A 45586-nucleotide genomic window follows, 5' to 3' on the forward strand; every position below is an offset into this window, starting at 1 on the left:
GCCTTTGGTCAAGTATAAAAACCCCATTGACAGCATACATGAAAATCTTTTGTTTACGAAAGACGGTGAGTGCTGGGCGTATTATAGCTTTTCTCCGAAAAACATTCATGCAGGTAACGAAGATAAACTTAATCAGTATAAACGCAGTTTTGAAATGTTACTGGTGCGATTGGCAAAATATAAAGATTTACATTTATCTATGTTGCCGGTGGAAATGAACTTACAAGAACGCTTTGACGTTTTAGAACAGGACTATGATCCTGATATGCTAGATGTGGGACATTATTATAATCAACGAGCAATAACGGTTTTACGTGATGAGTTAGGAACAATCACGCAAAGCCGTTTTTATTTAGGGGTAAAAATCAAAAATCCTATTTTTCACACGAAGGATAGCGGATTAAAAGGAATCACAACGATTATACGTCAGATTAATAGGCGGGTCATGAAGGCACTAGGAATCGGCATGATGACCAGTGAAGAAAAAGACGCCTTCGAGGAAAAGGAAAGTGACGTAAGAGACTTATTTTATGGTATAGCCATTAATCCCTTAGAAGAAAAAGAGCTACGGTATATTTGCCGGTATAACTTCATTAGAGGGCTTCCCCATGACTACCTAACAGAAAGTAATAAGACGAAAGAAAACATTTCAGACACCTTATTAGACACTGCTAGACAACCTAGATATATCCGTATTGAGGGGGAATATGGGGAAAGTTATTGTTCCTTTATTCCCATTGAAAAAACGAAAAAAGATATTGCCAACATGGATATTTTTAGAACGGCACAGGATTTCCCTTTTCCAGTAGAAGTCCAAATGAAACTAAAAGTCTATCGTAAAAGTGACGTACAGCGAAAAGTTTCCATGACAGGAAAGCGGTTCTCAGAAACAGACGGAGAGCTTTCTGAACGTGACGAACAAGACGAAGAACTAATCACAGGGAAAAGCGATTTGAACCAGCTGAGAAATGAACTAAGCAACAAAAACACGCCATTTTTCAACTGGGTAGCTTGTTATGTGGTGACAGGTGATACAAAAGACATTTGCGCTGAACGTGCCAAAGAAGTGAAACTCAGTTTAGAACAGGAGTACCACATTGTTGGCACGCAACCAATTGCCGATCAATTGGATTTGTTTTACTTGTATTTACAAGGGGCAGATTTTAATACCATGACGGAAAATTGGATACAAAGCACGTTACCAGTAGCCATCGCCGAGTTACAATTCGGTATTTCTCAGAGATTAGGAACGTCGATTGGTCAGTATATTGGACGGATTACCAATGGTATTTATCCTGATTTAATGAGTGCCATTCAAGGGAGCCGTTTTATTGTATTAAATCACGTCTTTTTAGCGAATGAAGGGATTGCAGGTGCGGTGACTGACAGTCCCCACACTTTGATTTCAGGGCAAACAGGGAAAGGAAAGTCTTTCCTAATGAAGATAATTTTTAACTATTTATCTTTTCTTAAAGGGAAAGTTTTAATGATTGATCCAAAAAGTGAGGTTAAGAAATGGTATCAAGAAGTTTTAAAGGATGAGGAAATACGGAAGAATTATCCAATGTTTGTCAAGCTGATGGAGAGGATTCATTATGTGACGTTAGACGCTGACAAACCGGAAAATCAAGGGGTCTTAGACCCTTTGACTTTCCTAGAAGGGACAAAGGCTAAGGATACCATTTTATCTATGTTAAAACAGGTTTTCATTATTCCAGAAATACGAATTGAAAATGAAATCATGCGAATCATAGATGAACTCATGCTAGAACGCTCAGATGGTAAAAAAGTTGGTTTATATATGCTATTGAAACGCTTAGAAAATTCCGATGATGAAGATTTCTCTAGTTTTGGCGAATTTATGCGTCGCAGAGTAGAGGGTTCTATTTTAGAATTGGCTTTTTCCAATGGGAAAACAAAGGGACTAGATATGTCTAATAAGATCACCGTGCTACAAATTGAAGGATTACAGCTACCTGACCAAGAGCTAGCAAGAGAAGATATGACGGATCAAGACAAAATGAGTCTAAGCTTAATGATTCCGTTAGCGAAGTTTTGTCAAACCTTTGGTATGGCAGATAAAAACGAAAAGACCACGATTTTCTTTGATGAAGCATGGACAATCACCAAATCTCATGGAGGGAATCGACTTGTCAATGAGTTATTGAATGTAGGACGTTCTTACAACAATCAATTATATCTAGTCACCCCTAGTATAGGAGACGTCAATCAAGCTATTAGTAACTTTGGTATGATGTATTGTTTTGACGAACCACAGGAACGAGAGAGAGTCCTTGAATTTGTGGGTCTAGAAGATACGGAATACAACCGAGAATTAATGGCAGCTATGCAAAAAGGACAATGTTTCTACAAAGATATATACGGCTCAGTAGGTCAATTAAGTATCGACTGTCCTTTTGATGAATGGACGAAAGCCTTTAAAACCGTTGAAAAGAGTCACTCGGCAGAAATGGAAAGAAGCTTTGCGTCTTAACTAGAAAGGAGAGGGCGAGTATCCAGAAAAAAATTGAATTTAAACGAACCTTTCTTGTGATTTTTCTTTCCGTCTTGTTTGCCACACTCTTAAATTTTGGAACAAGTAACATCACCCTTGCAGAAAAAGATCAAATTGGTTTTGAAGTAGGGAAAACGTGGGGACAGAATCAAATAGAACTAGAAAAAAGTTATAAGAAAGCTGAATCCACTAAGAAAAAATCAGTGAGTAAGGGAGGCGTGGAATTAAAAATCAAGCAATTTCCCATGTCTCATTTTGAAGCTGTCGCCAACACTGGTAGTATCGCTCCTTATAACGGTAGTTTGTTGGCAGGGGCTAACGGTATTTTTTCTTTGAATAAATTTATCGTCAATGGCTTTGATACAGGTATTGAAATATTACAGGGGACGGACTTTTTAAGTAGTCAAATTAACACAGTAGGCAGATACACCAAGCAAATATGGAAGGCATTAGTAGATAATTTACTGGCTACAGTCTTTTCAATCTTTGTATTATTTTTCATAGTGACTGTATTTTTCAAGTTAGATGTGATCGGTGGGATTAAAATGTTGTCTACCTTTGTGGCAATCTTTGTCATTGGTAGTTTGCTTTTAAATTTCAGTGTACCGATTTTCTCAATGGTAAATGATACCAGCGTTGCTTTTGAACAAACGATATTATCCGCTGGCACGTCTCTTGTGGGACAAGTTGAATTGGGAAAAGGAGAATCCACCAAAGATACCACTGCTAGTATTATGCGGAACACTATTTTTGATGTAGGGGTCTATCGCCCTTATTTGTTAATGAACTATGGGACGACAAACATAAATGAAATTGAAGATGGCGAGAAAAAAGTAGATGAATTACTCAGTTACAATCAGACTGCAAAAGGAATCGGAAAGAAGAAAAAAGCCGTCATAGAAGAAGCAAAGGAAAATGCTTTTATGGATAAAGACGGTATCGGGATTTACCCAAAAATTGGATATGCCATATTTGCCTTGGTTTGTACGTTAGGGGTAGGGATTCCGCTACTGGCAATATCTTCTATAAGCTTATTGTCTCAGTTAATGGTGGTGATCCTATTCTTCATACTGGTGGTGAGTTTCTTTGTCAGTCTCATACCGAAGTTCCAGGACAGTTGGTTTAAACCATTAACAGGACTCATAGGTGCCATTTTTGCAAAAGGCTTAGCAGCCTTTTTTATTATGCTTGTTTATGTGGTGATTACCACTATTAATAATGCCATACCGCCAACTAGTGTTGGTAAGTATGCCAGTAATGTGGTGTTACAAATTCTTGTCTTAAATTGGCTCATGAAAAACCGTGGCATGGTGATTTCTATGTTGGTGAATCGTCAGCCAATGGGTATGGCGAACGTCATTACAGGTCAAAATGTGCAACAAAAGGCCCAACGAGCAGGTAGAGGCATTGTGCGAGATACCTTAATGATGAAACGGCTGTTAGTTGGGAATAAAAACCCTTATCCAGTAGGCGTACCTACTGGTAAGAAAAAGCCAAATGGCACAAATGAAAAAATTCCTACTAACAAGAAACCTTCAGGAAACCGAAACCCTAGCGTGGTGGTTCCAACAGGCAACCAAGCACCAAATAGTCAACAAAGACCACCATTGGAAACCAGTTATGAAACGCCTAAACAATTAGAAGCCACCAAGAAGACGCCAAATCAGACAACTTATCCGCAAACTTTGGTGATGCCTTCCAATGCGAGAGGTGGCGGAGACGAACAAACACCCGAGGCTAACAAAGCCAATCCGCCACGAGTGGTTTATGTCCCACCTTCACCAGCTAGAGGAGGAATCGACAGTGGAGAGGGTCAAGAAGAGCAACAAAATCACCCAGTCACTAAAAATAGACCAGCAAGTAATCGTGTGACTTCTAGTGCTAGGAAATAGCGAGGTGTTGCCATGAATAAAAAAGCAGGTTCTTTAAAGTGGATAGTGGGCTTATTGACTGTTATTGGTTTGATGTTTTCGCTAATCCTTGGTGGTGGTTCAGCTACAAACCAATGTGATAGTGAAAACAGTCAAAATGCCGATACTAGTATTCAAGTAGATAGTAAAAGCAAAGAAGAAAACGCCAAAGTCATTTATGACTATGTAGGGTCTCATATTGAAGGGGCGACACCGCAGGGACTAGTAGGAATGATTGCTAATTTCGAGCAGGAATCTCAATTAAATCCAGCTGCAATAGAACGTCCCAATGATCCCCTTAGTGGTCATGGCTTGGCCCAATGGACGGCAGGGCGAACAACGAATCTTAAAAACTTTGCCAGTGAAAAAGGCAAAGAGTGGTCAGACCTGGGATTACAGTTAGAATTTCTTCTTCATGAATTAAACGGCTCTGAAAAGGGCGCTGTTAGTGCCTTAAAAGTGGATAGTGTAGAAGAAGCCACAGAACAATGGCAAATAAAGTTTGAACGAGCAGGAATCCCCGCCATGGGGAATCGTTTAACATATGCCAATAAATGGTATGCCAAATTAGGTAGTAGCGATCCCGCTGCTGGCAATGCTTTATCAGTTGCCAGTGACGGCGAAGCCATTTCAAGCACTTTAGAATGTGGTTCAAGTGTAGGTGGCGCAGACGGCGATATTGTGGCAAGCGCCAGAAAATATATTGGTTGGTTCCATTATCCGAATCCCATCGCTCATAATTTAGCCATGATTGGTGGCGATCCACGAAATCCCGATAAAGAAGGGCGTACCGATTGTTCAGGCTTTGTGTGGCTGGCTTTAGAAAATGCCGACTACAAAGTGCCACCAAATATGGGGTGGTTTACTGGTTCAATGACAGCAGACGCCAGAGGAAGTCACCAGTGGTTAAATGAAGTATCTGAAGGTGAAGCCGACGCAGGGGACATAGTGATTGTGAACCAAGGAGGCGGTGCAGGTGCCAATGGCCATACAGCCGTTCTTGCCGAAAAATGGCGAGGAAAAGACACCAAAATTATTCAAATGGGAGGCAACGGCAACATTACCAATGAGGACACCTTCAATAATTCATTTTTAAGTTTATTGAATGGTGGAGATATTTGTTTTGCCAGACCAATTAAAAAGTAGACCCATCAGAAGGGAGTCATTATGGCAGTTGTAAAAAAAATATTGGTGGTGATACTGATTGGACTTTTAGGTGGGTCTGTTTATTTTAATATTCAAGCCCACCAGGAAATACAATCAAAGGAAACCACCATTTTAAAACAGAAAAAAGCCACAAAAAAAAATCTTCAATCATTGGCGACAGTGAAGGAAGAACTCATTCAAACACAATCAAAGGTTGAAGAAAAAGAGGTGGCGATCAATAATGGCGATCCCTATGCAGAAGTGAATAAAAGCTATCAAGATGTGACAAAAAATGTCTTTGATATCTTGTATAACTTTACACCAGAGAACTTCAAAGATCGTCAGGCAGAAGCGAAGAAGTATTTATCTAGTGACGTGTACGACAGTTTCTTTAATACCAATAGCCAATACGGCGATTCAAATACTGTCACGTCAGAGTTGTTAGATTTAACTATTTACAATCAATCAGTACAGGGAACCACTTTAAATGGCTTAGTGGTCCTAGTCTTTCAAAGTAATGTCGAAGGGGCAGAACCAATCAAAAATAGAGCCATTTATCAAGTTTCTTATGATACAAACGAAAATGTGTTGACCGCTATGAATATGGTAACGACAGGTTTGTCTGGTGATTTGCTTGAATAAGAGAAGAAGAGCTGCCGTTGTATGGTGTAGTCTGTTTTTGGTTTTCGTGTCTATGGTGTGTCTCGCCATGAATGGCGAACGTATCTCAAACCAGATGGAGACACAGCAAGCTATTTCGCCGAAAGTAGCCGAAAAGCAGATTCTATTTTTCTATCGACCAGATTGTGGCGATTGCCAAAAGATATTACCAATGATCACACGTCATAGCTTATTTAATCGGAATGTGACGTATATCAATATGAATATCAAGCAGAATAGAAAGTATATTCAGACTTATCATTTAACACAGGTACCAACTTTCATTAATGGAGATAACCGTTATGAAGGAATTAATAAAGACCAAATAAAAAATATATTATCGGAGGAATCACCATGAAAAAAATTATCTTAGGTACATTGTTTTCAGCAACCCTTTTAGTTGGCGGAAGCCAAAGCGTCGTTTTTGCCGAAGAAGTAACGGCAGTACCAAGAGGAGAAGTGCCAGCAGTGACACAGCCAGTGGCAGTAGCCGAAACACCAGTCCAAGCCTACACTCTACCAATCCAACCAGTAATTGCTTACACGGCAATCACGACTTATGACGATGTGGTAGACCCAACGACGCCGCCAGAAACTGGCGGAGGCGAAACACCAACAGATCCAACCACGCCACCAGAAGGCGGTGGAGAAACCGGTGGAGGCGAAACGCCAACTGATCCAACCAAGCCACCTGAAGGGGGCGGAGAAACTGGTGGAGGCGAAACGCCAACTGATCCAACCAAGCCACCTGAATTGGGCGGAGAAACTGGTGGAGGCGAAACGCCAACTAATCCAACCACGCCGCCAGAAGGAGGCGGAGAAACTGGTGGAGGCGAAACGCCAACTAATCCAACCACGCCACCAACAGAGGGAGATGGCGAAACTGGCAATAAACCAGAAAAACCAAGCAAGCCGACAGATAATGGAAATGGTGGAAATGGCGGAACCACTACGCCAACAGACGATGGCAATAATAAGCCAGTTACTACCAATCCAACGCCAACAGCACCAGTGGTAACAGAAGGCGGACAAACCATTGTTTCTACTGATAACGGCAGTCCAGTTGTACAAAATTCAGATGGCACAACAAAAACAGTGACACCTGAATCTGTCGGAGCAACCAAACAAGCCGATGGTTCATTGGTAGTAAAAGATAGCAATGGCGAGGAAAAAGTTTTGCCGAAAACAGGTAGTGCCAGCAACCAATGGACGGCAATTATGGGTAGTGCCTTCATGACATTATCTGTCATTGGCGTATTTCTAAAAAGAAAATTCAGCCTTTAATTTTGCATAAGTAACGGAATAAAAATGTCACTGGTGAAGTTTACTGGTGGCATTTTTATATTGAAAAAAGCCAATAAAGAACATGGCGAAACCGAAAAAAACCATGGTTTTTTCGGCAAACGCCATGGCGTAAGTGCAATAAAGCTGAATTAACAGCAATAAACACAAGCCATTACGCTAAAAAAGCCAATGGCTTTTTATGGCTTTAAGCCATAAAAAAACAGATGAATAAAGAAGGTGAAATATTGGCTGATGTAAGACTTTCCGATTTTGCCAAAAAAATGGACATGACTTCGCCTGAATTAAGAGAACTTTTAACAGAAGAAGAAAGCCCAATGGCAATTGTAAAAAAGAAAAATAGGCTCTTTCTTACTGATGAAGGACAAAATTTAATTATGGAACGAGCAGGAAAGGAAATTGTCCCAGTAGAAAAGGAAGCCAACACGTCAGGAAAAGAAGATGATCTAATAAAAACGATTCAAGAAACGCTCAAAGAAAAGGACAATCAGATTGACAGGCTACAAACCTTATTAAATCAACAACAACAGCTTAACGCCAAAGACAAGGAATTGTTCGCAGAGCTGAGGCAACAACCCTTAATTGAAGATTCTAGTAGTCAAGATGAAATTGATTCTTTAGAAAAAAAGGTTCAGGAGCAACAACTTTACATTGAAAAACTGGAAAAGGAAAACCAAGCACTAGAAGAAATGAACCAAGAATGGTCAGATCAGTACGACAAACTAGAATATACCTATCTATTGAGTCAAGAGCAAAAGAAGAATCGCTTTGGCAAAAAGAACAAAAATTAAATAGCCTTCGGCGTTGCCGAAAGGCGAAAATGGTTCTTTTTTTTCTCTTTTTTTAGGGGGGGAGACTGAGGGGGAGACAGGGGGGGAGCGCTCCCCCCCAGCCACTGCCAAGAAACGGCAGTCTTACAACATTTTCTAATATCCTCCGACCGAGACCCCAATCAAACAACGTAAACTTATTTTTAATTGGGGTCTCGGTCGGAGGATAAAGAAAAAGTAAGTAAGTAGAGTAAGTAATAAATAACATAATAATAGAGGGAGGAGGAGAGAGAGAAGAAGAAAAGAGAAAAGAGAAAAGAGCAACAACTACCCCTTGCGATGGACGCCCCTTCACCAAATCTTGAAGGGGCTATCGCAACAACCTCCTGAATCCCCCACCAAACCTTGGGGGACTGAAGGTCAAGAGCAAAGTCAAAACCGCCCCCTTTAAAAAGCGGGCACGTAAATTCTAGTAGTAACTAGCATAAACCGCTAGTTACGGTGACAGCTGTAAACAATCATTTAATTCATGGTAGGTTGATGATCTTAATTTGTGTAAAAAAACAACAACCCCCTGAATCCCCCACCAAACCTTGGGGGACTGAAGGTCAAGAGCAAAGTCAAAACCGCCCCCTTTAAAAAGCGGGCACGTAAATTCTAGTAGTAACTAGCATAAACCGCTAGTTACGGTGACAGCTGTAAACAATCATTTAATTCATGGTAGGTTGATGATCTTAATTTGTGTAAAAAAACAACAACCCCCTGAATCCCCCACCAAACCTTGGGGGACTGAAAGTCAAAAGCAAAGTCAAAACCGTCCCCTTTAAAAAGCGGACACGTAAATTTTCAAATAGGAGAAGGTGATTAATATTGCAACACAAGCATTGAGTACTAAACGATTTGAATTGTTGCGATTAATTGACCGATTCGGTGTAATGACAAGAAAACATGCCACTCATTTTATGACATACAGTAAAAATAATTTAGATGCAGCATTATATGAATTGGTTGAATTGAATTTGATTCATTCTTATCAATTTAAGAATGCCAATGTTTACTATATCACCAAAAATGGTAGTCGTTTGGTTGGTTTAATCAATTTCGGCTATGTGAAATCTGAAAGTAAGACGCCTTACCTTCCAACATTGGAACATGATTTATTAGTGGTTGATTGTGTGATTCAAGAATTGTTTGATATTCGCCAGTCATTAGGTGAGGCAGTGCCATTGAAAATAATCACAGAAAGAGAATTGTTGGCAAATAAATTCTTGTCTATTGATTTTTCACAACAAACGAAAAAACAAATTCGACGTATCAAAATGAACGAAACAAGAAGGATTCCAGATTTTCTTATTGAATTTCCCTTGGAGGGGGAAATTCTTACCAATGCTTACGAGGTGGAATTAACTAGAAAATCAAAACAGGCTTTAATGGCTAAGCTTAATTGGTTGCGACAAATGCAGGTACAAGGAAACTACAATCAAGTCGTTTACTTTTTCAAAGATTATTCCGTAGAAAGTTTTGTGACAACCAGTAGCCATCAATTAAATATGACAATCATATGTAAAACAATTCAATAGGAGGGAAAACATGTCATTCAGTGATGAAATCGATCAGATATTTTTTAATTTAGGTAATTCAGTAGACGAACGTTTCAAGGGAAACCGACAAAATGACCCTAAAGGTAAAGACCCTTATTTTGTCATTAAGTTATTCTTATTGATCATGTTTTTAACAGCATTAATCAATATTCCAGTGTTCATTATTAGTGGGGTCTTTTTTGGTGTTTTTTTCTTTTTAAAGAAAAAAACACTTCCTTACACGCTGTCTTTTATCAGTTTTATAGGCTTTGTCGCAACAATTGTTACATGGGGTTATCGAGACTTTCTCCAATTTTTCGCTATTTGGCGAAAAATGTTGCCAAAAGTAGTAGGATTTGCGGAAGCTCACCTTCAAAAGGGGATTCCTTTTGAAGTCAATCGCCATACAATTGTTATGACGATTTTACTAGCGATTACCTACGCAGGGATTAGCTACTATATGTTTAATCGACTGAAAGTGAATTGGTTTACCTATGAAAAAGAGGAAAAAGAACAACAATATTTAGACAGCGATAAATATAAAAGAATTGAAAAAAATATGGGAAAAATTCTACAAAAAACGCAACAGGAATATCGCAAAAACAATATTCATTCCAACCTTTATCAGAACGTGCTATTAGGGAATGATATTCATGCAAAACCAGTCCTATTTCCCATCGCTAATTTTTTCACTCATACGCTTGTTCAAGGGACAACAGGAACAGGGAAAACCTACATGCTTTACAATCTGATGGAAGCAGGTTTAAAAGAAGGTCTAGGGGCTTTATTTGTAGATGGGAAAGGCGATCCAAAAACTGTCAGAGAAATTAAGAAGCTGACAGAGAAATACGGAAAAAAACTGTATGTTTTTTCTGACAAAGCCAGTGATTCTCCTGACGGTCATTTATGGAATTATAATCCAGTCATGTATGGGAAACCCACTGCTATTACAGATAGGTTAATGGCTGTAATGGATTGGAGCGAGTCATTCTATGAAAATGAAAGTAAAAATATGTTGCAACAGATTATCCTGTTTTTACAAGAATACATTGAAATAGAAAAGACCCATGAACATAGACCAGTTCAAGGGGAACCCTTAGCAATGAATTTAGAAACCATTCACCGATTTTTAGATTTACCTGAGTTAGCCAATTATCTTTTTAATGAACAATCAGAAGATATTATTGTTCGTAATTATGTTGTACCTGAAACAACGGAAGGCGAAAGCACCACAACGAAAGCAACCATTGTGAATCCCACAGAGAAAAAAAATACAGTTTATCAAAAATATATTCGCATGTTTTTCTATCGTGATGATTTAGACCCAGAATTTATTGAAACACTGAAAGAAGAACGTTCAAATCAATCTAAATTAATTCAAGGATTGCGGACACAGTTAGAACAGCTTATTTACTCTGACTTTGGACAACGTTTTACCTATAAAGAAAATCATACGTTAGATATTGAAAAAATTATCAAAGATGGTGACGTAGTTGTGTTTTCCCTTGATAGCAATAACTACAATAGTTTTATTCCAGTTATAGGACGATTTATTATTGCAGATAGCGCCTATGTCACAACAACTCTTTATGGAAATACAGAAAATTTCAAAGGGGTCTTAGGCATATTTGATGAGTTCGGCGCTTATGGAACAGACAACATTTTAGATATTTTATCACGAGCTAGAAGTGCGTTATTTGGTGCTATATTAGGCATTCAATCTATTAGTGATCTAGCCAATAAACGAAGGAACATTGATATTAAAGAACAGACCATTGATAACTGTAATCTCTTTATCTTAGGCAGAACAAACAGCGATGAAAATGCAGAAAAAATCGTTAATATTATTGGTACCCATAAGGATATTGACCGAACTGTCATGACGGAAAATCAACTAGGTAGTTTGACACGTTTTGAAACCAAAGGGGAACGTGGGACAGTGAGAAAGGTCAATAAATTCAATTTTAGTCCTGATGAAATAAAAGAGTTACCAAATTATCAATTTTATTATCTTAACAAAAATCTGAAAGAAAATAATAGGGGGAAAGTCTTCTCTAGGAATGTCTTTGAAGGGTTATAAATCAAGCGTCAGACACAAAGAAGGACACAATACACATGGAAGAAGAAATAGCAGAACTAGAAGCAAAATTGGAAAGCCGACAACTTGATCATTTTTACGCAGATAGTTGGGAGCAGGCAGTACAAATTTCTGAAGACATTGAAAAGATACAAGCTGAATTGAAGGCGGTGAAGGAGCTTCATAACAAATAATTGTTAGAAACTCTTTTTTGTCACCACCACACGCCGACCGCCTCCACTGTTTAGGTGGTGACAAAAAAGCTGGCAAAGCCAGTAGTAGAAACATTTTAACTTGATTTTCTTAAATAAAATTGGAGGAAAAACAAATGCTAAAACAAAAGGAAATAACGATTCCCGATTTTGAAGAGGTGACACAAGTTTCACTTCGGGAAGTCACAGAAATTTTTGAGATTGAAGACCATAATTTGATAGAACTCTATTCTACAGAAATTCAGTACATGGAACAGTACCTTCGAGCTATTTTTTACTACCCTGATTCATGGGAAAAAGAAATCATGGAAATTGGCTCATTACAATTGTTCAAAGATAGTGACTTCATAGATATATCAGAATTTCTTTCAGAAAAAGATAAACCGTATAGTCTGTTGTCAAAAGTCCGTGAATCTACCCCACAAATCCTTATAGTTAATTCTGAAAAACTATTAGAAAAAAATAACCTTGAATTATTGTCAGATATTGCATGTAGTGCAACTGAGTCAAGGATAATAATATTTATGACTATTGGGACAAAAGCAGAAATTTTACCTTTTGTGAACTTCGCACAAGTGAGAAGTCAATCTCTATCAGACATTGTTCATTATAGGAACATTCACGATTGTGACGTTTCGTTAATAGAACAATTTTGTCGGCGTTTTCATTATAATTTCATGATATAATTATGGAAAACAGATTAGCCGGTGAATTCATGGTAGAAAAATTTTACGCATATTATAAAGGAACCAGAATAGATGCATATGAAGGAAGACGCAAGAAATTAAGGCGAGAAATTACAACAAAACCAGTTAGTAAAGCAGAACTATTCGATTCCCTTATCGAAAACGATAGGTACCCAGTCATGCCTGTAAAAGGTAGGGGAGTTGATGGCTTACCCTATTTTTCTTATTATCGAGATCAAGGACCACGTGGTGAACGATTAGACGGCAAAGGTGGCAAAGAAACTCTAGCGCATTCATTATTTCAAGATGTATTTTTACTTCTACCAAAGTTTAAATTAAAAGATAATTTAGATGAAGTAATAATTACTATAGACACAGTTACTGTTGATCTAAGAAAATGGATAGACGAGAAACATTATTATGTTATTGAAGTCATGTATCGACTAGAGGAAACAAAACCTTATAGTTATTACTATAAGTGGAATGGCAGCTTAGCTTTTGAAATATCAGTTACTACCGAACTTTCGAAAGAAAAAATAGAATATTTGTCAAATTTAGGAATACAAATTTGCGAGTTTACTGTCTCAGATAAAGTTGTATCTAAACTAAGAGTTGTAGAAAATGAGATAAGTGCTAAATCAAAGCAGGCTTTTAATCGTGCTATCGAAGAAAATAAAAAAATGGAAGAAGCAGAGCTTTTGGCTTTGAACGTGGAACAGTCCATTTATTCAAAATATGTCCGAGAGTATTACGAGAATTACCGCTACAATAATACTGAAATAGAGGCTATTATTTTAGGTAATGTCAATACAAAGGAAGAATGGAAGGACAAATACGCTATCATGAAAAATTTCGAACAACAGGAAAATGAAATGAAGAGAAGGATAGAACAAGCTCGTAAAGAATTAGGAACTTTAACTAGTTTAAAAAAAAGCCATATTAATGATATAAAAAAGTTGGAACAAGATAAAAATGAAATTTCCGTTGAAATTAATGAAATGGAAAATAAGGTAGCAAGTTATAAAGAATTAAATAAAGTAAATACAGCGTTGAAATCGACTTTGAAACAATTAGAGGAAGACAAAGATGATTTAACTACTCAAAATGAAAAACTTACCAATGATTTAAAAAATGAAAAACAAAAGACAATATGGGAAAAGGTTTTTAAAAAAAATAAATAAACTAATTTTACTTTTAATTGGAATCTTTTTTTCTATTATAAACCTACTATTCTTGTTACTTATGTGAACAGGCAAAGCCAGTGGTGGAAACATTTTAACTCGATTTTTTTATCAAATATGGTATAATGAAATAGAAAAGAGACGTTGCGATAACAACGTCCCTTTAGACAGCACCGTTAAAGACGGTAGTAGGTTAATAACTAAAAAGTAGTCGTCCCTCGCTAAAGTTGACGGCTATTTTTTGTCTTTATCGTTGGTAATTGCTAGAATGCCAAAGATGATAGTTGCGATTAAAGAACCGAAACTAAGCATTAGCCCTAGCGCTGACTCAACAGGCAAAAGGTTTCTCCTTTCTTTAGATTTAGTGGTTACATTCATATGCACCACCTCACTTTCGATTGGATAAACCACCGTCATTAAACTTTACTGTCATAAATATTATACCATATAAAACCAGTTAGAACCTTATTGAATAAGGATTTTAACTGGTTTTTTCTATGCAAAATAGACGAGTTTCTTCCTTCGCTCCAACCGCCACCGCCGCTACGTCAGAAACATTTTAGGTGGAAAGGAACATTATATGAATCATTATTATTTAGACAATCTCAATAAAGAAACATTCAAAATTGGAGAGAAATCGGTAACTATCGAAAATCCAAATGTTTATTTTCCAGAGTTAAACACAGAAGATAAAACAGAAGAATTGGAATTTTTTCTAATAAGCAATTTGAAAAATTACAGACAAGCCTTTATTGAATTGGCAGAAGCTTCAAATCACGTAGAAGATCGCATAAAAAATCTGCAAGATTTATCGGAACAAAAAGAGATCATTCAACTATATCTTGTTAGGAATAAAGCAACAGTCATAGCTGAACAAACAGGTATTAGCTACCAAACCATTCGTAAACTTCAAAATAATTCGAGATTCATTACACGTATAACTTTTAAGCACTTTAAAGCTTTACTAGAGTTTGCCTACAAATCAGTAACAAAACCTTAGTTCAAAAGATAAAGTCAAAAGCCAGTTCAAGGTCAAGACCCAAATTTCAACCCGATTTTCTTTCACTTTTGATCTGAAATTGTATAGATCATTTCGTAAAAAACGCTTATCACCCACGGCGAAGCCAACTTCTACACGAAAATAACCTGAAAGAAAAGGGGCGTAAATAAATTGAAACCCACAATTTTTTTACTACAGCACTCCCTTTTATTTAAGAACATTTTAGTGTTTAACGAAGTCACGCCGAGGATGACAAGCAATACGAAATGACCTATACAAATAAAATTCAGATGCACAAATTTTAAGTTCAGAAAAATTGAAATTTAAAATCAAAACCTTCCGCCTCCGGAATCGTGCAAACGAAATGGGTTTCAAAAAAAATCAGAGTGAAAGAAGGAATTGACATGGCTACTTATATCAAAGATGTTGAAACGTTGGAAGAATTGAAACAAGTTTATAAAAAGTTAGCTTTGAAGCACCATCCCGATTGTGGCGGAGATGAAGAAGTGATGAAAATTATCAATAATGAATACGATTCACTTTTTGAAAAACTGAAACATATTCATAAAAATAAAGACAATGTATTTTATGAAAAAGAAACCACAGAAACCCCCGAAGAATGGCGAGAAATCATTTCGCAATTGTTAAATCTGAAAATGCAAAATGTCCTTATCGAAGTGATTGGCTCTTTCTTATGGGTCACAGGTGAAACCAAACCTTATAAAGAAGAATTAAAAGCGTTAGGTCTCAAATGGGGCAACAAAAAGAAAGCTTGGTATTTGTCCCCTAAAGGTTATAAGCGACATGGTAAAAAAGATTATGACATGAATAAAATACGCAATATGTACGGCAGCCAAACAGTTAAAAACTATTCGCAAAAACAACTAAAAGAAGCATAGGGGGACAAAATTTATGAGTAGACCATTGACAGTAATTATCAAGCAACAAGCAGAAGTTGAACACCAAAAAATTAGTAGCGCAATCATTCAAAATGATTGCGACTACTTAAAAAATAAATATGGTTCAAAAGAAAAAGCAGAAAGTCGACTACAAAAATTAGAGGAGTTCTTAAATTATGGGAAATGAGGTGCTTAGTATGAGTGAGACAGTACAAGAAATGACCGTCTATCAGTTGCAATCAGTATTTGAATATAAAGGCGTAGCTTTTCCTGATATTAAAGAGGTCGTTACTTTAGACCTACTAGAAGAAGAAAACGCCTTAGAGATTTTAGTGAATTATGAAGGGAGTGACACTCGCTTAATTATCGCAAAAGAGAGCTTAGAAAAAATGATTGACCTTGCAACTGGTAAAGAACATTTCGGACATTGTGAAAATTGTCAAAAAATTCTCTATGAAATGCCCGAACAGTACGGCGTAGGTTACTTATGCCACAGTTGTGCCTATCAAGAAATAAACTATAAATAATGGAATCAATAGCAACACCCACAAAAAAATTAGAAAAAGAAAGTAGGAAATAAACATGATTAAAGTTACAGGAGTAGGACGTTTGACGAAAGACGCAGATTTAAGATACACAACAAAAGGGACACCAGTAGCAAGCTTTACAGTAGCTTGCGACCGTTCTTATATTGGTAAAGATGGGAAAAAAGAAACCACCTTTGTCCGTTGTATTTTATGGGGCAAAATTGCGGTATCTTTTTCAGAATATGCAAAAAAAGGCACATTGATTAGTTTCGACGGTGAATTAAGCACTCGTCAATATGAAGACCAACAAAAGACAACTAAATATGTAACAGAGGTGATTGTTGCTAGCTTCCAATATTTAGAAACTAAAGCAGCTGCCGAAAGCAGAAAAAATAATCAGTCTCAGCAACAAACACAAGGTAGTAACGATCCATATAATGACGGTGCAATTGACATTTCAGATGATGATATTCCATTTTAAAAACGATTTAAAAGGGGGAATTCCCCCCTTTTTATTTTTTAACTTTCAAGTAAAGGAGAACAACAATGATTTACTCAATAATATTTTTAGTCATAGTATTTATTTGGTTCATTCTTAATTTTACAAAGTGGAGTAGAGAAAATATGAGTGCCTCCGCTAGAATAATTGTATCCGTTCTATTTTGTATATTAGCCGCAGCAAATCTATTCTTAAAATAATCGGGGAGAAAAAACATGAGAAAAAGAAAAGGTTTGTTAGGTGGTGCGATCCCCATTATTATTGCTCTGATTGCATGGGGTAGTCACTACTCAGACACAGAACAGACACCTGAAAATCAGACAAACACAATTAGCACTACTGAGATTAGCAATTCAACAATGAATCAAGACGCCGTTAATTTAGACTATGACGGTACGAACAAAGTTGTCACTATAAATAATAATCAACCGAGTTTCAATCAAGATGATTTATCTTTAACAAATGGATCGTGGCAAACATTCACAGACCTAGACAACTTAAATCGTGTTGGTGTTGCAAATGCGTTGTTAAGTCAGGATTTAATGCCGACAGAAGAAAGAGGCGATATCTCGTCAGTCTATCCGACAGGTTGGAAGCAAAAAAAGCTATCTAATGGGAAATGGTTATATAATCGGTCACATTTAGTTGGCTATCAGCTCACAGGAGAAAATGACAACTGGAAGAACCTTTTTACTGGGACAGAACAAATGAACCAAGAAACCATGGTACAATATGAGAATCAAGTAGCAGAGTATCTAAGACAGACGAAAAATCATGTACGGTATCGTGTGACGCCTTATTTCAAAGACAATGAGTTACTTTGTCGTGGGGTGCAAATGGAAGCGCAAAGCGTGGAAGATAGCACGATCAGTTACAATGTATTTATCTATAATGTGGAAGATGGTTATACGTTGGACTATGTTACTGGAAATATTGGGCGAGGGAGTCACATATATGAATAATAGTTTCCTTTTAAAAAGTCATATCGAAAATAGGACAGGAGTTAAGCAAAGTGGATATTTTTCTTTTCAATTTGATCTCCCTTTTCAATTACCGCTATTTGATAAAGTACAACTTGGTACTATCAGTGAAAGAAAAATACTAATGAGTAGAAATAATCATGTTGAAACAAATAAAGGGAAAAGATATTTTTCTACTATTGAAGTCGTTACTATGTTGATATCACCTAACAAAATTAGTATATCAAACGAATATTTAAAAGAAAATTTTTCAAAATCTATAGAATATTTGAATTATTGTATTACTTGTTTTATAAGAGTACTTGGTCCAGAATATTCTGAATTGAGAGAAATTACTAAACAAGATATACCAAAAAAAATCCAATATTTCTATATAAATTCCCGTTCAATAAGAGAAGATAGAATAGTTACAGATTGGTTTAATTTTAAGTACAGAGACTCAGGGGAAGTCAATGAAAAACCTCTTATCGGTGCGCAAGTTAGAGAAGTGGCTAATTATGTTGAAAATGCACATGAAGATCCTTTTTTTAACATTTTAAAATATCTTGATAGGGCAAATTATGCTCAAAGAAATGGTTATTATCAGGAAGCAATTATTCATTTGGGGACATTTATGGAAATGTTTCTTTACAAAATTACACAAATGCTTATGACTAACAAAAAGAAACCAAATGCAAAGATCAGTAATATAATGAATAGCTCTAATTTTGGAAATATACTGGACACTCAATTTTCAAGTATATTTAATGAATACGGAGTTGTATATGACAGACGTAAAGCAGGTAACAATCTTTATGAATATTGGGATATTGTATATCAATTACGTTGTGCTGTCGTTCATGAAGGAAAACACGTAAATCAAGAAGATACCTTAAAAGCATTTAGAATTTCTTTGCGCTTCGTAGTTGATATTGTCAGAAATCTTCAAGAAAATTATTTTGACAAAAAAATTTATGATTTTTCTAAATTTATAAAGTATTCACCTAAATCTATTTTGGATTATGAACTATAAATATAACATGACTCTAGAAGTGTTACTTATGGGTATACCCACAGGTATCACTCTTGTTTTTTGAAAATACTATCATATCAAACTATTTTAATATCAAGTAGTGTTACTTTTAAATGGTAATTAAATGAACTCTAGTTATGATTAGACATAAAACGTATTTGAGCCTATTATTAAAGTAAATAAAATGAATAGAGTTAAATGTCTCTTTTAAAGAAGGATTGAGGACTATGAAAACAAGTACTAAAATCGGACTTGGTGTGCTAACTATTGCTGGTACGTATGCCACAATTAATTGTTCAGAAAAAATATTAGGCAAATTTGAACGTGAAGTGACTCGCTACAAGACAAAAAAAGTTGTCAAAGAAAAATTTAATGGGAATGAAAAACTATTAAATATTGTTGATGATTTATCTGATAATGAATTAAACTCACTTAATCAAATCGTTAAAAACATTAAAATTAGCCGAGAAAAAATTAATGATATGGGAAAGAAAATAAAAGATAGTGCGGGAATTAGACTGTAACCGAAAATTGTTAATTTCTTTGGATTAGATTAATCTACTCCATTTTTTTATTTTATTTGTTGTTAATCGCTTGCCAAGTATTTGGCTTTTTTTGCAAGTTCTTAAAATAAAAGATAAATATCACGATTCAGTTAAAAAACATCCAAATAATTAATTTGAAAAGCTATACTTTCAATTTGTCAATTCGTTTAAGAAACATTAAGAGTTTATTGTATAACTTAATTTTTTTCATATCATATTGTTCTCATTCTACGACTTACCTTGTAATTTCTCTCAATAGATGATATGTTTAGATATGTAGTAAGGTTTCATTGTGAACATTGTTTAACATTAATAAATCAATTTTAATGCTTCTACTTATCACTTTAAGATTCTATTGCAAATAAACACTTAAATGTGTAAATGGAGGTATTTTTTATGAATACAGGTACTGTAAAATGGTTTAATGCGGACAAAGGCTTTGGTTTTATTACTTCAAGTGATGGGTCAGATTTGTTTGCTCATTTTTCTTCTATTGAAGGTGATGGTTTTAAAACATTAGATGAAGGTCAATCAGTAACTTTCGATATTGAAGAAGGTCAAAGAGGCCCACAAGCCACTAACATTATTAAAGATTAATATTTAAAGAAGATCATTGTTTGATCTTCTTTTTTTTTATTATTAATAAGGAGGAATGTACTATGGCAAAAGGATGGGGAACATTTTATACAGCTGTACCATCTGATATTGGGCAACAATTTTCAACCGGTGAAGAAGTGTGGATTACTTATAATAAGAATTCTGAAAAAGTAACTATTGTGCGTATGTTAGTTAATTCCGCAATAGTACATTTTGACAATACCAGTGAAATTAACTACGATCATATAAACAACAGAACCGTCATTAGTTATTCTAAACTTCATAAAGTATAAAAACAGAAAATACAACATGTCCATTATAAGTATACTTATAATGGACTTTTTTCTTTGTTGATATTACAATATGTCACTTTTAAAATTATATTGCAATTTTTTCAACTACTAAATTGCACAAATGCAAAAAAATTTCCTTTGTCATAATATTATCTTCTTTCGTAAATCCTATTATTATCTATTTAGGGCTTACTTATAATGGATTTTTAAAATCACAGACTACACTCAATTTTTATTGTCTATTTTAGATATCTATTAATTATATCTTCATGTACCTCAAATCCATTACTATGCAATTACTTCGAATAGATATACAATGACTTTAACTATTGGAAGGATGTGTTAGTATGATTCAACGAAAAGATATTTCAAACTATGTAGAATTAAAATATAAAACTATTCCGGAAAATACTTTTAGTAAATTTCCAGAATATTGTGTTTTAAGACATAAAAATAATGAGAAATGGTATGGCTTAATCATGAATATATCTAAAAACAAGTTAGGAATAGATAGTGAAGGAGAAACAGATATTATTGATCTTAAAGTCGGTTCTGGACTAGTGGGGTCACTGATCTCTAAAGATGGATATTACCCAGCTTATCATATGAATAAGGAGCATTGGATATCTGTTGATCTAAACTCTAAAATTACTTCTAATGAAATTGAGAAACTCATTGACATTAGCTATAATTTGACAAACTAAAAAAGTGGAGGAAATAATGAGAGAAATTAAGATGATACTAGATACTTTATTAAGAGCACAAGAAAGATTTGAGGACACGCTAAAACAAATGAATTTAAACGAGGCTAATTCAATGCCTAATCCCTTAATTAAATCTGTTAGCTGGTTGATGTGGCACACTTCAAGAGAATTAGATTATCAATTCTCTGAATTAAATAAAAGCGAGCCATTATGGATAAGTGATGGTTGGACTCATAAATTTAACTTAGATCTACCTGATGATACACAAGATTATAGTCATACCCCAGAACAAGCACGAAAAGTAGTTGTTTCTGATAAAAAATTATTAAGTGAATATCTAAATACCAGCATACAGTTTGTAGAAAGTTACTTTGAAACTCTTGATGAAACAAGTCTTACAGATATTATTGATAAAAATTGGACTCCCCCAGTTACTAAAGAAGTACGTATAGTTTCCGCTATTGACGATGCAGTGATGCATTCTGGACAAGCTGTTTATACAAGACGTCTAGTGATCAATAAATAAGAATTAATATTAGAATATGAATAATTCAAATAAAAAAATTATTATGCTGTTTTATAAAGGGGCTTATTTCAAATGGAAAACCAAATGATCATTACACCAAAAATATTTCTGAATAAAGTTTTAGCAGGGACTGCAACTGGTGTTATTGTTGGTCTTATTCCTAACGCTGTACTTGGAGCTGTCTTAAAATATTTTAGCCAGTATGATTTAGCTGATACGATTTCGCAAACTGCTATCATTTTTCAGATTGCTACACCTCTAATTATCGGTGGGTTGATTGCTCTACAATTTGGATTTAATCCTATGAATATGATGGTTGTGGCTGGTGCAGCCTTTGTGGGATCAGGAGTCGTTAAATTTATACCTAGATTAGCTGAAACTGGTCTATATGTAGGTGCAGGGACAGGTGATATCATAAATACAATGATTACCGCCTCTATTGCTGTTTTACTAATTCAGCTAATAGGTGACCGGTTCGGTTCTGTAGCTATTGTTTTAACACCTATTGTTGTTGGTGTCGGTGCTGGTACAATTGGGTTTTATTTGTACCCTTTTGTCACATCAATTACTTCAGCTATCGGAATTTTGATTAATAACTTTACTACTTTACAGCCACTATTAATGGCGATATTAATTAGTTGTTCATTTGCTTTCTTGATTATTTCACCAATCTCTACTGTAGCTATTGGAATAGCAATTCAACTTAATGGTATATCTGCTGGTGCGGCTGCTATGGGTGTGGCAGCTACGACTATTGTTTTAGTTGTAAATTCATGGAAAATTAATAAATCGGGGGTCACAATAGCAATTGCTTTAGGAGCTATGAAAATGATGATGCCTAATTTGTTTAGAAAACCTATTATTTTAGCTCCATGTTTGGTTACTGCAATAATTAGTTCGATACCTGTTGCTGTCTTTTCTATATCAGGAAATCCAGCATCCGCTGGATTTGGGTTAGTTGGCTTAGTCGGGCCACTCGCATCATTAGATGCGGGATTAAATATTGGATTAGTTCTTTTGTGCTGGTTAGTTATTCCAATTATTGCAGCCTTGTTCACACAATTTATTTTTGAGAAAATTTTGAAATTATATAATCGTGAAGATGTTTTTAAATTCTTAGGATAATTTATTTAAAAAATAATGTTTCAAGAAGGGGTCAGAAACTTAAAAGTTTTTGACCCTTTAATTTTTTCTTGATATACTTGAGTTTGATTAGTGTCAAAAACTTATGTTCAGAAAGAAAGTGGAAATTTTGTCGATTTATGGATATTCTAGAGTAAGTACTAGTAACCAAGACTATAAAACACAGATTGCAAAACTAGAAAAATCTGGAGCAACTGAAATTTTCAGTGAAAAATATACTGGAACGAAAAAAGAAGGTAGAAAAGAGCTAGAAGAGTTAATTTCTGTTGTGAAAAATGGCGACCAAGTATTAGTCACTAAGATAGATCGTCTTGCAAGAAGTATTGTTGATTTGAATGAAATAATTTCTTCTTTCAATCAATCTGGTGTCACCGTCATATTCTTAGAAAATTCATTGATATTTGAACCCAATAAAAATGATTCCATGCAAACATTGATGATGAATATGCTTGGCAGCTTTGCACAATTTGAAAGAGACTTAATTGTTACACGTACACAGGAAGGGAAACAGTGGCAACGTGCAAACAACAAACATTACAAAGAAGGACGACCTAAAAGAGTTATAACAGAACGATATAGGCATGCACTAGAATTGATGGAGACAAATAGTATGAGAGAGGTTGAGAAAAAAACAAATATTTCATTGTCTACGCTAAAAAGGATTAAAAAGCAGGCAAAAGCTGAATCTCTTAAAAAGAATTTGTTGTAAAAAAAAAGATTTCAATATATAATTCGAAAAAAACTTATGTAGAGGTGAATTATATGAATATAGAAGTCGGTGAACATTATGTAGGAAAGGATTGTCATGGTGATTTGATTGCTGGAACAATTACTAAGATTTTAGAGAAGACCTTTATTGTCAGTTCTGGAACAGAAACTTTTCTTATTAAAAAAGAAGAAAGTGATAAATTAAACAACTTAAAAAAATCAGACTGAAAATTTAAGGTTTAAAACAGACTATTCTTTCCTATGCTTATCATATAAATCGTTACTTTGCTATTGCATTTCCGTGAATGAATCAATAAAATAAGGGAAACATACGTATTTTGTAAAAGAGAAGTAAAATGATGAATAAAGACAAATTAGCTTCAAATGTAGCCGATAAAACGGGATTAACTAAAAAAGACTCACTGGCTGCTGTAAATGAATTATTAACAGCTATTGAAGAATCACTAGCACAAAAGGAAAAGGTTCAAATCATTGGTTTTGGTAATTTTGAAGTAAGAACTCGTGCAGAACGTAAAGGACGAAATCCGCAAACAGGAGACGAAATTACAATTCCTGAAAGTAAAGTACCAGCATTTAAAGCAGGAGTACAACTAAAAGATGCTGTAAATTAAAGTTACTTGTAGACTCTCGTTTTTAGACGAGAGTTTTTTTATTGCATGAAAAAAAGGTTATTTTTTCACTGAATATTTCCAGCATACCCACAGGTAACACTTTTTATTTTTTTAAAAATCCTATTTTATCGCCTTTTCTTTTGGGTCAGAAAGTGTTACTTTTGGGTGTGTATTAAATGGTTTTTCAAATTTAGACTTTTGGGAGTGATTTTTTATGTTTGTTGCTTACTTGAGAGTATCAAGTGCCGATCAAAATTTAGAGAGACAAAAACAACTCATTTCTGATTGGAAACTAGAAAAAGAAATTAATAGTCAGGATTTAATCTTTTTTGAGGAAAAAGTATCAGGAAAAAATGTACAAGAAAGATCACAGCTTTTGAAAGCTTTAGATTATTTGAGAGAACGTGATACTTTAGTTGTTACTAGTCTTGATCGTCTAGGACGAAATAGCAACGATATTAAAGATTTGTTGCAACAAGTTAGAAGTAAAGGCGCTAATGTTGAAATTTTAGACCTCCCCTCCTTCTCTGGTGTAACTGACGATAGCTTGCGAAACCTATTGTCTAATCTCGTAATAGAAGTATTTAGTTATATTGCTGAAAGTGAGCGAGTAAAGATTTTAGAACGACAGGAGCAAGGGATTGCAATTGCCAAAGAAAAAGGTATTTATAAAGGACGTCCCTTAAAATATCATGCAGGAGCTACAGGACAAAATAAACTTGTCTACGATAAAGTGACGGAAATGTTAAGTCGTGGTTTTCCAATACTCACTATCGCAAGAGAATTAAATTTACCAAGAAAGACCATTTACGCAATTAAAGAAAGAAGCTACTAATTATTAGGTGATATTTATGAATAAATTACTTAAAAAGAAACAGCGAATGAGATTACTTACTGTTATAAACAGTAATCCCGATTGGTCGAATAATGAAGAGGCATTGCAAAAAGTACAAAATCTAGCTGAACCTCTATTCGTCAATCGCCCTCCCTTTCCAGAAACAAAATTAGATTGGCAAAATTTCAAAAGAAGTGACTTTTTGTTTTTGTTGTCTTTAGGTTACGGAACCAAAGATTTAGAAAAAATATATAAAGTAAGTCAACTAGTTATTTCCAAATGGCGGGAAGATCAGGGATTTAGTGAACAAACAAAAGAAGAAATTATATACAGGTATTCAAACGAAGTTGTCAAAGCTAGAAAAAATAAAAGACTTTCCGATTATGGTATACAACCTTAAAATGTTTGGTGGTGAGAATATGCAAGCAAGAGAAAAAAAAGCAATACGCAAAAAAATGTTAATACTAATGAATCAAGATGATAATTGGATTGAAAATGAAGCACTGGCAGAAGAAATACAAGCATTAGCCCAGCAATTGACTGTACCTCCCCCATCATTGCCACCTCTTCCTAAAAATCAAAGAGAACGGGGCACCCTGGAGAAGGAAGATTTTCTATTTTTAATTTCTTGTGGTTATAATTCAAACGATATTGCCTTGTATTTCAGTACACCAACAACGGTAATGTCAAAATGGCGAAGTGATCAAGGCTTTTATGGACTATCAAGAGAAGATATCATGAAAAATTTTTCAGAAGAAATAAAGCACGTCAAAAAGAAGAAACAATTGTTAGACTACGTACTCGAATAAATATTGGACACTATAAGGAGGAATACCAATGAATCCCTCTGCTTATAAACAAGCTAGAGCATTGCATGAGCAGTATTCAGAGGAAATAAATAAATTAATCCAAATCCATAAAAATGATCCCGACCTTTTTCACCCTTTGGGAAAAGACAAGAATTGTGCCTACTGTGACCGTTACAAGAAAATTCTTAGTAAGCAGAAAGAAAACTTATTGTTTTTAGAAACGTACGAAAAAACATATATAGTAGATAATCCGCTAATTCAACAAGTAAAAAAAGTAGAAGAAAAGAAATCACCACCTCGTAAATATGCTATCTATAGTCTTACTTTCAAAGATGGTTCAGAATTTATTGTTCATGCTTGTTCTCAACAAGCAGCCTGTAACGCTACAAAAAGATCAGAAGAAAGTCTATCTAAAGCAATAATCATAAAAAAAGACTACTACAACAGTATTTATTTAGAGAAGTCAAATGGTGCTGTTACTTCATTAACCTCTTCACTATCAAGTCGTAGCAAAAATAAAAATTATGTACTAGCAGAAATGCAGCAAACTAAACTTAAATTTTCAGGGGTTTGTTTCAATGAAACTCCAATTGAATTTTTTAAGTATTCGCCAGAAAGAGTATCAGAATTAATTGCTTTTGTCGGAAATATTCCTCTTACAAAAACGAAAAAATTTAATTTGACAGGAAAAGTAGCACTCCAAACCAAGCATGGTGGAATGAGCTTAGAACCCGGACACGTTTTATTGAAAATAGGAAGAGATATTTTTATTACCATGAGTGCAGAGGAATTTATCAATAACTTTGTAGAAGACGAAGCATTGGTATGGATTGAAAAGAATTGAATTTTCAATATAGTATTCTGAGTACTGATATTTAAAATAAGAACAAAATATAAACAGCAATCATTTTTCAGCTCATTTGGGTAGATAAATGGTTACAGTAACGCAATAACTTATTCTGATATACAGAATGTAGATTCTAATAAGAATAGAAATATTGAAATCATAGCATTCAAGAAATGAAGCAATATTTTCTAAGGTCAAAACTTGTATTATTTCTAGTCCAGTTAATAGCAAAAAACCACTCTACCGAGTGGTTTTTTATGTTTTAGATTACTTCTAATTAATTACTAATAATTAATTAGAAGTTACAAATTATTAATTACTAGTAATTAGTTATGATTAGAAAAATATTCATTAAAGATATCTTCGACTATATCTACTAGTTTCTTATTTTCTTTAAAAGCTTTTTCTCTTAGTTTTTCGTACTGATACTCTCTAACTTGAACTGGTCTGCTTTTTTTTCTTTTATTAGAAAATGGGCTTTTCTCGTTATTAATTTCTTTCGTATCAATTTTATCTAGTAAACTCTTCTTTTCCATAATTTCGCTCCTAATTAATTTCTTTTATTCTATTTTCAATTTCTTGTAGTAATTCTGAATACATGAATAAAACTCTTTCGTCGTGTGTATCATTGTCTGTAATTCCATTCTTCCCGAAGCGTTTTATTCTTTCTCTTTGATATATTTTATTATCTAAAACTGCTTCACCAAAGAGCTCGTCAGAAGCTTTTATTATCTCACTATCTACTTTTCCGTCTTTCTTTATTAAATATTGTATTATTCCAAGTAACTCAAAATCTGTATGATAATCAGATCTTAATTCCTTCAAATAATTAATGAATTTAACACTAGACGAAAAAGCTTGCTGTTGTGTTTGTAAGACCATTAAAACATAATCACTAGCTATGACAGCATTATTAGTAAATCCACTTAAAGTTGGTGGAACATCAATTAAGATATAGTCATAATTATCCTTTATTGGCTTAATTAATTCCTTTAACAAATAATATCTTTCTTGTTTCTTATATTCTTCAAGTAAATCTGGTAACTTACTTAGATTCCAGTCAGCGGGTATCAAGTCTAGGTTATCAGAAATTCTAAGAATTGAAGGTTGGATATTTAATCTTTCCAATGACTCAAAAAAAGTAAACTCGGGTTCTCCATTAACTTTGTAAGTTTCTTTAATAATCTCGGTAGAATTACTTTGGGGGTCAAAATCTATTAATAATGTTTTTTTACCTTCTCTATTTAATAGATAAGAAAATAAAACACAAGCGGTCGTCTTACCAACACCACCTTTAAAATTGCCTATGGTAATAACATTAGACATATCATCTCTCCTTGTAATTAATTATTTGTAATTAGTAATTTATTTTATATAATTAATTATACAGGCAGGTGCCTTTCATGTCAACAAGTAATTTGTAATTAATTACAAATTATAAATTATCTTGTCTGAGTTACAAAAAAATATTGTTAGTAATATGCGGATATGCTATCATAATCATACAACGAAATGAGGAGTTTAATATGTTCGACTACATCAATATCAAATCTATTTACGGAGAATTATATTTCAAATTTCCTAAAGCACTTATTTATAGTGATACCTATAAATCTCTAACCAGTGACGCAAAGTTAGCCTATATGTTACTACGGGATCGCCTAGAATATTCTGTAAAAAACAACTGGTATGATACTAATGGAAATATCTATTTTATTTTTACCAACGACGAATTAATGACTATTTTAAATTGTTCTAAACCAAAAGTCATCAAAATTAAAAAAGAACTGCAAGCAATTCAACTACTTCACCAAGTACAACAAGGACTGAATAAACCAAACAGATTGTACTTAGCAAATCTTAAAGTTAATGCTGATGATGTATATATAAAAAACAATCTAACCTTTGATAGCAAAGGAAGTAAAAATTCTTTACTTCCAGAAAATCACACTGAAACCCTTGATACCAAAGGAAGTAAAAATTCTTTACTTCCAGAAAATCACACTGAAACCCTTGATACCAAAGGAAGTAAAAATTCTTTACCCAATCAATATATAACTAAAGACCTAGACACTAATAGACACTTAATAGACACTGACAAAGACGAATTACAAAATCAAATTTTGCTAGATAACTTTGTGGAATCTTGCCATAATTCCCAAGTACCGACGTTTATTCCTGATAGGGTGTTACAGTTGATTGCTACCTTTTCGCCTAACTACGAGTGTGCCAGACAGACAGTGAAGACGATTCATAATGCCAAGTACAAAGCCCAAGAACAAACTGGAATCACGATTGTTTTTGAAGAATTAGAACAACAAGGAATCCCTGCGGAAGCTGAATTGTATCAAACGTTGTTGAAGGCTTATCAGAAAAATAAAACAGAGAAAGTAAAGGATATTCAAAGCCTTATTTTTGTCTATGTTCGCAACTGGTTTGTTGAAAAACCAATTGCGCTTATTCAACAAGCTCAAAGTGGCGAAACCTTGCCAGAGGTGACAATGGATTCTTGGCTATAGGTTAAAAAATAATTAAAATTATCGGTTAAAATAACTAATGATTAATCATAAAAATTCGTAATAAACCTTTGATAAAGCTGTTCAATTATGATAAAATAATGATAGAAAGTTACATCGAGTCTATTTAACATAACAGCTGTTTCTGATATTCTTCTTTTTGCAAACAAAAAACCGAAGAAAAAGACTGATGTTATCGCTTTTTCTTCGGAATTATGAATTTTCTAAAAATTTAACTTTGCAAATTTAGAATTTCTATGCTACTGTTTAGTCATTAAATGACTAACGATAGACTTTCGTAGTTTTAGAGCAAATAGAATCGCTTATTGTGAGGGGCAACCTTCACTTTAAGCATGAGCCCGCGCCGTTTCTACCAAACAAGGTTTAGGACCCTTGAGAGGATCATAGAAACAGCAGCGGATCAATAATGTAGCTTATTGATACTAGCTCTTGCTTCGTTACAAACGATTGTCTGCAACAGTCTAAATAATATCATATTTTGTGTATTTTGGAAAACTACCCCTTTTTCCTGTGTATTTGTGATTTTCACAGGTTTTTGTAAGTATCCAAAAATGACAGTGTGTGATTTTTTAGATGAGCAGATAATCCGTAATGAAGTTAGGCTGATACCAATAAGGTGTCAGCCTTTTTTGTTGTTCAGAGGAAAGGGTAGCACTCAGAATAAGCGATTCTATTTGTACAAGCTAGAAGGCGAATCAATCAATATACCTCATAAACTCGCAAATAATGAGGCGCCTTCTTGTTTGATAGTAAAAAAAATAATTGACATACGAACACGTGTTCGTTATAGTGTGAATTAAGCTTGATATGAAAGCAATCATACTGTTCGGTTTTACAATATTGTGGATACGAGGTGAAGATAGTGAGGAAGAATCAAGCTGGTATTGAATTTATTTGTCAGTTCGCCCATAGATTGACGGTGACTAAACAAAATGATTTGGGTCAATCAAAATTGGTACATTATTTTGTGAAAGGGTACGTCGTTCAAGAAGTTGTCTATTATCACGTGGGTAAAACACGAAAGGAAATGATTGTTGATGAATGTCAATTATCAGAAATTTATCGACTGATAAAAAATGTATATGACAAAGAAGGTGTATTACTTGCTAGAAGGGATAGCTTAAAAGCACCTTTGAGAATGACAAGTAAAGGATTTGTAAAGCAAAAAACTGGTTAAAAAAATTATTTCTCTTTTTTCGTTTGCTTGAAAATATTGTGGAGAAATCACGGCACTTGAGGAGTAAAAAAATAAATAGAAGTAGGCTTAGATAATGTAACGCAATAAGTAATCTGGATTGATTAATAAAACGAGTAATCGTTGTTAATGAATTTTAGTGGCAGTAATTATCTTTAGAAAGGGGTCTCGGTTCCTTTAGCAAACGCAACTATTTAGTTTTTACGGTAATGAACACTTGCAATAAAAGTAAGTGGTAAATATCAAGGAAAAGGATTTTCAAAGCAATCCATAGCGTCTAGGTTGATTAGAGCAGCTACTTAGAGACCTAGGCTTTGACGCACATTCGGTGAAATAAACGAACTGGCTTCTCGTAATGGGGGAGCGCTCAAAAATGGGTCATTTAATTTTTGGGTCGTAGGCTGCAATACATGAAAACACTTGCCAAGACATTGCAAAAGCAATCGAGCATTTACCGTTGTTTTCTAGGGTTTCGAGTTACGGACGCCATAAACTCGTCGACATATTTTATTTGTATTTTAAATTTTCAGCAAACGAAAAAAGAGAAAACACGTTTTATTTAGCAACAAAAGATTTCTTGTAAAGGGGTGAAATAGCCAATGAGGGATTGGGTAGTACAAGTTTTAGGAGTTGATGGTGGCGTTCGTTTTGAATCATTGACTCATGGAACAGAGAGACAAGCAAAGCTGTTACTAGCAACTTTTGAACATAAAGCAGGGTATTCATTTAATCATTAGGAGGAACAGGAATGAGAAAAAAATTTAGTTTAGGTGAAGTAAAAAAACGATACAAGTTGTATAAATCAGGGAAGCGTTGGCTTGTAGCAGCAACCGTATTTATCGGATTATTGGGTCTAGGAAGTGTCTCACAGGCAGACGAAATAAGTACCACGCAAACACAGGAGTCAGCAATAACCGCTGTTGAAGGCACTTTTGACAGTGAGTCTGATTCTGATGTGTCTGACGTACCAATCACAGAAGGTGAAAATCCACAGCCTAGTGAAGATGAAATCGCCAATGCAAACGGTGGTAACATTATACAACCTAGCGAACAGTTTCAACAAGAACAAGAAGCGAGGGCTTACCAATCAAGAGCGGTAGATCAATTACCAATTTATCAGGCATACAATCCGAATAGTGGAGAACATTTCTTTACCCAAAGTAAAGCTGAAAAAGACGGATTGGTTAAAGCAGGTTGGAAAGATGAAGGAGTGACCATGTATGGTTCCTCCTCTGGAAATGCCGTTTATCGTGTATATAATCCCAATACTGGCGAACACCACTACACCACTTCAAGCTCAGAAAAAAATGGTTTAGTAAAAGCAGGTTGGAGAGATGAGGGTACTTCATGGTATGCGCCTTATGATGGGGCTGCTGTTTATCGTTTACTTAATCCAAATGCGAAAGGTATTGGCTCACATTACTACACGACGAACACGTCAGAGCGAAAATGGCTGATGGATTCAGGTTGGAAAAGTGAAAGTATTGCATGGTTTAGTGTTGGTTCAAGAAGTAAAGTAGATAAATTAGTGGATTGGTTTTATGTTCGCCAAGATATTGGTATTACTTACAGCATGTTGATTCCTCAAAGAAATGGTCCAAAGCAATATGATTGTTCAAGTGCCGTGTATTCAGCATTAATTGAAGCAGGCTATTTACCACCAGGGACAACACTAGGGAATACTAGTACATTATCATGGTTAAATGGTAGCGTCCTTACTGAAATTTCAAGAAGTGAAGTTCGTAAGGGAGACATTTTTATTTCAGGTGATCAAGGCAATTCAAACGGTGCAGCAGGTCATACAGGCGTTGCTTCCAGTAACACTACAATTGTTCATTGTAATGGAGCTGATAATGGCATAAGTGAAACACAGATTGAAGGGCGGACAGGCCCTACACCGACAAAGTGGTATCGCTTGAAATAATTTCATTTTAAAATGAAATTTTATTATAATATAAGCTAAAAAGCGCTTAAATCATAAATGGTGCGAAACTTCTAAAAAAAGTATTAACATTGTATATACAAACGATTTTATTTGTAGTACAATGTTATTACGCTAATAGAAGGGAGGCAGCAAAATGTCACAAACAACAGTTACGTTTAGAATTCCCGGAGATGAAAAAGAGCTCGTAAGCGAATATGCTAAAGCACATAATTCTTCTATCTCTGAACTTTACAGGAATGCGGTACTTGAAAAAATTGAGAACGAAATTGATTTGAAGACCTTAAAAGCTGAAATGAAGTTGAGTAAGGAAAACAAAGAAGTTGGTATTTCTCAAAGTGAGATGGAGCAACTATTAAGTGAAGTATAATGTTGTATATATGCCTCAGGCACAAAAACAGTTAAAAAAAATGGACAGGTATCAGGCTAGGATCATTGTTGCTTGGATTAGGAAAAATTTAGAAGGAACAACTGATCCCAGACAACATGGAAAAGGTTTGGTAGGTAACAGAAGTGGAGAATGGCGGTATCGTATAGGAAATTATAGAATTTTGGCTAACATAGATGATACTAATATTTTGATACAAGTGTTTGCTATAGGGCACAGAAGTACTGCATATAAGAAATAAAGTTCAGCAAATCTTCCAACAATTAAGCAAAAATTGGGGATTCAGCTAGAAGGAGAAAAAAATGAAAGCAAGAACAGTATTAGGAAACGTTGTTTTAGGTATAGGAGCGGTATTGGCAGTGGGAGTATTTGCCAGTACCAATCCACAAGAAACAGAGGCAACAACATTGTACCGTGCATACAACCCGACGTCAGGGGAACATCTATTTACGACTAATACGATTGAAATTCCGTATATTTCGCAATTTGGTTGGAGAGACGAAGGGACAGCATGGGCGGTACCAAGTTCTGGTGAACCAGTTTATCGTATGTTAAATCCCAACACAGCAGATCACCACTACACATTAAGTGCTAGTGAACGAGACAACTTGAAAATCAAAGGTTGGCGCTATGAAGGGGTAGCATGGTATTCAGGAGGAAAAACAGAAGTATTCCGTATGTACAATCCTTATGCAAGAACAGGGACACACCATTTTACAACAAATGGGCAAGAATGTGACTACTTAGTTCGTAAAGGTTGGAAGTATGAAGGTGTTGCTTTTTATAGTGGGAGTGATGAAAAACCAGTAGAACCAGAAAAGCCAGTAACACCGACACCAGTTGACCCAATCGGCAATAGCGGCATTTTAGAAAAAGATCAATGGGACGCAGGGGATAAAGCAGATATCATGTGGAACGACCCTAATAGCCAATATTACTACGCATGGTTTGTAATACATGAAGACCCACAATCAACAAAAGGATGGGCATATATTGTAGAACCAGTAAAAATGAGTAATGGTGAATATTGGTATACTGTTAATTTTTACGAACATGACACGACTACAGATCAATAAATAATAATTAGATATTCTAAAGCACTTGGAGTAGAAACTCTAGGTGCTTTTTTATATATAAAAATAATGGAAATGGAGGAAACACAATGAAGAAAGGTAGAATTTTAAGAGCCAAACTAGCGACTATTGCAATGTTATTGTCAGTTGGGTCGAGTACCTTTGTAGCACCAGCTGCTTCTTTGGCAGAAGTAACGACTCAATCAACGACTGAGACTGTAAAGGATTCAAGCGTTGAAAGTTCTTCAAAAGAGGAGAACAAAAATAAAAAAGAAACGGAGGAATCTAAATCTCAAACTAACACTAGTGTTGGGAAGGACGTAGCTACAGAAGAAACGACCGTAGAAGTTCAGCCAGTAGAACGTATTGGCAATCAAAGCCTTACGTCAGACCAAATTCAACAATTGGCAGAACGTGAAGGAGCAGCTAAATACAATACTGCTGGTTTAAGTAATGAAGAAATTGAACAATTAGGATTGGCTATTTTTGGTGAGTATCAGCCAGCTGGTGCTTCTGTCACTATGAAAAATGATAATGGTGAAGAAGTAAATATTCCGTTCAAAATGAAAGCAATGACTCGTGACATTGCTAGTTCAAATTCATTTAATATGAGTTATGTGTTGACTGGTCATGGGACAACTTCACGCTACCCAATTATGAATCACCATTATGTTGGCTCGCGCTATGCCTACTGCATCGATCCGAATGTCTTGTTTGGTAACGGTTCGGATTACACATCTAAGCCGATGGATATCTCTAATCAAACCTATAAAAACATTAATGATGTTATGCTGTTTGGAGCACAAGACGCTTCCGATGATGTCGCTTCTGGATATACTCAACTGTTAGTATGGTCTCGCTTAGGTTGGGACGTGACGGAAGTTGCTGGAATCGGCAATTTAGAAGGATTCAAGGCTTACCAAGCAGAAGTTGAAGCTAAAATGCAACAATGGTATAAACCAGCCTCATTTAATGGGCAAACCGTTAATCTACGTTCTGGCGAGTCAGTGACATTGACAGACTCTAACAATAGTTTAGCTCAAATGGATATTTTGGCGAATACAACAGGAACAACCGTATCGAAAAATTCAAATCAACTTACTATCACAGCTACTAAAGATATTAAAGACGGAGGTACTATAAATTTAGGAAAACCAAACATTAGAACAGAAAGTGCTCTAATATGGTCTGCACCTAATGCACAAACTGTTGCAACACCGGGTAAAGCTGACCCTTCACCAACGTTTTCTAATATTAAAGTGAATAAAATCAAGGAAGGAAAACTTACCTTAAAGAAAACTGATGAAGACGGCAAAGCGATTGCTGGCGCAAAATTCAACATTACTGTAGATGGTAAAACAAAAGTTTACACTACTGACGTAAACGGTAATTTTGAAACACCTGTTTATCCAGAAGGCACAAAAATTGATTACGAAGAAATCGCAACAATCGCAGGACATTACATTGACCCTGCTACTTCTAAAGGAACAATTGTAATTAAAGATGGCGGAAATGAGCTTGTGGTGAAAAACCCAACAGTTAAAGTTGCTTTAGACTCACAAGCAAGTAACGTTGACGGTGCGCAATTTGTTAATCCTTTAAAAGATCAAAAATTACGTGATGAAGTCATGATTGACGGTCAACAGTTGCCTGAAAATGCTAAATTACGTTTAACAACTGATTATGTTGAGTTTGGCACTGGTAAACAGTTAGGCGAAGAATCGTTGAAGAAGACAGAAGAATTTACTGCTAAACAAGCAAAATTTGTTCATAATGTTTACTACGATTTCAATGCAGAAGGTATGAATGGTAAAAAAGGCGTATTCACTAACGAATTAGAATACTATAACCCATCAATTAAAGAATGGGAAAAAGTTGCTTCTCATAGCGATTTAGACAATGAAGCAGAATCTATTCAATTTGTAGAGCCTAAAATCCATACTGAATTTTTCGCTTTTGACAACAATAATAATGCTGTTAAAAATCCAGATCCATTGGCTAATACAAAAGGATATGACCGTGTGTATTATGAAAACTTAATTTCTGGTCAGCCTTATACATTTGATTTATCTATCATGGATAAAGAAACTGAAAAACCATTTACTGACCCAATGGGTAAAGAAGTAACTGGAACACTAGATATTGTAGCTGGTAAAGATGGAGAAGTCACTTCTAAAATTCTTGCAAAAGATTACTATACAGCTGCTAAAGAAACTAACGACAAGGCAGACACTGAAAAAGACACAGGTAAAGCAGACAAAGAGACTGCTAATTCTGGTTCAAAAGTTGAAGCTAAAGCAACTGATACAACTGACAAAGACGCAACCGAAACCGACGATACAGCCGCTAAAGAAGAAAATGACACTGCTACTGAATTTTCTAAATTGGAAGAAGTAACTTTATTAGAGGGTTACGTTGACGTACCATTCGAAATTGACTTGTCACAAGCAGCAGGTAAAGTAATCGTTGCTTTTGAAGGACTGTCTTCTAAAGGTACAGACCTAACAAGCGAAAAGAACATTGACGAAGTGAAACAACAATTAACTGTCAATGTCCCTGAAACGCCTGTTAAACCAACAACACCAACTAAATCTATCCCTCAAACATGGGGATCATTAAGCGATATGCAAAAAGTTTTAGCTGCTGTCGTAATGCTTGCAATTGTTGGAGCAATTGCAACTGTATTATATCTTAACCGCAAAAAAGAAGTAAAAGAATAAGCGGGAAGGCTATAAACAAAGAACCAAACTTTCTCTCTAGGTGCCTGTAAAGGCGCCTAGTGTCTATCATGTGTCTTTTTTCTTGTGTCTCATTCTAGTTTTCAATTGGGAGGAATACGTGAAAAAATTTCTAAGAATATTACCTATTTTGTGGTTTATTGTGGGTCTAGCTTTTGCGGGTCTTTGTTTTTACGGTTACTCTTTGTTGAAAACAACGGATAACGACATAAGTATGACGCACCAAATACAACCTAAAGAAGAAACAAAAGAAGCAACTGAAAAATTAAATGATCAAGCCAATTTTGATCCCGATTCAATTAAACCAGTCTCACCTAGCGAGTATGCTAAAGCACAACTAAATTATGAAAAGATTGTCAATCAGTGGGGAATTGGTGCCATATACATTCCTAGTGCCAATATTAGAACCAAGGTACTAGCAGGAATGAGTAATCAAAATTTAATGGTAGGAGTTGGGACTTATTATACCGACCAAACTTTAGGAAAAGGCAACTACGTTTTGTTGGCTCATAACTTAGTAGAAGGCGGGGGCGCATTAGGAGGGATTTCTAACACACAATTATCAAGTGTCATTTATGCCACTGATTTTACGAATGTTTATGAATACTTCACAACGAAAAACGAAGTCGTAAACCAAGCCAATGGTGAAGTTTTAGACCTACCAAAAGAAGAAGAAAAAGCAAAGATTACTTTTATACGTTGTGAAGGTGGAATGAATACACCTAATCGTGCAGTGGTGCAGGGTGAATACGGCAAGTCGTATCCAGCCGAAGAAGCTACGCCCGAAGTAAAAGAAGCGTTAGGCTTGTACAAAAGAATTGATACAGGCTCAAATGCCACAACTGAAACCACTGATAAGCAACAAGCAAACAGCAATTTAAAAAACAGTAATAATAAAAAGAATCAGTTCAAAGAGGGCAAAGAACCACGATACAATGGATTTCAGCGCTTTTGTATTGTGTGCTTTCAACTGATGAATGATTACTTTATTCAACTAATGGTGGGCTATGCAGTGATATTTATTATCCTTATACTTCTTAGTCTAGTAATACTGAAACATACGAGCATTTAGTTATTGAAGTATTGATCAAAAATACCATGTTCATTTTAAGTACATGGATTCTGAAAAAAGTGGTACAATGAAAAAAAGCTTTTAGAAGTAGAATTTTTTTGATATTGCACCAAATAAAAATTTTCTTTTTTTCAGATTTCTATAAAAGGAAACGAGCGTTAATTGTGTGGGATAAAATAGAATATTATTTAGAGGCTAGAGAAATGACTCAATATGAGTTGTCGAAGCTTGTAGGCGTACGTACGGGAATTATTACAGATTTAAAAAAAGGTAGGTCAAAAAATCCTAGTTTTGAGTTAGTTTGTAGAATTGCGGACGCACTTAGGGTAAAAGTCGAAGACTTAAGACCAATAAAACAGTAGTTATTCGTATGAATAGGTACTATTCGTTGTGTAAAAAAAGCTAAATTATGATGTTTCAAAAAACAAACAAAAACCCCGCTGAAATCGGAGTTTTTGTTGGTGTGGTTACCAATTTTGCGAAATAAAATAAACTACAACGCAAATGATAATCACAAAAAGAATAGAACTTAAGTAAGTCATTGTAAACCATATACCAGTAATAGTCATGATTAAGCCAGCGACAAACCCACTAATTTCGAGTGCATTGGAGTAGCCATTAAAAATAGGCAAACCAATATATTTAATAATCGTAAGTCCTAAAATTATTAAAAGTCCCGCAATGAGTAAAGCACAAAAACCTACTTCGATTTTTTCAGTAAATTCTAAACTTTTAAAAGCAGACGGAGATACCAGATGGAGATTAAACATTAAATCACCTCCTTCCGTTTTTAAATGAGAGCAGTAGCTTGGCAGAGCTGTTGCTCTTTTTTGTTAAATAAAAGTGGTTATTATTTAACATTATAATTTTAGCACGATTATTAGAAATTGCCAAAATTATCATGTGAACAATTGTGATAATTCAAGAAAAATTCAAATTTAAATTCATAAAATTTTTTAGAAGGTATTGAAAGTAATGTGGGAAAGAATAGAAGATTTGTTAAAAAAAAGGAATATCTCTCAAAAAGAATTAGCAAATAAAATGAAGGTTAGTCCTTCAACCATTTCAGAAATAAAATCGGGAGTCATAAAAAGACCAAGCTTTAAACTGGTTTGTAAAATTGCTGACGCACTAGATGTGACAGTAGATGATTTACGAACAGACAGAAAGGAAGATAAATCATTTGAAAAAATTTAGCAAGATTTTATCAGCGCTTTTGATTTCAGCACAGACATTCATGTCAGTACCATTGAATGTATTTGCAGAAGAAAATAAGCCGAAAGATTCAACGGAACAGGTAGAAAAAGACACGTCCACAACTGAAAGTAGTTCTGAAACCACTACGAGTAGTGAAAGCTCTACTAGTTCCTCTAGCACCACAGAAAGCAGTACACCGCCAAGTAGTAGTGAAAGCTCAACGGTACCAAGTACCAAGCCTTCAGACGATACCACTACTTCTAGCAGTCAAACAACACCTAGCAGTGAGGAGCCAAAACAGGAAACTCCTAACACTGCACCAGAAGCACCACAACAACCGCAAGAAACACCAACACCGGAAACTACGATTAATCAACCAGCTACTAACGATCTAACGCAATATGTACCGTCTGCAACTGTCACAAATGACGGGGCGATACACTTTGAGAAGGACGAGTCAGTAGACAGTTTTATTCGTAAAATTGGCGAGTCCGCAAGAAAAATCGGGCAAGAAAAAGATTTGTATGCCTCAGTCATGATCTCTCAAGCAATCTTAGAATCAGCGTCAGGTCAAAGCACATTAGCTCAAGCGCCAAACTATAATTTGTTCGGTATCAAAGGAACACACAATGGTAAAAGCGTTTCTATGGCTACCCAAGAAGATTTTGGGAATGGTAATCTTTACAGTACACAAGCAGGCTTTAGAGTCTATGAAGACTATGAAGATAGCTTCAATGACTATGCCACCTTGTTAAAAGAAGGCATTTCAGGCAATAGCGAGTTTTATTCAGGCGTTTGGAAAAGTAATGCGCCAACCTATCAAGACGCAACGGCATTTTTAACAGGAAAATATGCCACAGATACGCAATATAACCAAAAACTAAACGGTTTAATTGAGACTTACGATTTAACAGAGTATGACAAAGAAGTACAAGGGGCACCAGTAAGCGCTACTGGCTACGCAGTACCAGTCAATAACTATACGATTTCTAGTCCTTTTGGCAATCGTGGTGGTGAGTTCCACCGAGGTTTAGATATGGCTGCTAGTCAAGGTGAGCCAATCCATGCCAGTAAAGCAGGGACAGTGATTAAAGCTGAGTATCATTACTCATGGGGTAACTATGTAGTGATTCAACATGACGACGGTATGACCACTTTATACGCTCATCAACAACAATATGCAGTCAAAGCAGGGGATCACGTAGAACAAGGTCAAATCATTGGCTATGTTGGTTCAACAGGAAACAGCACAGGAGCCCATTTACATTTAGAAATTTGTAGAGATAATAGCCTGTCTCAAGGACAATTAATTGATCCTGCCAGTGTCATTTTCTAAAAATAAAATAATAGTAAAAAAGCTATCTAGCAAAGATTTTGTTAGGTAGCTTTTTTTTTGAAGGGAAAGAAGAAATGGGGGGCAAAGGACAAAGTTTAATACTGCCAATCAATGAAAAAAGAAAAATTACACTTATTTTTTCAGGGAAAAACTACTTAAAATCCATTTGGTTAAAAGCTGAAAAGTACAAGGAATTAGTCGTGGAGGGAGAATTAAATGCTACTCGCTTACTAGATACAGAGAGAGTGGTTCTCGAAAATAATGGACGATTTATACTTGTGAAAATTAAAAGTGGGCGTCGTATCTATGACGAAAAAACTGTAGAAGATTCTATTCAACGTGTCGGCTACTATTCTATGACAGTCATACCAGAAATGAAGATTCACCGTGATCACATTGAAGCCTATTTAAATCAAAATTATAGAAAATAGTAAGTCGTTGATAGATGGCGTGAGATTATGTTGAAGGGGTGATTTTATCGAATTATTTAAATCAATTCTTGGATTAATTGCATGTATTTTCATGCTAGCTATTTTAGTTCCAATGACTAGAGATATTATTGAAAATGCAAAAATCAGTGAAGAATTGGGCGATAGCAGCAAAGTAGAATACGTTTTGACTGATACGGAAGAAATTCAAGATATTTACTCAATTGAAAGCCAACAAGAAATTACTAATGAAAAGGGCAATTCATTATTAGGCAGATTTTTCTTTAGCGAAGAAAAGACAATCACTAAGAAAAATATAAAAGACCTAGAACTTTATTATTTCGTTAATACAGAAAATGGACTATTAAAAAAGAGTCTTTTTGAAACCGTCCCAAAAGATGGTGATAATGTATTTTTCAAAGAAATTCCTGAATCAGATAAAGCTTTTATTGAAGTGAAATCAGCTAAATTTAAAAATAAAGCTCGTGAAAAAGAGCGGAAAGAAAAGGATATCGAACGTAATTTGTATATCTTGAATTTTCCAAAAGAAGAATTGAAACTACTGAAAATAATTGATTTTGATAAGGAGGAGCATTGATGTTCCAAGTAAATGTAATATTATCGATTTTGACCGCACCTGCAATGTTAATTACAATCCATCAATTTGCTAAAAAGAAAAAATTTATATCGGAGAAGGAGCTGATTAGATATGAGAAAAAAATATTTTTACCAGCAACTTTAATTTGTGTGATGATGTGGCTTATCCCTAGTCAGATATTTAAATTTTTTTGTGGAATTATTATCTGTCAACTAATGGGAGTAGCAATAGGTATAGCAATATGGTACTTCATTACTCACCCGCCTAAAATGCAAAGAAATGTAAAAAAAGAACGAACTGGTGCTAGTTAGTAATTGAAATATATTTCGAAACCAAAAAAACAGCTAGCGGAAAGACTAGCTACTCAAAAATAATGGATGGATTCAGTAAGGAGAAATCAAATGGCAGATAGATTTAGAAAGAGAGTGTATTTGAAAACTATTGTAAAAGAACGAAATAGGATAATAAACCCCTCTATATATATTTATCCTGAAGCCGAATATCTATTAACATGGAGCGAGTTTTTTCGACTAAGTGAATTACCTAATGAACACAGACAATTATTTCAAGAAAAATACCAGCATTACTACATTTATTCCAATTGTTCGTTGATTGATAGTCATAGAGGAAATGAGATTGACACTTTTAAATGGCTAAAATTTTCATATACACAAATGAGTTTCCTGAAAAACAAGTTTCCTTGTAGCTATCAAAAATTGTTATACAATCTACAATTAAATTATTTGGAGCGTGCATATAGCAGGTATCACGAAGTACCAATCAAACTAAGAAAAAAGTTTGAAGATTTTTTATTCACGAAAATAGATTTATCCGTAGAATATTATGACGATTTCTATAGTAAAAAGCTTGAATAGAAATATTTAACTGACAAAAGAAAGAAGAGAATGTAAATGAAAAAATCTAATGAAGCAAGAAATGATGATAAGACAGTTTCAATAGATATTACATTGGAAGAATTAGGAGAATTGCAAAGTGCTATGAGATTTTGTGTTCAAAATGAGTATGCAGATATCGAAAAATTGAAATCATTAGCAGCTAAGATGGCGACTGGCTTTTTATTATTTATTCTTTCAAATGATTAGATTTGAAAAAGAAAATTGCTGATTAAAGTCAGTGATTGAAAGAATTCATTTAAATCAAGAGGGTGCAATTTTGAAAAGAAGTGATCATTTGCTCATTAAAAAAAGTATTTTTTTCATAGACAAATATTTTTTTCCTAAATTGAAAAGAGTGTACTTCATCAGAGCTTTTATAGGGATCATTGTTTTTTGGATTTATGAGTTTAGAACATTATTTGGGAGTATTACCCAGTACAAAAAAATGATGTCAGATTTAAATATACAAAATAATAATACTGAGGTAGCAAATGAACAGTTAGAGTATTTCTTTCACAATCCACTATTCATAATGGCTATGATCGGGTGGCTAATTTTTAGCTTCATTATAGGTTACTTCATAATGACGATTGCACAAGTGATTATTGACATAATAAGAGGGAATGTCTTTAAAGATTTTGATTCCAGTAAAAAGGTTTAAGAATCAATTCGGCAATTGAAAGAGATTGCAGAATGTGAGGTGATAATTTGGCTAAAACAGACATGACTAAACAAGCTGAAAAGTGTCTTTGGCATTACACTAATAAACAAGGTATATTCGGATGTTTTGAAGTAACTATTGGCTGGTTTGGGAAAGAACGAGTTGATTTTATGACATATTCAACCGACAACACTATTCGTTGTTACGAAATAAAAGTGACTATGGCTGACCTAAAAAGCACTGCTAAGCAAACATTCATTGGAGATTATAACTATTTAGTTGTAACGCAAGAATTGTGGGAGTTAATTCAGTCAGATAATTCACTAGGATGGAAATATTACTATCAAGGTATCTTAGTATTTCAAAACGGTAATGTTGGAATAATTAGTGTGAAAAAAGCTAAGAAACAACAAGTTTCAATAGGCACCAGAGCGACAGTCTTAGAAAGCATGGTTCGTTCATTAAATCGTGAAGTTGGAAAATATTACAAAATTAAACCGTATTGGGAAGTCAGTTAACGACGGAGATAATGGAATTAGAAAATAAAGGAGTTATTAAGTATGAAAGAAAACATTCCTTATATAGAGCCTTCTCAGAAAGACAAAATTAGATATTTGAAAAGGCAAAAGATTACAGATATAATCCTTATCTTGTTTTGCTTTATTGTGTTTATTGGCAGTCTTTTACAGCTACATTCTTACGATAAAGGAACAAGGGGATTTCTTATAGTTGAGGGAATACTGACATTACTATTAGGTGTAGTGCTATATAGTTTAGTTGCTGCTGTAAGAAAAAAATATGTTCTAAAAGATGGAGATTTGTTGCGTTTAAAAATTAAACTGACCAAAAAACAATACTTGAAAAGAAGAGTAAAAGTATTAAAAAGTAATAGAAATTTTTGGATTGTTCAAACGGCTAATTTATTTTTTATACTAAAAAGTATGGCAAAGTATTTTTTTAAAATCATCATTTACGGAATGTTTTATTATCTCATAGGGTGGGTTATCCTACTTCTTTATTCTGATGGCACGATAGATTTAGCTAATGAGCAGACTTATTTAAGAATATTACAAAATATTGGCATTCTTTTAATGATTTTTTTATTGGTGGGTATGTCGTTTGTATTGGCAGTGAGACGAAAAGTAATAACAGATTTGCAGAATTATTCTCAACAATCTATCTCGCTATTTATATTGCTTCTATTTTCTTCCATAGCGCAATTTCAGAAATTTATAGATACTTATTTTATCGCTATTTTTCTGTTTTCTCTCAGCATTTATCTGTTGTTTACAATAATCTTTTATGGCTTCATGAAGAAAATAAAAAAAGTTGCGTTAAAAGAAAATGATGAGGAAAAATTGTTTGGAATCGTAAAAGATGAGGTTGTATCAAGCGCTGACTTGGAGGAATCAAAAGTATTAAATGCTATAAAACCAGTCGAAGCTTGGGAACAGTTTATATACGTTAATGAAATTACTAAAGATCAAGTCTTCTATCACATAGAAGGACACGGTTCAGAGGGGTTAATTACAGATCAACAAATCATGCGAACGAGTATAGAGATCACTTACAAAGTTAAGTATTCTATGATTACCTTTAAACTTTTTTTGAGTGATCAAATGAATACAAAAAATATGATGGGTTCATATGTAAATTCCCCTAATGCAAAGCAGATTCTAGATAAAGGAATAGGATACTTATTTTTTTAGTTAAGTGCATATTTTTTTTCATTGCTTCACTACCTGCAAGCTTGCTAATTACAGTCTTTGAATTAAAAAAGATTCCAACAATAAAGAACCCATCAGTAAAAGAAAATTACTAATAAAGATACTTTTCTGGCAAATTTTCATAACAATTGCTAGTTGGCGATTAGTGGAGTCCACTTTAGATCACATGTTAAATGAGGTGATGACATGAACTATTATACGGAAGAATTATTATTTATGGTAAACAGTCATTCAGAAATTATCTGTATTGATCCTAAAAAGGAAGTGACATACTATGAATGATTCAAGATTCCAAAAGCTCCAAGAAGAAGTTTTAGAGAAAAAGTCCCAAGAGAAAATTAACCAATATCAAAAAGAAATAGAAAAATTGAATAAAACCGAACAACTCTTATTAGATTCATTAGATAAAAAGGAATATATAAGATCATTTTATTATCGGTATCATATGAATAAAGAAGATTTTTATTGTTTTCTAGGACTCTTAGTGGCAACACTTATTGTCTCTTTAATAGGGGTCATTAGTAGTACAAAATGGATAATAACAGCTATAGTTTTTTTATCAGGTGCGGGTGCTACTGGTGTTCAATTCTATATGAAAACCGAAACATTTACAAAATTTGACAAGTCAGGTATTTACGAACAACTCTTAGTGATAAAAGAAGAACAGAAGAATCTAAATAAGAAATTGGAATTGGAAAACACGCCTAAAGATTCACCGAATATACTAAAAATTACGAGCAATGAAGAAGACACAAGCGATTAGGCTTGTATTTTTTTTACTCAAAAAGAAGGGAGAATGTAATGGCAAAGTCCTTTCAATCAAGGAAAAAGGTTTCTATTCAAGACTTTCAAGAGGAAGTGGAAGAACAGGAGCCACCGAAAAAAAAGAAAGAAAAGAAGGAAAAGAAACAAGCGAAGCCTAAAAAGAAAGGGAATATCGCCAGTTTCTATAAAGAAAAAATAGTCTCAGTCATTGTGTGGGGCTTTATTGGGCTGTTGGTGGTTGGGTGTATCACTTTCTTATTAAAAGAGGTGGAGGTCTCTAATCAGCTAAAAGACCTCCAGCAACAAGTCCAAAAACAAAATAAAATCATTGAAACAGTCAATAAAAATACGGAAAATAGCGGGAATTTTGACGTGTTTAATCGGTCTTTTATCATGAAATTTTATAACACGAAAGACGACCAACAAGGCTATCAAGAC

Annotated in this window: 58 protein-coding genes; 54 read left to right on the forward strand and 4 right to left on the reverse strand. The window is 34.6% G+C overall.

Annotated elements, in window-relative coordinates:
• From ID741_RS19205 to ID741_RS19260, 12 genes are all read left to right on the forward strand, one after another.
• The coding region (locus ID741_RS19205) for an ATP-binding protein (RefSeq protein ID WP_438721250.1) at positions 1 to 2494 on the forward strand (2494 nt) is incomplete at its 5' end.
• A gap of 56 nt (positions 2495 to 2550) precedes the next feature.
• On the forward strand, positions 2551 to 4407 hold the full coding sequence (locus ID741_RS19210) for a CD3337/EF1877 family mobilome membrane protein (protein WP_438721251.1): 1857 nt from the start codon (positions 2551 to 2553) through the stop codon (positions 4405 to 4407).
• A 12-nt stretch (positions 4408 to 4419) separates the two neighbouring features.
• Positions 4420 to 5571 (forward strand): phage tail tip lysozyme, encoded by a 1152-nt coding sequence (locus ID741_RS19215; protein ID WP_438721252.1) that lies wholly within the window; start codon positions 4420 to 4422, stop codon positions 5569 to 5571.
• A 21-nt stretch (positions 5572 to 5592) separates the two neighbouring features.
• Positions 5593 to 6213: a hypothetical protein gene (locus ID741_RS19220; RefSeq protein WP_438721253.1), complete on the forward strand. Its 621-nt coding sequence runs from the start codon at positions 5593 to 5595 to the stop codon at positions 6211 to 6213.
• A 67-nt stretch (positions 6214 to 6280) separates the two neighbouring features.
• Positions 6281 to 6589: a thioredoxin family protein gene (locus ID741_RS19225; RefSeq protein ID WP_438721254.1), complete on the forward strand. Its 309-nt coding sequence runs from the start codon at positions 6281 to 6283 to the stop codon at positions 6587 to 6589.
• Positions 6586 to 7515 carry an LPXTG cell wall anchor domain-containing protein gene (locus tag ID741_RS19230; RefSeq protein ID WP_438721256.1) on the forward strand — a complete coding sequence of 310 codons (930 nt, stop codon included), beginning with the start codon at positions 6586 to 6588 and terminating at the stop codon, positions 7513 to 7515. Before ID741_RS19225 ends, ID741_RS19230 begins: the two co-directional genes overlap by 4 nt.
• 245 nt (positions 7516 to 7760) lie before the next feature.
• Positions 7761 to 8324 (forward strand): hypothetical protein, encoded by a 564-nt coding sequence (locus ID741_RS19235; RefSeq protein ID WP_438721257.1) that lies wholly within the window; start codon positions 7761 to 7763, stop codon positions 8322 to 8324.
• An 839-nt stretch (positions 8325 to 9163) separates the two neighbouring features.
• Entirely contained in the window at positions 9164 to 9883 is a 720-nt protein-coding gene (locus ID741_RS19240) for a hypothetical protein (protein WP_438721258.1), read from the forward strand.
• Positions 9884 to 9893: 10 nt separating this feature from the next.
• Complete coding sequence (locus tag ID741_RS19245; RefSeq protein ID WP_438721259.1) at positions 9894 to 11963, forward strand: type IV secretory system conjugative DNA transfer family protein; 2070 nt, start codon at positions 9894 to 9896, stop codon at positions 11961 to 11963.
• Between the two features lie 35 nt (positions 11964 to 11998).
• On the forward strand, positions 11999 to 12154 hold the full coding sequence (locus ID741_RS19250; RefSeq protein WP_438721260.1) for a hypothetical protein: 156 nt from the start codon (positions 11999 to 12001) through the stop codon (positions 12152 to 12154).
• 134 nt (positions 12155 to 12288) lie between these two features.
• Positions 12289 to 12858 (forward strand): hypothetical protein, encoded by a 570-nt coding sequence (locus ID741_RS19255; protein WP_438721261.1) that lies wholly within the window; start codon positions 12289 to 12291, stop codon positions 12856 to 12858.
• A 2-nt stretch (positions 12859 to 12860) separates the two neighbouring features.
• Positions 12861 to 14039, forward strand: a complete 1179-nt coding sequence (locus tag ID741_RS19260) for a hypothetical protein (protein ID WP_438721262.1) — start codon at positions 12861 to 12863, stop codon at positions 14037 to 14039.
• A 234-nt stretch (positions 14040 to 14273) separates the two neighbouring features.
• Here ID741_RS19260 and ID741_RS19265 read toward each other — a convergent pair whose 3' ends face one another.
• Positions 14274 to 14378, reverse strand: a complete 105-nt coding sequence (locus ID741_RS19265; protein WP_438721263.1) for a putative holin-like toxin — start codon at positions 14376 to 14378, stop codon at positions 14274 to 14276.
• A 241-nt stretch (positions 14379 to 14619) separates the two neighbouring features.
• Here ID741_RS19265 and ID741_RS19270 point away from each other — a divergent pair, with 241 nt between their 5' ends.
• The 20 genes from ID741_RS19270 to ID741_RS19365 all read left to right on the forward strand — a co-directional run bounded on the left by ID741_RS19270 (position 14620) and on the right by ID741_RS19365 (position 26592).
• Positions 14620 to 15039 carry a hypothetical protein gene (locus ID741_RS19270; protein WP_438721264.1) on the forward strand — a complete coding sequence of 140 codons (420 nt, stop codon included), beginning with the start codon at positions 14620 to 14622 and terminating at the stop codon, positions 15037 to 15039.
• Positions 15040 to 15443: 404 nt separating this feature from the next.
• Positions 15444 to 15938, forward strand: a complete 495-nt coding sequence (locus ID741_RS19275) for a molecular chaperone DnaJ (RefSeq protein ID WP_438721265.1) — start codon at positions 15444 to 15446, stop codon at positions 15936 to 15938.
• A gap of 13 nt (positions 15939 to 15951) precedes the next feature.
• Positions 15952 to 16125 carry a hypothetical protein gene (locus ID741_RS19280; protein ID WP_438721266.1) on the forward strand — a complete coding sequence of 58 codons (174 nt, stop codon included), beginning with the start codon at positions 15952 to 15954 and terminating at the stop codon, positions 16123 to 16125.
• A 10-nt stretch (positions 16126 to 16135) separates the two neighbouring features.
• Positions 16136 to 16465, forward strand: a complete 330-nt coding sequence (locus tag ID741_RS19285; RefSeq protein WP_438721267.1) for a hypothetical protein — start codon at positions 16136 to 16138, stop codon at positions 16463 to 16465.
• 55 nt (positions 16466 to 16520) lie between these two features.
• Positions 16521 to 16946, forward strand: coding sequence for a single-stranded DNA-binding protein (gene ssb / locus ID741_RS19290; RefSeq protein WP_438721268.1), 426 nt, complete (start codon positions 16521 to 16523; stop codon positions 16944 to 16946).
• Positions 16947 to 17179: 233 nt separating this feature from the next.
• Entirely contained in the window at positions 17180 to 17926 is a 747-nt protein-coding gene (locus ID741_RS19295) for a DNA/RNA non-specific endonuclease (RefSeq protein ID WP_438721269.1), read from the forward strand.
• Entirely contained in the window at positions 17919 to 18956 is a 1038-nt protein-coding gene (locus tag ID741_RS19300; protein ID WP_438721270.1) for a hypothetical protein, read from the forward strand. The genes ID741_RS19295 and ID741_RS19300 overlap by 8 nt, the downstream gene beginning before the upstream one ends.
• A 227-nt stretch (positions 18957 to 19183) precedes the next feature.
• Positions 19184 to 19480: a hypothetical protein gene (locus ID741_RS19305; protein WP_438721271.1), complete on the forward strand. Its 297-nt coding sequence runs from the start codon at positions 19184 to 19186 to the stop codon at positions 19478 to 19480.
• A 417-nt stretch (positions 19481 to 19897) separates the two neighbouring features.
• Entirely contained in the window at positions 19898 to 20098 is a 201-nt protein-coding gene (locus ID741_RS19310; RefSeq protein WP_218327619.1) for a cold-shock protein, read from the forward strand.
• A gap of 62 nt (positions 20099 to 20160) precedes the next feature.
• Positions 20161 to 20391 (forward strand): hypothetical protein, encoded by a 231-nt coding sequence (locus ID741_RS19315; protein WP_438721272.1) that lies wholly within the window; start codon positions 20161 to 20163, stop codon positions 20389 to 20391.
• Between the two features lie 347 nt (positions 20392 to 20738).
• On the forward strand, positions 20739 to 21095 hold the full coding sequence (locus tag ID741_RS19320) for an MmcQ/YjbR family DNA-binding protein (RefSeq protein ID WP_438721273.1): 357 nt from the start codon (positions 20739 to 20741) through the stop codon (positions 21093 to 21095).
• A 16-nt stretch (positions 21096 to 21111) separates the two neighbouring features.
• Positions 21112 to 21621, forward strand: coding sequence for a hypothetical protein (locus ID741_RS19325; protein ID WP_438721274.1), 510 nt, complete (start codon positions 21112 to 21114; stop codon positions 21619 to 21621).
• A gap of 72 nt (positions 21622 to 21693) precedes the next feature.
• The gene (locus ID741_RS19330) at positions 21694 to 22746 is read left to right on the forward strand and encodes a PTS sugar transporter subunit IIC (protein WP_438721275.1); all 1053 of its coding nucleotides are present in this window, start codon (positions 21694 to 21696) and stop codon (positions 22744 to 22746) included.
• A gap of 103 nt (positions 22747 to 22849) precedes the next feature.
• Positions 22850 to 23473: a recombinase family protein gene (locus ID741_RS19335; protein ID WP_438721277.1), complete on the forward strand. Its 624-nt coding sequence runs from the start codon at positions 22850 to 22852 to the stop codon at positions 23471 to 23473.
• Between the two features lie 53 nt (positions 23474 to 23526).
• Complete coding sequence (locus tag ID741_RS19340; RefSeq protein ID WP_438721278.1) at positions 23527 to 23700, forward strand: hypothetical protein; 174 nt, start codon at positions 23527 to 23529, stop codon at positions 23698 to 23700.
• Positions 23701 to 23828: 128 nt separating this feature from the next.
• Positions 23829 to 24104, forward strand: a complete 276-nt coding sequence (locus tag ID741_RS19345) for an HU family DNA-binding protein (RefSeq protein WP_438721279.1) — start codon at positions 23829 to 23831, stop codon at positions 24102 to 24104.
• A 214-nt stretch (positions 24105 to 24318) separates the two neighbouring features.
• On the forward strand, positions 24319 to 24939 hold the full coding sequence (locus ID741_RS19350; protein ID WP_438721280.1) for a recombinase family protein: 621 nt from the start codon (positions 24319 to 24321) through the stop codon (positions 24937 to 24939).
• A 16-nt stretch (positions 24940 to 24955) separates the two neighbouring features.
• A complete protein-coding gene (locus ID741_RS19355; protein WP_438721281.1) occupies positions 24956 to 25339 on the forward strand; it encodes a hypothetical protein in 384 nt (127 codons plus the stop codon).
• A 19-nt stretch (positions 25340 to 25358) separates the two neighbouring features.
• Entirely contained in the window at positions 25359 to 25748 is a 390-nt protein-coding gene (locus tag ID741_RS19360) for a hypothetical protein (RefSeq protein WP_438721282.1), read from the forward strand.
• A 28-nt stretch (positions 25749 to 25776) separates the two neighbouring features.
• Positions 25777 to 26592, forward strand: a complete 816-nt coding sequence (locus ID741_RS19365) for a hypothetical protein (protein ID WP_438721283.1) — start codon at positions 25777 to 25779, stop codon at positions 26590 to 26592.
• Between the two features lie 329 nt (positions 26593 to 26921).
• Here ID741_RS19365 and ID741_RS19370 read toward each other — a convergent pair whose 3' ends face one another.
• Both ID741_RS19370 and ID741_RS19375 read right to left on the reverse strand, forming a co-directional pair.
• Positions 26922 to 27131 carry a hypothetical protein gene (locus ID741_RS19370; protein ID WP_438721284.1) on the reverse strand — a complete coding sequence of 70 codons (210 nt, stop codon included), beginning with the start codon at positions 27129 to 27131 and terminating at the stop codon, positions 26922 to 26924.
• A gap of 10 nt (positions 27132 to 27141) precedes the next feature.
• Complete coding sequence (locus ID741_RS19375) at positions 27142 to 27921, reverse strand: ParA family protein (protein WP_438721285.1); 780 nt, start codon at positions 27919 to 27921, stop codon at positions 27142 to 27144.
• Between the two features lie 200 nt (positions 27922 to 28121).
• Here ID741_RS19375 and ID741_RS19380 point away from each other — a divergent pair, with 200 nt between their 5' ends.
• The 10 genes from ID741_RS19380 (at position 28122) to ID741_RS19425 (ending at position 37902) form a co-directional block, all read left to right on the forward strand.
• Complete coding sequence (locus tag ID741_RS19380) at positions 28122 to 29114, forward strand: replication initiator protein A (protein WP_438721286.1); 993 nt, start codon at positions 28122 to 28124, stop codon at positions 29112 to 29114.
• A gap of 880 nt (positions 29115 to 29994) precedes the next feature.
• The gene (locus tag ID741_RS19385) at positions 29995 to 30309 is read left to right on the forward strand and encodes a hypothetical protein (protein ID WP_438721287.1); all 315 of its coding nucleotides are present in this window, start codon (positions 29995 to 29997) and stop codon (positions 30307 to 30309) included.
• 617 nt (positions 30310 to 30926) lie between these two features.
• Positions 30927 to 31064 (forward strand): hypothetical protein, encoded by a 138-nt coding sequence (locus ID741_RS19390; protein WP_438721288.1) that lies wholly within the window; start codon positions 30927 to 30929, stop codon positions 31062 to 31064.
• Positions 31065 to 31075: 11 nt separating this feature from the next.
• The gene (locus ID741_RS19395) at positions 31076 to 32251 is read left to right on the forward strand and encodes a peptidoglycan amidohydrolase family protein (RefSeq protein ID WP_438721289.1); all 1176 of its coding nucleotides are present in this window, start codon (positions 31076 to 31078) and stop codon (positions 32249 to 32251) included.
• A gap of 154 nt (positions 32252 to 32405) precedes the next feature.
• On the forward strand, positions 32406 to 32639 hold the full coding sequence (gene relB / locus ID741_RS19400) for a type II toxin-antitoxin system RelB family antitoxin (protein WP_438721291.1): 234 nt from the start codon (positions 32406 to 32408) through the stop codon (positions 32637 to 32639).
• Positions 32629 to 32898: a type II toxin-antitoxin system RelE family toxin gene (locus ID741_RS19405; RefSeq protein ID WP_438721292.1), complete on the forward strand. Its 270-nt coding sequence runs from the start codon at positions 32629 to 32631 to the stop codon at positions 32896 to 32898. The genes relB and ID741_RS19405 overlap by 11 nt, the downstream gene beginning before the upstream one ends.
• Positions 32899 to 32959: 61 nt before the next feature.
• On the forward strand, positions 32960 to 33733 hold the full coding sequence (locus ID741_RS19410; RefSeq protein WP_438721293.1) for a hypothetical protein: 774 nt from the start codon (positions 32960 to 32962) through the stop codon (positions 33731 to 33733).
• An 86-nt stretch (positions 33734 to 33819) separates the two neighbouring features.
• Positions 33820 to 36450, forward strand: a complete 2631-nt coding sequence (locus ID741_RS19415; RefSeq protein WP_438721294.1) for a VaFE repeat-containing surface-anchored protein — start codon at positions 33820 to 33822, stop codon at positions 36448 to 36450.
• A gap of 118 nt (positions 36451 to 36568) precedes the next feature.
• Positions 36569 to 37540 carry a class A sortase gene (locus ID741_RS19420; protein WP_438721295.1) on the forward strand — a complete coding sequence of 324 codons (972 nt, stop codon included), beginning with the start codon at positions 36569 to 36571 and terminating at the stop codon, positions 37538 to 37540.
• Between the two features lie 164 nt (positions 37541 to 37704).
• Positions 37705 to 37902: a helix-turn-helix transcriptional regulator gene (locus ID741_RS19425; protein ID WP_438721296.1), complete on the forward strand. Its 198-nt coding sequence runs from the start codon at positions 37705 to 37707 to the stop codon at positions 37900 to 37902.
• A 105-nt stretch (positions 37903 to 38007) separates the two neighbouring features.
• On the opposite strand, the gene ID741_RS19430 is transcribed toward ID741_RS19425, so the two are convergent.
• Positions 38008 to 38310 (reverse strand): hypothetical protein, encoded by a 303-nt coding sequence (locus ID741_RS19430; RefSeq protein ID WP_438721297.1) that lies wholly within the window; start codon positions 38308 to 38310, stop codon positions 38008 to 38010.
• A 205-nt stretch (positions 38311 to 38515) separates the two neighbouring features.
• On the opposite strand from ID741_RS19430, the gene ID741_RS19435 reads away from it, so the two are divergent.
• From ID741_RS19435 to ID741_RS19490, 12 genes are all read left to right on the forward strand, one after another.
• Complete coding sequence (locus ID741_RS19435; RefSeq protein ID WP_438721309.1) at positions 38516 to 38737, forward strand: helix-turn-helix domain-containing protein; 222 nt, start codon at positions 38516 to 38518, stop codon at positions 38735 to 38737.
• Entirely contained in the window at positions 38724 to 40073 is a 1350-nt protein-coding gene (locus ID741_RS19440; protein ID WP_438721298.1) for a peptidoglycan DD-metalloendopeptidase family protein, read from the forward strand. Before ID741_RS19435 ends, ID741_RS19440 begins: the two co-directional genes overlap by 14 nt.
• 74 nt (positions 40074 to 40147) lie before the next feature.
• Positions 40148 to 40504, forward strand: coding sequence for a hypothetical protein (locus tag ID741_RS19445; RefSeq protein ID WP_438721299.1), 357 nt, complete (start codon positions 40148 to 40150; stop codon positions 40502 to 40504).
• Positions 40505 to 40595: 91 nt separating this feature from the next.
• A complete protein-coding gene (locus ID741_RS19450) occupies positions 40596 to 41099 on the forward strand; it encodes a hypothetical protein (RefSeq protein ID WP_438721300.1) in 504 nt (167 codons plus the stop codon).
• A complete protein-coding gene (locus ID741_RS19455; RefSeq protein ID WP_438721301.1) occupies positions 41099 to 41410 on the forward strand; it encodes a hypothetical protein in 312 nt (103 codons plus the stop codon). Before ID741_RS19450 ends, ID741_RS19455 begins: the two co-directional genes overlap by 1 nt.
• 90 nt (positions 41411 to 41500) lie before the next feature.
• A complete protein-coding gene (locus ID741_RS19460) occupies positions 41501 to 41974 on the forward strand; it encodes a hypothetical protein (protein WP_438721302.1) in 474 nt (157 codons plus the stop codon).
• Positions 41975 to 42010: 36 nt separating this feature from the next.
• Entirely contained in the window at positions 42011 to 42202 is a 192-nt protein-coding gene (locus ID741_RS19465) for a hypothetical protein (protein ID WP_438721304.1), read from the forward strand.
• Positions 42203 to 42272: 70 nt separating this feature from the next.
• On the forward strand, positions 42273 to 42656 hold the full coding sequence (locus ID741_RS19470; protein ID WP_438721305.1) for a hypothetical protein: 384 nt from the start codon (positions 42273 to 42275) through the stop codon (positions 42654 to 42656).
• 62 nt (positions 42657 to 42718) lie between these two features.
• Complete coding sequence (locus tag ID741_RS19475) at positions 42719 to 43174, forward strand: hypothetical protein (RefSeq protein WP_438721310.1); 456 nt, start codon at positions 42719 to 42721, stop codon at positions 43172 to 43174.
• Positions 43175 to 43216: 42 nt separating this feature from the next.
• A complete protein-coding gene (locus ID741_RS19480) occupies positions 43217 to 44365 on the forward strand; it encodes a hypothetical protein (RefSeq protein WP_438721306.1) in 1149 nt (382 codons plus the stop codon).
• 292 nt (positions 44366 to 44657) lie between these two features.
• A complete protein-coding gene (locus tag ID741_RS19485; RefSeq protein WP_438721307.1) occupies positions 44658 to 45146 on the forward strand; it encodes a hypothetical protein in 489 nt (162 codons plus the stop codon).
• A 38-nt stretch (positions 45147 to 45184) separates the two neighbouring features.
• Positions 45185 to 45586 (forward strand): hypothetical protein (locus tag ID741_RS19490; RefSeq protein ID WP_438721308.1); only part of this gene is annotated, 402 nt, incomplete at its 3' end.

Source organism: Enterococcus sp. AZ103 (genome assembly GCF_051714685.1).
In the GTDB taxonomy this organism is placed as follows: domain Bacteria; phylum Bacillota; class Bacilli; order Lactobacillales; family Enterococcaceae; genus Enterococcus_A; species Enterococcus_A alishanensis.

What these genes read in the sequence shown, in the direction of transcription:
- ID741_RS19415 (WP_438721294.1), top strand. Translation starts at nt 33,820, where the DNA reads ATGAAGAAAGGTAGAATTTTAAGAGCCAAACTAGCGACTATTGCAATG.
- ID741_RS19335 (WP_438721277.1), top strand. Translation starts at nt 22,850, where the DNA reads ATGTTCAGAAAGAAAGTGGAAATTTTGTCGATTTATGGATATTCTAGA.
- ID741_RS19325 (WP_438721274.1), top strand. Translation starts at nt 21,112, where the DNA reads ATGAGAGAAATTAAGATGATACTAGATACTTTATTAAGAGCACAAGAA.
- ID741_RS19375 (WP_438721285.1), bottom strand. Translation starts at nt 27,921, where the DNA reads ATGTCTAATGTTATTACCATAGGCAATTTTAAAGGTGGTGTTGGTAAG.
- ID741_RS19445 (WP_438721299.1), top strand. Translation starts at nt 40,148, where the DNA reads ATGGGGGGCAAAGGACAAAGTTTAATACTGCCAATCAATGAAAAAAGA.
- ID741_RS19260 (WP_438721262.1), top strand. Translation starts at nt 12,861, where the DNA reads ATGGAAAACAGATTAGCCGGTGAATTCATGGTAGAAAAATTTTACGCA.
- ID741_RS19340 (WP_438721278.1), top strand. Translation starts at nt 23,527, where the DNA reads ATGAATATAGAAGTCGGTGAACATTATGTAGGAAAGGATTGTCATGGT.
- ID741_RS19450 (WP_438721300.1), top strand. Translation starts at nt 40,596, where the DNA reads ATGCTAGCTATTTTAGTTCCAATGACTAGAGATATTATTGAAAATGCA.
- ID741_RS19330 (WP_438721275.1), top strand. Translation starts at nt 21,694, where the DNA reads ATGGAAAACCAAATGATCATTACACCAAAAATATTTCTGAATAAAGTT.
- ID741_RS19225 (WP_438721254.1), top strand. Translation starts at nt 6,281, where the DNA reads ATGAATGGCGAACGTATCTCAAACCAGATGGAGACACAGCAAGCTATT.
- ID741_RS19355 (WP_438721281.1), top strand. Translation starts at nt 24,956, where the DNA reads ATGAATAAATTACTTAAAAAGAAACAGCGAATGAGATTACTTACTGTT.
- ID741_RS19360 (WP_438721282.1), top strand. Translation starts at nt 25,359, where the DNA reads ATGCAAGCAAGAGAAAAAAAAGCAATACGCAAAAAAATGTTAATACTA.
- ID741_RS19350 (WP_438721280.1), top strand. Translation starts at nt 24,319, where the DNA reads ATGTTTGTTGCTTACTTGAGAGTATCAAGTGCCGATCAAAATTTAGAG.
- ID741_RS19315 (WP_438721272.1), top strand. Translation starts at nt 20,161, where the DNA reads ATGGCAAAAGGATGGGGAACATTTTATACAGCTGTACCATCTGATATT.
- ID741_RS19245 (WP_438721259.1), top strand. Translation starts at nt 9,894, where the DNA reads ATGTCATTCAGTGATGAAATCGATCAGATATTTTTTAATTTAGGTAAT.
- ID741_RS19380 (WP_438721286.1), top strand. Translation starts at nt 28,122, where the DNA reads ATGTTCGACTACATCAATATCAAATCTATTTACGGAGAATTATATTTC.
- ID741_RS19295 (WP_438721269.1), top strand. Translation starts at nt 17,180, where the DNA reads ATGAGAAAAAGAAAAGGTTTGTTAGGTGGTGCGATCCCCATTATTATT.
- ID741_RS19230 (WP_438721256.1), top strand. Translation starts at nt 6,586, where the DNA reads ATGAAAAAAATTATCTTAGGTACATTGTTTTCAGCAACCCTTTTAGTT.
- relB (WP_438721291.1), top strand. Translation starts at nt 32,406, where the DNA reads ATGTCACAAACAACAGTTACGTTTAGAATTCCCGGAGATGAAAAAGAG.
- ID741_RS19455 (WP_438721301.1), top strand. Translation starts at nt 41,099, where the DNA reads ATGTTCCAAGTAAATGTAATATTATCGATTTTGACCGCACCTGCAATG.
- ID741_RS19305 (WP_438721271.1), top strand. Translation starts at nt 19,184, where the DNA reads ATGAAAACAAGTACTAAAATCGGACTTGGTGTGCTAACTATTGCTGGT.
- ID741_RS19460 (WP_438721302.1), top strand. Translation starts at nt 41,501, where the DNA reads ATGGCAGATAGATTTAGAAAGAGAGTGTATTTGAAAACTATTGTAAAA.
- ID741_RS19435 (WP_438721309.1), top strand. Translation starts at nt 38,516, where the DNA reads ATGTGGGAAAGAATAGAAGATTTGTTAAAAAAAAGGAATATCTCTCAA.
- ID741_RS19250 (WP_438721260.1), top strand. Translation starts at nt 11,999, where the DNA reads ATGGAAGAAGAAATAGCAGAACTAGAAGCAAAATTGGAAAGCCGACAA.
- ID741_RS19395 (WP_438721289.1), top strand. Translation starts at nt 31,076, where the DNA reads ATGAGAAAAAAATTTAGTTTAGGTGAAGTAAAAAAACGATACAAGTTG.
- ID741_RS19370 (WP_438721284.1), bottom strand. Translation starts at nt 27,131, where the DNA reads ATGGAAAAGAAGAGTTTACTAGATAAAATTGATACGAAAGAAATTAAT.
- ID741_RS19285 (WP_438721267.1), top strand. Translation starts at nt 16,136, where the DNA reads ATGAGTGAGACAGTACAAGAAATGACCGTCTATCAGTTGCAATCAGTA.
- ID741_RS19270 (WP_438721264.1), top strand. Translation starts at nt 14,620, where the DNA reads ATGAATCATTATTATTTAGACAATCTCAATAAAGAAACATTCAAAATT.
- ssb (WP_438721268.1), top strand. Translation starts at nt 16,521, where the DNA reads ATGATTAAAGTTACAGGAGTAGGACGTTTGACGAAAGACGCAGATTTA.
- ID741_RS19465 (WP_438721304.1), top strand. Translation starts at nt 42,011, where the DNA reads ATGAAAAAATCTAATGAAGCAAGAAATGATGATAAGACAGTTTCAATA.
- ID741_RS19410 (WP_438721293.1), top strand. Translation starts at nt 32,960, where the DNA reads ATGAAAGCAAGAACAGTATTAGGAAACGTTGTTTTAGGTATAGGAGCG.
- ID741_RS19475 (WP_438721310.1), top strand. Translation starts at nt 42,719, where the DNA reads ATGACTAAACAAGCTGAAAAGTGTCTTTGGCATTACACTAATAAACAA.
- ID741_RS19430 (WP_438721297.1), bottom strand. Translation starts at nt 38,310, where the DNA reads ATGTTTAATCTCCATCTGGTATCTCCGTCTGCTTTTAAAAGTTTAGAA.
- ID741_RS19300 (WP_438721270.1), top strand. Translation starts at nt 17,919, where the DNA reads ATGAATAATAGTTTCCTTTTAAAAAGTCATATCGAAAATAGGACAGGA.
- ID741_RS19320 (WP_438721273.1), top strand. Translation starts at nt 20,739, where the DNA reads ATGATTCAACGAAAAGATATTTCAAACTATGTAGAATTAAAATATAAA.
- ID741_RS19485 (WP_438721307.1), top strand. Translation starts at nt 44,658, where the DNA reads ATGAATGATTCAAGATTCCAAAAGCTCCAAGAAGAAGTTTTAGAGAAA.
- ID741_RS19365 (WP_438721283.1), top strand. Translation starts at nt 25,777, where the DNA reads ATGAATCCCTCTGCTTATAAACAAGCTAGAGCATTGCATGAGCAGTAT.
- ID741_RS19255 (WP_438721261.1), top strand. Translation starts at nt 12,289, where the DNA reads ATGCTAAAACAAAAGGAAATAACGATTCCCGATTTTGAAGAGGTGACA.
- ID741_RS19275 (WP_438721265.1), top strand. Translation starts at nt 15,444, where the DNA reads ATGGCTACTTATATCAAAGATGTTGAAACGTTGGAAGAATTGAAACAA.
- ID741_RS19310 (WP_218327619.1), top strand. Translation starts at nt 19,898, where the DNA reads ATGAATACAGGTACTGTAAAATGGTTTAATGCGGACAAAGGCTTTGGT.
- ID741_RS19480 (WP_438721306.1), top strand. Translation starts at nt 43,217, where the DNA reads ATGAAAGAAAACATTCCTTATATAGAGCCTTCTCAGAAAGACAAAATT.
- ID741_RS19220 (WP_438721253.1), top strand. Translation starts at nt 5,593, where the DNA reads ATGGCAGTTGTAAAAAAAATATTGGTGGTGATACTGATTGGACTTTTA.
- ID741_RS19345 (WP_438721279.1), top strand. Translation starts at nt 23,829, where the DNA reads ATGATGAATAAAGACAAATTAGCTTCAAATGTAGCCGATAAAACGGGA.
- ID741_RS19215 (WP_438721252.1), top strand. Translation starts at nt 4,420, where the DNA reads ATGAATAAAAAAGCAGGTTCTTTAAAGTGGATAGTGGGCTTATTGACT.
- ID741_RS19390 (WP_438721288.1), top strand. Translation starts at nt 30,927, where the DNA reads ATGAGGGATTGGGTAGTACAAGTTTTAGGAGTTGATGGTGGCGTTCGT.
- ID741_RS19280 (WP_438721266.1), top strand. Translation starts at nt 15,952, where the DNA reads ATGAGTAGACCATTGACAGTAATTATCAAGCAACAAGCAGAAGTTGAA.